Here is a 56,579-nt window from a genome sequence, read left to right as displayed (position 1 = left end):
CCGCATCAGCGTCCTGTTCGCCATGCTCCGCGACGGCGCCTTCTACGAACCCAGACCCCCACGCCTCGCTTGACGAAAGACATAGAGGCACCCCCCGATGATCAGCTGATGGTTACCGACGGCGACCTCAGTTCAGCCGTCCTGTCGTGGATGATCGCGCGCCCCGACGGCATCCAGGCCGACCGTCCCGGACGCCAACGTGCCGGTATGCGCGATGTACGCGCGATCAGGGACACCGCAGGCATGTTCATGCAACTCGACTTTCAAGTACGGCGGAGGCCACGGCCACAAAGCACTGCGCCACTACTTCCGCCACGAAGTCCTGCCGCTGCTGGACGTCAGTTACAGCGAGAAGGTGGGCACCGCCCTTATTCGGCGCCGCCGCCGAGGTCTCCCAGCTCCTCGCGTGGACCGCGTACGACACCGGAAACCACCGGCTCGCCCACCGCTACCTGTCGTCCACGCTCCGTTTGACCCAGGTCATCGACGACCGTATGTTCGGCGCCCGCATCCTCGGCAACCTCAGCCACCAGGCGAACTACCTCGGTAACCACACCCCGGCCATCCAGCTCGCCCGCGCCGCCGTCGAGGGAGCCAAGGGCCGAGCCACCCCACGCGCCATGTCCAACTATTGGGCCATGGAGGCCCGCGCCCTCTCCAGCGCAGGAGAGAAGGCCGGTGCGGCCCGTGCGATGAACGAGGCGACACGCCACTTCGAACAGGCCGACAGCGCCGACGACCCGGCATGGCTGAGCTACTTCGACGAGGCGGAACTCACGGGCGAGTTCTGCCACTGCTTCCGTGATCTGCGGATGCGCCAGGAAGCCGTCGAGCAGGCACAGCGCGCCGTCGACAGCACCGACCCGGCATACGCCCGCACCCTGGGGTTCTGCCGCATGGTGCTCGCCCAGAGCCAGCTCATAAACGGCGAGTTGGAAGCCGCGGTCACCACCGCGAGTCTCGCAGTCGACGGCGGAGACTCCCTCCAGTCCTCCCGCTTCCAGCGCTACGTGACCGACTTCCAGGCCGAGGTGAGCACACACGCGGCCCACCCCGCCGTAGTCGCGTTCAACGAGAAGGTGAGCGAGGCACTCGCCCGCCTGGACGACGACGAGTAGCGACTACCACGGCCGCCAGTCCCGAGGCGCGTCATCGTTCCGCAGGGCCGAGATGCGCCGACAGTACTCGGCAGCCGTCCTCTCGTCCTCCCGCACGTTCTGCATCAGCCACGTCGTCATACCGAACTCTTCTAGCCGCCGGAGCGTGTCATAGCCGGGCCAGTCGTACAGGTTCCGCCCATAGGCCCGCACAAAGTCGGCGTACTGCTCGTCCGTCTGCCATCCAAGGCTGTGGTGCTCCGTGGCCGTGACCATCAAGTCCCACTCCGAGTGATCAAAGCAGAACGCCTCAAAAGTCGATCAGGATCACCTGTCCCTGATCGTCCACCATGAGGTTCTGCACATGAGCGTCACCGTGGACAGGTCCCTTGGGAGTCTCGAAGCTCAGCTCTTCGAACTGATCACGCAGCTCACACCAACGCTTCCGGAGGAAGACCCGATCGTCCTCTGGAATCGGGGCCCGGTCGATCCGCAGCTCTTGCTTGCCGAAGGGATCAAACGAGGGAAACTCCACCCCAGCCGGCAAGATCATCGAGTGGAGATCCCGAAGCATGCCGCCCAACTCCCCGTACGTCGCCTTACGGTCACCCTCACGGATGAGATGCCAGAAGGTCACCGGGTGGCCATCGATCGAGAGCGGCTGTTCGAGGTCATCTAGAATGCGCACCCCAGGGAAGCCCTCACCTGCCAACCACCGCGACACGGCCACCTCGATACGCGCTTTGGGCAGCCACTCCTCCCCTCGCGCCACCCGCACGACCACGGGCACCGACGCCAGACGGAACAGAGCGTTCTCCCCGAACCGAATCAGCTCCGCGCCCTCGTCATCTAGCCCCCCGCCCGGCACGCAGCACCCATCACTCACGCAGCCCTCTCCGACGTGAACCCCTCTTCGCCCGAGCAACGCTAACCGCCATGCCCGTACCAGCTCCCCTAAGTCGCGCGCGATCAACCAGCGCACGCCTACGGGTGACCAACCCGACGCACGCCGGACACAGCCTTGACCGTACCGATTGCCAGCGCTCCGGAGCGAGGGAGCCCGACTCCGCAGGACCACCGCAGCGTCGGTCACGCCAACTCTCCGCATGTGTCTATCAGTTCGATACCTGCAAGCGCTCTCGACTTTCACCGGAGCCTCGCTCATTGCGCTACGATCCCGTGCCATAAAGGAGCGGTCCGGGGCACGGGGGGACCAACAAAGACACCCTATGTAACCGGATAATTACTTGGGGGCAATATGGCCGGGCTTAGCATGGGTCACAAGGTGGCCCTCTGGGTCGCTGCGATCGGCGCAACTGGTGCCGTAATTGCAGCTGTGATTACTGGCATCTTCCAGAACGACAACAAGGGGTCACGGACCGAGTGTAGCCAGAATACGGTCTGCGGCGATAACAACAGCGGCAACAGCATCAACGGCGATAAAAATGAACCCACCAAGCCGTAGAGGGCGATCCGGTAAAAAGGAAATGAGCGCCAGCATCCGCTATATCGCAGCTCTAGCGACAGCCGCTGTTGTTGTGCTACCCCTAACAGGGTGCAGCGGCGAGAAGAACGAGACTACCTGCCATTCAGGCGCGTTCTGCGGAAATGGGAATAAGGGTAACAGCATTGACAGCTCCGCCGACGCGGCGGAAACACCCTCCCCCAGCTCAGACACCACTAATACCGCTCCCGCCGACAAAAAAGTACGCGAGTCATCTACTGAACCACCAAAAACGGAGCCCGACAGTCCTGGAACGTCGACCCGCCCGGAGGTACAAAAGTGCGGAGAGGATTGCCAGTGGCGCGACTGGACGGCCATCCCCGGAGTACAAGTGCGCCCGACCTGGGTAAGAGAGGGCAACGACCTCTACATGGTCGCCGAATGGCGGTCAAGCTCTGAAAGATCATTGGATGTTTGGATCTGGCTCAAAGACGGATCTGGCAACAAAGCGCTTTACCCAGTCGACCCACCAGCGATCGGTTTTCATCAAATGCGCACCACCTCCGAGGGCTTCAGTAGAAAGGTTAAGGTTGGCATACCACTCGAACCCGGGCGACGGTACAACATTTCCATCTCTGTAGCCGAATACAGGCCGCATCAGACAGGACCGAATATCTCCAACCCCAGTGTCGATGGCATGATGGAGAACTTATTGTACACGTAGCACCAGTCCGCTTCGGCGAAGCCTGTAATCTCGTGATCAACTGCGGCCGCGGCGGTCAGCGGAAGATGAGCGCGGCGTCCCACGTTTTCCCCGCATCACGCGTCGTACCCCTTGCTTCCCACCTCCGCCAGCCTGGTAGACACTGCTGTCGGGCCGCTCGTCAAACGCCGACTGGTTTAAGGCGCCGTGTCCGTTGCCGTGGGGCGGCACCTGCCCCACGGCATGTGAGTCGTATCCGCCTCAGCAGCGGGCGGCGCTCGATGGCAGGGCGGAGCGGAAGGCACCACCGAGCCTCTTGAGCCCCTCGTTGGGCTGGACGATCACCTTGGTTCCCATGTATTCGTCCTGGCTCCACACACACCAGTACTCGTTGGTCCGGTTCCAGGCGGAACGCACGGCGGGGATGTTCTGTCGCTTCACGTCGTCCGTCCCTTTCGTGTAACTGCCTCGGCGACCAGTGCCGTCGGAGTACTCGTAGAGGCAGAAGTGGTCGATCTCACAGATCGCTGCGGCCGACAACGTAGCCGAGGATGAGGAGACCGCCGGGCCGGCGGCTAGGAGGGTGGCGGCAGCAGCCACGGCCGCGACGGGCAAAAACTTGCGCATGGGATCCCTTTCGGAGGGCGTTTCGGACACAAAAAGGATCACCAAGCAAACACAGTGCGCCAATTCCCCGAAAGTGTAGGTTTACGGGAACGAAGGGCCCGACGACGCCAGCGCTCAGAGTCGCGCCGACTGCCAGTCCCGTCTCACACCCACTCCACCTCAGCCTGGACGCCCGGGGAGGCCCCAGGGGACGGCAAGAGTGTTCTCGGCACCTCCCGCACGGCTCCCTGCTTCTCCTGGCAAACACCAAGTGCGCCAAGGACGGCAACCAAGTCTTCCTGTTCGGGTGGTCCAGCGCCACGAACACGCCGAACCGCTCGATCACTGCCACCGTGCCGGTCGGGCGTTGGCCGAAGCGGAGCTGCTGAGGAACGCCCAGAGTCCCGGGTTGTCGGTGGCTGCCATCGACAGTCGTGCGTGCCCGGCCCTCGTCCAGATCCACGGCGAGCACCTCTGCGGTGATGCGCTGTCCGACCACAGCGGCATCGGTCCGGCGCCGTTGCCAAGAGACATCCAGCGGCCCCACTGCCCGGAGTGGACGAGCGGCGAACCCGTCCAGGGTCACGGTCACCTCAGATCAAGTGACGGCCGCCACCGTGCCACTACAGCGATCACCGACCTGGATCGGTGCCAGAAAGCTCCTGATGGCCGGATCAGCCGACGTGTCGCCCATAGCGCCCGGATTCTCGCACGGCGGCTAGACCCACTCCACCTCGGACTGGATGCCCGCAGGAGCGCCAGCGGCCGGCAGAGGCGTCCGAGGAGCCTCTCGGATCGCCTGCCGCGTCTGCACCGCCCCGAGGGAACCGAGCACCACGGCCACCTCATCCTCTGTGGCATCCGCCACAGCCTCAGCGATGCGCCGCAGTGGCTCAGTCATCCCCCGCTCCCTCATTTCAGCTGGTCGGATCCGGCTTCTTGACCGTCAGCGGCAGCAGCTTCTTGCCGCTCTCGCTCAGTTGTGGCCATGTATCGAACTGAGGACACACCCCGCAGTCGAAGCACGGGGTCCAGCGGCAGTCCTCGACCTCCGTTTCGTCGAGGGCGTCCTGCCAGTCCTCCCACAGCCACTCCTTGTCGAGGCCGGAGTCGAGGTGGTCCCAGGGGAGGACCTCCTCGTAGGTGCGCTCGCGGATGGTGTACCAGTCGACGTCCACGCCGAACTCGGCCAGGGCCTTGTCCGCGCACGCCATCCAGCGGTCGTAGGAGAAGTGCTCGCGCCAGCCGTCGAAGCGGCCGCCGTCCTCATACACCGCGCGGATGACCGCGCCGACGCGGCGGTCGCCGCGGGAGAGCAGGCCCTCGACGATGCCGGGCTTGCCGTCGTGGTAGCGGAAGCCGATGGAGCGGCCGTACTTCTTGTCGCCGCGGATCTTGTCGCGGAGCTTGCCGAGGCGCTCGTCCGTCTGCTCGGCGGAGAGCTGCGGGGCCCACTGGAAGGGGGTGTGCGGCTTGGGGATGAAACCGCCGATGGAGACCGTGCAGCGGATGTCGTTGGAGCCGGAGACCTCGCGGCCCTTGGCGATGACGCGGGTGGCCATGTCGGCGATCTGCAGGACGTCGTCGTCGGTCTCGGTGGGCAGGCCGCACATGAAGTACAGCTTCACCTGGCGCCAGCCGTTGCCGTAGGCGGTGGCGACGGTCCTGATCAGGTCCTCCTCGGAGACCATCTTGTTGATGACCTTGCGGATGCGCTCGGAGCCGCCCTCGGGGGCGAAGGTGAGGCCGGAGCGACGGCCGTTGCGGGTCAGCTCGTTGGCCAGGTCGATGTTGAAGGCGTCGACGCGGGTGGAGGGGAGGGAGAGGCCGATCTTGTCTTCCTCGTAGCGGTCGGCCAGGCCCTTGGCGATGTCGCCGATCTCCGAGTGGTCGGCGGAGGAGAGGGACAGCAGGCCGACCTCCTCGAAGCCGGTGGCCTTCAGGCCCTTGTCGACCATGTCGCCGATGCCGGTGATCGAGCGCTCGCGGACCGGGCGGGTGATCATGCCGGCCTGGCAGAAGCGGCAGCCCCGGGTGCAGCCGCGGAAGATCTCCACGGACATGCGTTCGTGGACGGTCTCGGCGAGCGGGACGAGGGGCTGCTTGGGGTAGGGCCACTCGTCGAGGTCCATCACCGTGTGCTTGGAGACGCGCCACGGGACGCCGGACTTGTTCGGTACGACGCGGGCGATACGACCGTCGGGGAGGTACTCGACGTCGTAGAAGCCGGGGACGTAGACCCCGCCCGTCCTCGCCAGGCGGAACAGGAGTTCCTCGCGGCCGCCGGGGCGGCCCTCCTCCTTCCAGGCGCGGATGATCCGCGTGACCTCAAGGACGGCCTGCTCGCCGTCGCCGATGACCGCGCAGTCGATGAAGTCGGCGATCGGCTCGGGGTTGAAGGCGGCGTGACCGCCGGCCATGACGATCGGGTCATCCAGGGTCCGGTCCTTGGCCTCCAGGGGGATGCCGGAGAGGTCCAGGGCGGTGAGCATGTTGGTGTAGCCGAGCTCAGTGGAGAAGCTCAGGCCGAACACGTCGAAGTTCCGGACCGGGCGGTGGCTGTCGACGGTGAACTGGGGGACCTGGTGCTCGCGCATCAGTGCCTCGAGGTCCGGCCAGACGCTGTAGGTGCGCTCGGCGAGAACGCCGTCCTGTTCGTTGAGGACCTCGTAGAGGATCATGACGCCCTGGTTGGGCAGTCCGACCTCGTAGGCGTCGGGGTACATGAGCGCCCAGCGGACGTCGCAGCTGTCCCAACGCTTGACCGTGGAGTTGAGCTCTCCGCCGACGTACTGGATCGGCTTCTGCACATGCGGGAGCAGAGCTTCGAGCTGCGGAAACACGGATTTCACAGACTCGGCGGCTTCGGCAGGCATCTCGCGAACCTTTGTGTGCTGACAGGGGTGACCATCCAGCGTAACCCGGCCGGAGGGGTCCCCCGTACGCCGTTCAGAGGGCGGTGCTCCTCCTGATCGAGGTCCAGGCTTCGGGGAGGGCGGCCTCGGCGACCTGTGCGCGGTGCTCCTCGCGGCCGTGGAGGACGCCGTAGGTGAAGGCGCTCTCTCCTGCCGCGTGGGCGACGGCGGCGAGCTCGCGCAGGGTCTGGCGGGCCATGACGCTGTCCTGGTGGTCGCCGAGCAGGCCCTGGAGCGACTTCATGGCGCCGACGAGTTCCTTCGCCGGTTCGCCGAGTGCGGGAGCGGCGGCCTCGGCGGCGTAGCGGGTGCGCTTGGTCTTCTTGCGGGCCTCGTGCAGGGCGACGTCGCGGTCGGTGCCGGGTGGGAGGTCGAGGGCGCGGGCGACGAGGCCGGCGACTTTGTCGAAGTCCTTGCGTACGGCCTTGGTGAGGGTCTTCGCCGGCTTGGTTCCGGCCTTCTTGTGCAGGGGCGGGTCGGCGAGGAGGGCGTCCAGGGTGTCGAGGAGGGTGAGGTAGCGGCGGGAGTCGAGGATGCCGGTGACGCGGCCGTGGGCTCCGCTGTGCCGGGCCCGGGACCATGTGGCGAGGCGGTCGGCGACCGGGCCGTGGACGAGGGTGGCGGGCAGTTCGGCGAGGGCGGTGCCGAGGCGGTCGGCGAGGACTTCCTGGTCGCGGTCCAGGCCGAGCTCGCCGGCCAGCCATTTCAGGTCGGTGGCGACGGGGTCGGTCGTCTCGGGGTCGAGGACGGTGCGGAAGGTGCGGAAGGTGCTGCGCAGGCGGCGGGTGGCGACTCTCATGCGGTGGACGGAGTCGGGGATGTCCTGGCGTACGGCGGGGTCGAGCTCGACGAGGGCGTCGCGCTGGGCGCGGACGTAGGCGAGGACGTGGTCCGCGGCGGTGACGGGTTTCCCGGCCGGCCGTGACCGCCGTTTCTGTTTCGGGGCGGCTTCGGGGGCGGTGGCGGGTGCGGTCGTGGGGGCCGTGGTGCCGTCGGGTGCGGTCTCGGCCAGGGCCCGGGCCAGTTTGGAGGCGGATGCGGAGGGGCGTACGCCGGCCTTGCGCAGGCGTTTTTCGACCTTGTCGAGGAAGGCGGGGTCGCCGTCGTCGGCGAGTTCGACCTCGATCTCGGTCCACTGGGCGGTGCCGCCGTCGCCGGTGAGGCGCTGGGCGTGGACGGTGTCGACGCTGACCTCGGCGAGGAGCCGTCCGTCGGCGTCGAGGAGGTGGCGTACCGCGCGGTCGGAGCGCAGCCGGATGACGGGCAGCAGTGCGTGGTCGCGGACGCGGGAGCGGACGAGGGCGGCGAGTTCGTCGGGGAGGGTGTCGGAGAGCGGGGCGCGGATCTCGTCGCGCACTCCGGGGGCGACGGGGAACTTCAGATGCCAGCCGGCGTCGGAGCCTCCGGTGCGGCGGCGGAGGGTGACGGCGGACGCGTTGAGGCGTTCGTCGGCGGTGTCGTGGTAGGTGGCGTCGAGGCGGGTGACACCTTGGTCGAGGACGGATGCGACGCCGGGGACGCGGGTGAGGTCCGGCAGTTCGTTCTGGTCCGACTCGTATTTCCGCTCGATCTCGCGCTTGGTGTCCGCCATGGCTTGAATCTAGTGGCTGGGGGTGCGGAGCGGCAGGGGGCCGCTCCGCACCGGTGATGTGGGGTCCGGACGGCGCGGGCGGGTGGCGTTATGCGGACATGGGGCGTTGTATGCGGATCGATTGGAGCAGGCCCACGGCCAGCCAGACGGCGAACATGGAGGAGCCGCCGTAGGAGACGAACGGCAGGGGGAGTCCGGTGACCGGCATGATGCCGAGGGTCATGCCGATGTTCTCGAAGGTCTGGAAGGCGAACCAGGCGACGATGCCGGCGGCGACGACGGTGCCGTACAGGTCGGTGGTGTCGCGGGCGATGCGGCAGGCGCGCCAGAGGATGATGCCGAGCAGACCGATGATCAGTGCGCCGCCGACGAAGCCGAGTTCCTCCCCGGCGACGGTGAAGACGAAGTCGGTCTGCTGCTCGGGCACGAACTGGCCGGTGGTCTGGGAGCCGTTGAAGAGGCCGGAGCCGGTCAGTCCGCCGGAGCCGATGGCGATGCGGGCCTGGTTGGTGTTGTATCCGACGCCAGCCGGGTCGAGTTCGGGGTTGGCGAAGGCGGCGAAGCGGTTGATCTGGTACTCGTCGAGGATGCCGAGCTGCCAGACGGTGACCGCGCCGGCGGCGCCGGCGCCGAGCAGGCCGAAGACCCAGCGGTTGGAGGCGCCGGAGGCGAGCAGTACGCCGAGCACGATGACGACCATGACCATGACCGACCCGAGGTCGGGCATGAGCATCACGATCAGCATGGGGACGACGGCGAGTCCGAGTGCCTGGAGGACCGTGCGGTGGTCGGGGTAGGGCTTGTCGCCTGCGTCGACTCGCGCGGCGAGGAGCATAGCCATGCCCAGGATGATCGTGATTTTCACGAACTCGGAGGGCTGGAGGGAGAAGCCGCCGGGAAGCTTGATCCAGGAGTGGGCGCCGTTGATGGTGGAGCCCAGCGGGGTGAGCACCAGCAGGATCAGGAAGACCGAGGCGCCGTACAGCAGGGGCACGGCCGTGCGCAGGCCGCGGTGGCCGAGCCAGAGGGCGCCGATCATCAGGGCGAGTCCGATGCCGGTGTTGAGCCAGTGCCGTACCAGGAAGTAGTAGGGGTCGCCCTGGTTGAGTTCGGTGCGGTTGCGGGTGGCCGAGTAGACCAGGAGCGAGCCCAGCAGGGACAGCAGGATCGCCGAGAGCAGCATCGGCCAGTCGAGGCGGCGGGCCACGGAGTCGCGGGCGAAGACCCGTGTCCAGCCCGTCCGCTCGGGTCCGTATCCGGAGACCTGGAAGCTGTTGACGCCGCCGGTCATGATGCCGTCCCGGGTGATGCGGTCCTGGCGGACCGGTGGCGGGAGCGGGCGCGTGGGCGTCCGGCGCCGCGGCGTGGTCCGCCGCCCCGTCGTCGCTCGCGGCGGCGGGTGTCCCGGTTGGTGTTCTCCGGTGAGGGAGTGGTGCCGGCCTGCTGGGGGTCGGCGGGGTCGCCGTCCTGCGGGGTGGTGGCGCCGGCGTCGGGAGCGGGGGTGGCGGGGTTCTTGGCGGGGTCCTTGGAGATCTTCGGGGACTTGATGGTGCCGTCGGTGCGGACCTCGGGGAGGGTCTTCTGGGGGGTGGGCAGCAGGGCCTTCTTCTTGTCGATGGCGCCGCCCTCGGTGACGCCGTACAGGGCGTTGTAGATGTTGCGCACGGCGGGGGCCGAGGCGCCGGAGCCCGTACCGCCCTGGGAGATCGTCATGACGATCGAGTAGTCCTTGGTGTAGGTGGCGAACCAGGAGGTGGTCTGCTTGCCGTACACCTCGGCGGTACCGGTCTTGGCGTGCATCGGGATCTCGTCCTGTGGCCAGCCCCCGAATCGCCACGCGGCCGTACCGCGGGTGGCGACTCCTTCGAGGGCTTCGTCCATCTGGGCGAGGGTCTTCTTGCTCGTCGGCAGCTTGCCGTGCGCCTTGGGCTCGATCTCGGTGACGGTCTTGCCGTCGGGGCTGATGACGGCCTTGCCGACGGTGGGGTCGTAGAGGGTGCCGCCGTTGGAGATGGCGGCGTAGATGGTGGCCATCTGGATGGGGGTGACGAGGGTGTCTCCCTGGCCGATGGAGTAGTTGACGGAGTCACCGGCGCGCAGCCGGTTGCCTTCGAGGCAGTTCTCGTAGGCGATGCGCTCGGCGTAGCTGCCGTCCTTCTTGCCGTTCTTGCACCAGGCGTCCTTGTTGGCCTGCCAGTAGTCCTTCTTCCACTGGCGGTCGGGGACGCGGCCGGTGACCTCGTTGGGCAGGTCGATGCCGGTCGTCTCGCCGAGGCCGAACTGGTGGGCGGTCTTGTAGAACCAGTCGTTGGGTTCCTTCTTCGGCTTGTTGCCGCCGTCGCGCTTCCACTCCTCGTGGGAGAGGCGGTAGAAGACGGTGTCGCAGGAGACCTCCAGGGCGCGGCCGAGGCTGATCGGGCCGTGGTTCTGGGACTCGAAGTTCTTGAAGACCTGTCCGCCGATGGAGTACGAGCTGGAGCACTCGTAGGGGCCTTCGAAGGAGTAGCCGGCCTGTATGGCGGCGGCGGTCGGGACCACCTTGAAGATGGAGCCGGGTGCCGACAGGCCCTGGGTGGCGCGGTTGAGCAGCGGGTAGTTGGACTTCTCGCCGGTGAGGGCGGCGTAGTCCTTGGCGGAGATGCCGCCGACCCAGGCGTTGGGGTCGTAGGTGGGGTTGGAGGCCATGGCGACGACGCGGCCGGTCTTGGCCTCCATGACGACGACGGCGCCGGAGTCGGCCTCGTAGGTGCGACCGGTGTTGCGGTCGTGGACCTTGCGGGCGTCCTTCATCGCCTGGTCCAGCTGGTATTCGGCGATGCGCTGGACGCGGGCGTCGATGCTGGTGACGAGGTGGGCGCCGGGCTCGGCGGCGTCGGCCTGGGACTGGCCGAGGACGCGGCCGAGCTTGTCGACCTCGTAGCGGGTGACTCCCGCCTTGCCGCGCAGCTGCTTGTCGTACTGGCGCTCGATGCCGGAGCGGCCGACCATGTCGGAGCGCAGGTACGGCGAGTCGGTGTCCTGGGCCTTCTGGATCTCCTCGTCGGTGACGGGTGACAGGTAGCCGAGGACCTGGGCGGTGTTGGCCTTGCCGGGGGCGGTGTAGCGGCGCACGGCCTGGGGTTCGGCGGTGATGCCGGGGAAGTCCTCGGCGCGCTCGCGGATCTGCAGGGTCTGCTTGGGGGTGGCCTCGTCGGTGATGGGGATGGGCTGGTACGGCGAGCCGTTCCAGCAGGGCTGGGGGGTTTCGGCGTCGCAGAGCCGGACCTTCTCCCTGACCTCTTTCGGCGTCATGCCGAGGACGCCGGCGAGTTTGGTGAGGACCGCCTTGCCGTCGTCCTTCATCTTCAGCAGTTCGGTGCGGGAGGCGGAGACGACCAGCCGCGTCTCGTTGTCCGCGAGGGGCACTCCGCGGGCGTCCAGGATGGAGCCGCGGACGGCGGGCTGGACGACCTGCTGGACGTGGTTGCCGGTGGCTTCCTTGGCGTACTGGTCGCCCTCGCGGATCTGGAGGTACCACAGGCGCCCGCCGAGGGTGCCGAGGAGGGAGATGACGAGGACCTGGATGACGACGAGGCGGATCTGGACCCGCGAGCTGCGGCCCGTCTCGGGGATGTTGGTCACGCGGTTTCCTCCTCTCTCAGAGCGCGTGCGGGAGTGTGGGTACGAGGGATGAACGGCCGGCGGGTGTGTCGGCGTTCCACCGTCGTTCACCCTTTCCGGTGAAGTTCCGCCAGGTCACAGGCGCTTGACCCCCTTGATGCGTCCGGCGCGGGCCGCCCGGACCCGGGCGGCCTTGACGCGCAGGCCGCTCTTCTGGCTGCCGATGTTCAGTCCGGTGCCGCCGGAGAGCCAGCCGGAGGAGATGTCGCCGGACTTGGCGGAGCCGGTCTCGGCGAGCGGATCGTTCTCGGCGCGCCGGGCCAGGGCCATGACGCCGGGGACGACGAACGGCGCGAGCAGCAGGTCGTACAGTGCGGCGGTGAACAGCAGCGAGCTCAGGCCGACATGGCGGGCGGCGGTGTCGCCGACGAGGGCGCCGACACCGGCGTAGAGCAGGGTGGAGCCGACGGCGGCGACGACGACCACGACCATGGGGCCGGTGGCCGATTTCACCTGGCCGCTCTCGGGTTTGACGAGTCCGGCGAGATAGCCGATGACGCACAGCACGAGGGCGTAGCGGCCGGCGGCGTGGTCGGCGGGCGGGGCGAGGTCGGCGAGGAGACCCGCGGCGAAGCCGACGAGGGCGCCGCCGACATGGCCGTAGACCAGGGCGAGGCCGAGGACGGTGAGCAGCAGCAGGTCGGGGACGGCGCCCGGGAGGTGGAGGCGGGCGAGGACGCTCACCTGGATCACCAGGGCGACGACGATCAGCGAGCTGGAGAGCAGGATCCGGTTGACGCGCATGGGGTGACAGCTCCTACTGCTCTTGCTGGTACTGGCCGTCGGCAGGGGCGGAGGGGGTGACGGTCACCGTCACGGTCGGCGTGGGGACCGGCTTGGGCTTCTTGGGCAGCACCGTGTCACGCGGGTCCTTCTCGGGGGCCTGGACGACGACGCCGACCACGTCGAGCTTGCTGAAGCTGACGTACGGCGTGACGTAGACGGTGCGGGTGAGGTCGCCGCCGGGTGGGTCGACGCGGGAGACGACGCCGACGGGGACGCCGGGCACGAACGGCTTGTCGGCCTGCGAGCCGAAGGTGACGAGGCGGTCGCCCTTCTTGATCTCGGCCTTGCCGTTGAGGAGTTCGACGCGCAGCGGGCGGTCGCCCTGGCCGGAGGCGAAGCCGAGTTCGTCGCCGGCCTCCATGCGGGTGCCGACGGTGAAGTCGGGGTCGCTGGCGAGCAGCACCGTGGCGGTGTTGGGGCCGACGGTGGTGACGCGGCCGACGAGTCCGTCGCCGTTGAGTACGGTCATGTCGCGCTGGATGCCGTCGTTGGCGCCGGCGTCGATGGTGATGGTCCAGGAGAAGCCCTGGGCCGCTCCTATGGCGATGACCTGGGCGCCCTTGATGCCGTACTGGCCCTTGCCGGAGATCTTCAGCAGTTTGTCGAGCTGGTCGAGGCGGCTGCGGTTGCGGTCGTCGCTGCCGAGTTCGGCCTTGAGCGCGGTGTTCTCCCGCTCCAGTTCCGCGAGCCGGTCGTGCCGGTCGCCGGACTCGCGGACGGCGGTGACCGCGTTGCCGATCGGGTTGACCGCGCTGGACACGCCGTTCTCGATCGGGCCGAACACGGTCGCCGCGGCCTGCCGGGCGCCGTCGACCGGCGAATCCTCCCCGCCGCGGATGTCCACCGTGATCAGTGCGAACGCGATGGCGATCAGCAGCACCAGGAGCAGCCGGCTCTCTTTCGTGTCCCTCACGTGCGGCGGCCGTGCCTTCCTCGTCGAGAACGGGTATGAGGTGTCGTCTTGTTCACATGTGGGGGTGGCATGGTGACGGGCTTTTGGGGCTTGTGGGGAGCCTGTGCCGCGATGCCAGCGATCCGCCGTACGAGAGGGGAACATCCCGTACGGCGGAGTCGGAGGGTTGTGTCATCTGCGGGGCTGGGCGTCCAGCACCTGCTGGAGCGCCTCGAACTCCTCGACGCACTTGCCGGAACCGAGCGCCACGCTGTCCAGCGGGTCCTCGGCGATATGGATCGGCATGCCCGTCTCCCGGCGCAGCCGCTCGTCGAGACCGCGCAGCAGGGCGCCGCCGCCGGTCAGCACGATGCCCCGGTCCATGATGTCGCCGGAGAGCTCCGGCGGGCACTTGTCGAGGGTCGTCTTGACCGCGTCGACGATGGAGTTGACGGGTTCCTCGATCGCCTTGCGCACTTCGGCCGCGGAGATGACGACGGTCTTGGGCAGTCCGGACACCAGGTCGCGGCCGCGGATTTCGGTGTGCTCGTCGGTGTCGAGGTCGTACGCCGAACCGATCGTGATCTTGATCTGTTCGGCCGTCCGCTCACCCAGCAGGAGGGAGTACTCCTTCTTGATGTGCTGGATGATGGCGTTGTCCAGTTCGTCGCCCGCGACGCGGATGGACTGGGCGGTGACGATGCCGCCGAGGGAGATGACCGCGACCTCCGTGGTGCCGCCGCCGATGTCCACCACCATGTTGCCGGTGGCCTCGTGGACCGGCAGCCCGGAGCCGATGGCGGCGGCCATGGGCTCCTCGATGATGTGCACCTGGCGGGCGCCGGCCTGGGACGACGCCTCGATGACGGCGCGGCGCTCGACGCCCGTGATGCCCGAGGGCACACACACGACGACCCGCGGACGAGCCAGATACCGCCGCTTGTGGATCTTCAGGATGAAGTAGCGGAGCATCCGCTCGGTGATCTCGAAGTCGGCGATCACGCCGTCCTTCAGCGGACGCACGGCAACGATGTTGCCGGGCGTGCGCCCGATCATCTTCTTCGCTTCGGCACCGACCGCGAGGATGCCACCGGTGTTGGTGTTGATCGCGACCACGGACGGCTCGTTGAGTACGATCCCCCGACCCCTGACGTACACCAGCGTGTTGGCGGTCCCGAGGTCGACAGCCATGTCACGGCCGATGAACGACATTGAGTTCCCCATCAGGATTCGTCTGGCCTTCCCACGAGCTTTTGAGGGCTTTTCAGGTTGGCGAGGTGGGTGCGGTGACGTGAAGGCTTCCATCGTAGACGCGCCTTCGCGAACACGGTGCGAGGGTCTTCGCCATTGTCATCAGATGGCGTGTCGCCCTGCTTGTGGAGACGGGCCATCGGGGGCATCCGTTCCCCCGAACGCCTCGCATATGCCAAAAAAGGTCCGGGGGCAAAGCCCCCAGACCATCCGTCACCCGGCAAACGTGCCGTACCCGGCCGCGATGTGATCGTTATGCGCGGGATACGCCCGAGCGGCCGTACGACGTCACGCGCGGCCCGGGAAGAAGATCTTCACCTCGCGCTCGGCGGACTCCTCGGAGTCGGAGGCGTGGATCAGGTTCTCCCGGACGATCACGCCGAAGTCGCCGCGGATGGAACCCGGCTCGGCGGCGATGGGGTCCGTGGGACCCGCCAGCTTGCGCAGCCCCTCGATGACCCGCTCGCCCTCGACGATCATCGCCACGACCGGGCCGGACGCCATGAACTCCACCAGCGGCTCGTAGAACGGCTTGCCCTTGTGCTCGCCGTAGTGCTGCTCCAGCGTGTCGTGGTCCAGGGTGCGCAGCTCCAGCGCGGTGATCTGCCAGCCGGCCTTGCGCTCGATACGGCTGATGATCTCGCCGGTCAGGCCACGACGGACGGCGTCGGGCTTGAGGAGGACGAGGGTGCGCTGGGTCACGGCGGAGCTCCTTGTGCGTGGAGTGATGTCAAGTTGTGCGGACTGATGAGGTTACCGGGCGTGTCGGGGCATCTGTCACGCAGCGTCAGGTTGGTCGGCCCGGGCGGCGAAACGGGCCTTCGCTTCATCCACCTTTCGCCCGAAGTGCACCGAGGCCCACCACAGCAGCGCGAAGATCGCGCCCATGAAGAACATCATCGGGACGAAGACCCCGGAGGCGATGAGGGCGAGCTGCAGCGCCCAGCCGAGGGCCACCCCGCCCGGCCGTGTGATCACCCCGCACAGGGCCACGCACAGGAACATCGCGATGCCGCAGACCGTCCACACCGTGCCCGTGGACAGGTCCGCGTCCTTCATCGCGACCAACCCGGCGAAACCGATGATGAAGAACTCGCCGATCAGCGTCGAAGCGCAGAGCGTACGCACGGGAACTCAGCCCCTTCCCAGGAGCAGTCGGGCCTCGCCGACGGTGATGACGGAACCGGTGACGAGGACACCGCCGCCCGCGAACTCGCCCTCCTCCTCGGCCAGCGTGATCGCGGCCTCCAGCGCGTCCGGCAGCCGCGGCTCGACCTGGACGCGGTCCTCGCCGAACACCTCGACGGCGACCGCGGCCAGCTCGTCGGCGTCCATCGCGCGGTGGCTGGAGTTCTGGGTGACGACGATCTCGGCGAAGACGGGCTCGAACGCCTCCAGCAGCCCGCGCACGTTCTTGTCGCCGCTCGCGCCGACCACCCCGATGAGCCGGCTGAACTGGAACGCCTCTCCGATCGCCTCGGCCGCCGCCCGCGCACCCGCGGGGTTGTGTGCGGCGTCCAGGACGACGGTCGGCGACCGGCGGACGACCTCCAGCCGCCCCGGGGAGGCGACGGAGGCGAACGCCTTGCGCACCGTGTCGATGTCGAGCGGCTCGACGCGCTGCGCGCCGACACCGAAGAACGCCTCCACGGCGGCGAGCGCCACGGCCGCGTTGTGCGCCTGGTGGGCGCCGTGCAGCGGGAGATACACGTCGGTGTACTCGCCGCCCAGTCCGCGCAGGGTCACCTGCTGGCCGCCCACCGCGACCTGCCGGGTGACGACGCCGAACTCGAGCCCCTCGCGGGCCACCGTCGCGTCCACCTCGACGGCCTTCTTCAGCAGCACCTGAGCGGCTTCCACCGACTGCTGGGCCATGATCACCGTCGCGTCCCGCTTGACGATGCCCGCCTTCTCGGTGGCGATCTCCGCGGAGGTGGCGCCCAGCCGGTCGGTGTGGTCGAGGTCTATCGGCGTCACCACGGCGACGCTGCCGTCGATCACGTTGGTCGCGTCCCAGCTGCCGCCCATCCCTACCTCGACGACCGCCACGTCCACGGGAGCGTCGGCGAAGGCGGCGTACGCCATGCCGGTCAGCACCTCGAAGAAGGACAGCCGGTACTCCTGCTGGGCGTCGACCATCTCGACGTACGGCTTGATGTCCTGGTACGTCTCGATGAACCGCTCCGCGGAGACCGGCGCCCCGTCGAGGCTGATCCGCTCGGTGACCGACTGGACGTGCGGGGACGTGTACCGGCCGGTGCGCAGCTCGAACGCGCCGAGCAGCGCCTCGATCATGCGGGCGGTGGAGGTCTTGCCGTTGGTGCCGGTGATGTGGATCGACGGGTACGAGCGCTGCGGCTCGCCCAGCACGTCCATCAGCGCGGAGATCCGGGCGACCGACGGCTCCAGCTTCGTCTCGCCCCAGCGGGTGGCGAGCTCCCCCTCGACCTCGCGCAGGGCCCGGTCGACCTCGGGGTCCTCGGGCCGCGCGGGCACGTCCGCCTGCGGCGGGCCGCCCTGGGTGCGCAGGGTGCGGCTGCCCGCCTCGATCACCGCGAGGTCGGGATCGCGGCGGGTCTCCTCCTCGACGAGCTCCGCGAACTCGTCAAAGGTGTCGTCCGGGTCGGGACCTGCTGATTCTGGGCGCTCGCTCACGGTCCCCAGTCTACGGAGCCACCGGGCGTGCCCCGGGCAGGCCCCGGCTCCCGCGTCAGCCGAGCCACTTCCGCAGCCCGAGCCGGCCCCACAGGACACTCACGGCGAAGGACAGCACGGCGGCGGCCACCGCTGTCACCGCGAGCGCCGCAGGCGCCCACCACCCCGCCGGGAGCCCCTCCGCGACCGGCCCGACCAGCACCGTCACCCACAGCAGATGCACCAGATAGGTGCCGAACGACGCGTCCGACAGCCGCACCAGCACCCCCCGCGCCCGCTCCGGCACCCGCACCCCCGCCACCGCCCCGAGCACCGCGAAGGTGAGCGTGGCCACCGCCGCGCTCCCGTACGCGGCGGGGTGCCGCACCGTGAGCTGATACACGGTGAGGGCGACGAGGCCGACCGCCGCGCCCGCGAGCCACAGCGGGCGCGGGCCGCGCCGCCGGGCGGCGAGCAGGGCGGCGCCCGCCACCGCGTACCCGAGCGAGGACAGCGACACGCTCCACTCCCAGGAGGGCACCGGCAGCCCGGTCAGCGTCCGCAGGTCCCCGGTGGCCGCCGGTGCGACGGCGAAGGCGACGAGCAGCAGCAGCGACCGGCGGGGCAGGACGTGCCGCCGGAGGACGAGCACGGCGGAGCCGAGGAGCAGCAGGAGGGGGATGTAGGTGTAGAGGTACCAGAGGTGGAAGGCGGCCTCCACGGAACCGAACAGCGCCCGCAGCGCCTCCCCGGCGCCGCCGTCCGGGGGCGGCCCGGACACGTACTGCCAGAGGAGGTAGAGCGCCGTCCACACCGCCATCGGACGCAGGATCCGTCCGAGCCGGGCGAGGAGCCGGCGCTCGTCGCGCACCGGCGACCCGGCGAGGGCGGCCCACCCGGCCATCGCGAAGAACGCGGGCACGGCGAACCGGCCGGCCGAGTCGCCGACGACGCCGGTGGTGCGGTGCCCCGCGTCGAGGAACTCGGCGGAGGCGTGCACCAGGACGACGGCGGCGGTGCACAGGACGCGCAGCAGGTCGATGTCGAGCCGCCGCTCCGTGCCGGGGCCGTCCCGCGCGGTCGGCTTCGCGGGCAGCGGCGCGGCGGAGGGCGCGGTTCCGGGCATCGTGGGCGGGCTCCTGACGGCGGCGGCCCGTGGGGCCGGGCGGTGGGCGAAGCCGCAGGTTCCCGCGGCCGGGTTACACGATCCCCACCAGGACGTGAACGGCCCCCGACCGGAGCGGTCGGGGGCCGTGGGCGCCGTGGAGCCGGGTCAGGCCTCGGGCAGGCGGTCCAGCTGGGTGCCGATGCGGAGGATGTCCTCCTCCGCCTTCGCCAGCCGCGTGCGGATCTTGACCACGACGTGGTCCGGGGCCTTCGCCAGGAACGCCTCGTTGCCGAGCTTCGCCGTCGCCTGGGCCTTCTCCTTCTCGGCGGCGGCGAGGTCCTTGGCGAGGCGCTTGCGCTCGGCGGCGACGTCGATCACGCCGGACAGGTCCAGCGCGACCTCGACACCGGCGACGGGCAGGGTCGCCGTCGCGGTGAACGCGTCGCCCTCCGGCTGGAGGCGCAGCAGCTGCCGGATGGCCGGCTCGTGCGGGGCGAGCGCCGTGCCGACGAGGGTCAGCCGCGCCGGAACCCGCTGGCCGGGCTGCAGGCCCTGGTCGGCGCGGAAGCGGCGGACCTCGGTGATCACCGACTGGAGCGTCCCGATCTCCCGCTCGGCGTCGGCGTCCCGGAAGCCGCTGTCGGCGGGCCAGTCGGCGATGACGACCGACTCTCCGCCCGTCAGCGTCGTCCACAGTGTCTCGGTGACGAACGGGACGACCGGGTGGAGCAGCCTGAGCGTGACGTCGAGGACCTCGCCGAGGACCCGCTTGCTGACCTCGGCCGGCTCGCCGCCCGCCTGGAACGTCGTCTTGGACAGCTCGACGTACCAGTCGAAGACCTCGTCCCAGGCGAAGTGGAACAGCGCGTCCGACAGCTTGGCGAACTGGAAGTCCTCGTAGTACGCGTCGACTTCGGCGACGACCGAGTTCAGCCGGGACAGGATCCAGCGGTCGGTCGGCGACATCGTCGACGGGTCCGGCAGCGGGCCCTCGACCGTGGCGCCGTTCATCAGGGCGAAGCGGGTCGCGTTCCAGATCTTGTTGGCGAAGTTGCGCGAGCCCTGGACCCAGTCCTCGCCGATCGGCACGTCGACGCCCGGGTTGGCGCCGCGGGCCAGGGTGAAGCGCAGGGCGTCGGAGCCGTACTTGTCCATCCAGTCCAGCGGGTTGACCGCGTTGCCGAAGGACTTCGACATCTTCTTGCCGAACTGGTCGCGGACCATGCCGTGCAGGGCGATGGTGTGGAACGGCGGGGTGCCGTCCATGGCGTAGAGGCCGAACATCATCATCCGGGCGACCCAGAAGAAGAGGATGTCGTAGCCGGTGACCAGGACGGAGTTGGGGTAGAACTTCGCGAGCGACTCGGTCTGCTCGGGCCAGCCGAGGGTGGAGAACGGCCACAGGCCCGAGGAGAACCAGGTGTCCAGGACGTCGGTGTCCTGGTGCCAGCCCTCACCACCGGGCGGCTCCTCGTCGGGACCGACGCAGACGACCTCGCCGTTCGGCCCGTACCAGACCGGGATGCGGTGGCCCCACCACAACTGCCGCGAGATGCACCAGTCGTGGAGGTTGTCGACCCAGTCGAAGTACCGCTTCTCCATCTCCTGCGGGTGGATCTTGACGCGGCCGTCGCGGACGGCGTCACCGGCCGCCTTCGCCAGCGGGCCGACCTTGACCCACCACTGCATGGACAGCCGCGGCTCGACGGTGGTCTTGCAGCGCGAGCAGTGGCCGACCGAGTGGACGTAGGGCCGCTTCTCGGCAACGATCCGGCCCTCGGCGCGCAGCGCGGCGACGATGGCGGAGCGGGCCTCGAGCCGGTCCAGGCCCTGGAAGGGGCCGTGGGCGGTGATGATCGCGTGCTCGTCCATGACCGCGATGGCGGGCAGGTCGTGCCGCCGGCCGATCTCGAAGTCGTTCGGGTCGTGCGCCGGCGTCACCTTGACGGCGCCCGTGCCGAACTCGGGGTCGACGTGCTCGTCCGCGACGACCGGGATGGAACGGTCGGTCAGGGGCAGCTTGATGAGCTTGCCGACGAGATGCCGGTAGCGCTCGTCGTCCGGGTGGACGGCGACAGCGGTGTCACCGAGCATGGTCTCGGCGCGGGTGGTGGCGACGACGATGGTGTCGTCGCCGTCGCCGTACTTCATGGAGACGAGCTCGCCGTCGTCGTCCTGGTACTCGACCTCGATGTCGGAGATCGCGGTCAGACAGCGCGGGCACCAGTTGATGATGCGCTCGGCGCGGTAGATCAGCTCGTCGTCGTAGAGCCGCTTGAAGATGGTCTGGACGGCGCTCGACAGGCCCTCGTCCATGGTGAAGCGCTCACGGGACCAGGCGACGCCGTCGCCGAGGCGGCGCATCTGGCCGGAGATCTGCCCGCCGGACTCGCGCTTCCACTGCCAGACCCTCTCGACGAACGCCTCACGGCCCAGGTCGTGACGGGACTTGCCCTCCTTGGCGAGCTCCCGCTCGACGACGTTCTGCGTGGCGATGCCGGCGTGGTCCATGCCGGGCTGCCACAGCGTCTCGAAGCCCTGCATGCGCTTGCGGCGGGTGAGGGCGTCGATGAGCGTGTGCTCGAAGGCGTGCCCGAGGTGCAGGCTGCCGGTGACGTTCGGCGGCGGGATGACGATGGTGTAGGGCGGCTTGTCGCTCTTCTCGTCCGCCTCGAAGTAACCGCGCTCTACCCAGCGCTCGTACAGCGGCCCCTCTACATCGGCCGGCGCGTACTGGGTCGGCAGTTCGGTGGTGGGCGCTGGTGGCTGCTGCTGAGCGTTCTCGGTCACGCGGCTCAGTTTAGAGGCGTCACGGGCCTGTCCCGAAACGGGATTCCTTTGTAACGGTGCGGCCCCCGCCGACCTGAAGGTGTCACTGCTGAGTCAGGATGTCAGCAACGCATAAGCATCTGGAGGGGAACCCAGAAATGAGCTACAACCAGCCGGGCCCGTACGGCGGGCAGCCACAGCAGCCCGGACCGTACGGCCAGCCGGGTCCTTACGGCCAGCAGCCGCAGGCTCCGGGGCCCGGCTACGGCTACCCCCAGCAGACGCCCCCGCCCGGCCAGCCCGGATACGGCTATCCGCAGGGGCCCGGCCAGCCCGGAGTCCCGCCCCAGCAGCCCCCGTACGGCCAGCAGCCTCCCTACGGCCAGGCCCCGTACGGCATGCCGCCCCAGCCCCCGGCGTCGGGCGGCGGCGGCAAGACGGCCGCGATCGTCATCGGCGCGGTGGCGGTCGTGGCGGCCATCGGCGTGGGCGCGTACTTCGTGATCGGCGGGGGCGGCGGCGCGGGCGGCGTGGAGGACGACGGCCCGCACAAGCTGTCGACGCCGACGACGCTGATGAGCGAGTACACCCGGGTCGGTGAGGGCGGCGAGGACTCCAGCTCCGGCACGGTGGACGACCTGGCCAAGGGCGGCGTCAAGGACGGCAAGTCCGTCGGCGCCTCCTACTCGACGGCCGACTTCAGCGGCTACGACCCGCAGGACCCGACCACGCTCCCCGACCGGTCCGAGTTGCTGACCGCGAGGGGCGTGTCGTTCTTCGGCGCCTACGGCGAGGTCACCGACCCGGAGGCGGTGCTCGACAAGATCTTCGCGTCCCTCAAGAAGGAGACGGACAAGGGGTCGAGCAACGAGCTGATGTCCGAGCTGGTAGGCGAGCCGGAGTCGGTCGACATGGACGGCGCGGTGATGAAGTGCCAGGCGGCCAAGGGCACCAACAACCTCACCAAGAAGCCGACGACCAACTGGTTCTGCGCCTGGGCCGACTACAGCACCGTCGCGATCGTCTCGCCCGGTGACAACACCAAGGACATCACCAAGAGCGCCGCCTCGGACATCACCACCAAGATCCGCAACGAGGTCCGGGTCAAGGCCTGACCGCCACCGCATCGCCATCTGGAGGGGAATCCAGTCATGAGTCACAACCAGCCGGGCCCGTACGGGGGACAGCCCCAGCAGCCGGGGCCGTACGGACAGCCGGGTCCCTACGGCGGCCAGCCGCCGGGGTCGCCCCAGCCCGGCTACGGCTACCCGCAGCAGGCGCCTCCGCCCGGGCAGCCCGGCGTTCCGCCGCAGCAGCCGCCGTACGGCCAGGCGCCGTACGGCATGCCGCCGCAGCCCCCGGCGGCGGGTGGCGGCAGCGGCAAGAAGACCGGTCTGATCATCGGCGCGGTCGCGGTCGTGGCGGCGATCGGTGTGGGCGCGTACTTCGTCTTCGGCGGGGGCGGCGGTACGGACATCGCGGACGACGGGCCGCACAAGCTGGAGCCGCCGTCCTCGGTCGGCGAGTACAAGAAGAGCGGCTCCGGTTCGAGCGACGGCGGCCCGACGGGGGCCGAGTCCGCCGCCGACCTGGAGAAGCTCGGCATCAAGAGCGGCACGGTGGTGAAAGCGTCGTACGCCAGCGGCTCGGCCGGCAAGCTGGGCAAGGCCATGGCGTTCAACGGCGCCTACGGGGAGATCGGCGACCCGGAGGCCACCATCGACAAGGGCTTCGCCACCGCCCACGAGAACTCCAAGGACACCGGCGACAACACGGGTGAGGCGGAGGCGGTCACCTGGAAGGGCAGCCCCGAGACGGTCGAGCCGAACGGTCTCGACGGTGCCGTCATGAAGTGCCAGACGGCCTCGATCTCCGAGGGCGACCAGAAGCTCGAGATGCCGGTGTGCGTGTGGGCCGACCACAGCACCTACGGCGTGGTCAACGGGCTGGACCTGGCCGCGGCGCAGAGGGGCGGCAGCGGCGGCCTGGCCACGGACGACGTCGCCTCGTTCGCGACGGAACTGCGCTCCGCGGCGCGGGTGAAGGCCTGAGCACACCACCGTACGAACGCCGGAGGGGCCCCGGATCGACCGGGGCCCCTTCGCAATTGCTGTGCGGTGGCGGCTACGCCGTCTTCTGCTCGCCCGAGCCCCGGCCGCGGGCGTCGCGCGGGATCAGGGTGGGGTTGACGTTGGAGAGGACCACGTCGGCGGTGATGACGACGCGGGCGACGTCCTTGCGGGACGGGACTTCGTACATCACGCCCTGGAGGACCTCCTCCATGATGGCGCGCAGGCCGCGGGCGCCGGTCTGGCGGAGGATGGCCTGGTCGGCGATGGCCTCCAGCGCCTCGCGCTCGAAGTCCAGCTCCACACCGTCGAGTTCGAAGAGGCGCTGGTACTGCTTCACCAGGGCGTTGCGCGGCTCGACCAGGATCTGGAGCAGGGCCTCGCGGTCCAGGTTGTGGACGCTGGTGATGACCGGGAGCCGGCCGATGAACTCGGGGATCATGCCGAACTTGACCAGGTCCTCCGGCATGACCTCCTCGAACTGGTCCTTGGAGTCCCGCTCCTGCTTGGAGATGATCGTCGCGCCGAAGCCGATGCCCTTGGCGCCGGCCCGGCCCTCGATGATCTTCTCCAGTCCGGCGAAGGCGCCGCCCACGATGAACAGCACGTTCGTCGTGTCGATCTGGATGAACTCCTGGTGCGGGTGCTTGCGGCCGCCCTGCGGCGGGACGGAGGCCGTGGTGCCCTCGAGGATCTTCAGCAGGGCCTGCTGTACGCCCTCACCGCTGACGTCGCGGGTGATCGACGGGTTCTCACTCTTGCGGGCGACCTTGTCGATCTCGTCGATGTAGATGATCCCGGTCTCGGCCTTCTTGACGTCGTAGTCGGCCGCCTGGATCAGCTTCAGCAGGATGTTCTCGACGTCCTCGCCGACGTAACCCGCCTCGGTGAGCGCCGTGGCGTCGGCGATCGCGAAGGGGACGTTCAGCATGCGGGCGAGGGTCTGGGCCAGCAGGGTCTTGCCGGAGCCGGTGGGGCCCAGCAGCAGGATGTTGGACTTCGCCAGCTCGATGGCGTCCTCACGGCCCTGCGCGCCGCCGTTCTCTCCGGCCTGGACGCGTTTGTAGTGGTTGTACACGGCGACGGAGAGGGCCTTCTTGGCCGCCTCCTGCCCCACCACGTACCCCTCGAGGAACTCGTAGATCTCGCGGGGCTTGGGGAGCTCCTCCCAGCGGACCTCGCTGGTCTCGGCGAGCTCTTCCTCGATGATCTCGTTGCAGAGATCGATGCACTCGTCGCAGATGTACACACCGGGCCCTGCGATGAGCTTCTTGACCTGCTTCTGGCTCTTGCCGCAGAACGAGCACTTGAGCAGATCGCCGCCGTCACCGATGCGTGCCACGGTGTGCTTCCCCTTCGCCTGGGAGACGACCGGACGTCCGTGTCCGGCGGCTCCTGGTGCTGCCTTATGTCCGACGGTACCTTGCCGAGCCCCCCGTTCGGGCCCCCCTTGGCACGGTTCACTTTGACGTGGACCGTGCCAAACCGTGCCAAGGGGCGGCAGACGTTACACCCCGCTCCGCGTCAGCGCAGGCTGGTGTTGTCCATCTTCCGGGTGGTGATGATCTGGTCGATCAGGCCGTACTCCAGCGCGTCCTCGGCCGTGAGGATCTTGTCGCGCTCGATGTCCTCGCGGATCTGGTCGATCGGCCGGGTGGAGTGCTTGGCCAGCATCTCCTCCAGCTGCGTACGCATCCGGAGGATCTCGTTGGCGGCGATCTCCAGGTCGGAGACCTGGCCGCGGCCGGTCTCGCTGTACGGCTGGTGGATCAGCACGCGCGCGTTCGGCAGGGCCATGCGCTTGCCGGGGGTGCCGGCGGCGAGCAGGACGGCGGCGGCGGAGGCGGCCTGGCCCATGCAGACCGTCTGGATGTCCGGCTTCACGTACTGCATCGTGTCGTAGATGGCCGTGAGGGCGGTGAAGGAGCCGCCGGGGCTGTTGATGTAGACCGAGATGTCCCGGTCCGGGTCCATCGACTCCAGGCACAGCAGCTGCGCCATGACGTCGTTGGCGGAGGCGTCGTCGATCTGGACGCCGAGGAAGATCACCCGCTCCTCGAAGAGCTTCGCGTACGGGTCGTACTCGCGGATGCCCTGGGAGGTGCGCTCGACGAAGCGCGGGATGACGTAGCGGGACTCGGCCGCGGGGCCGGTGTACTCGGCGCTGGGGGTACCTCCCACGCCCTTAAGGCTGTGGGGGAGGTCGTACAGGCCGCTGCCGGGGAAGTCGTTCACGGTGTCTCCTGGAAAGGGGCTGAGGCGGTCGGCCGGGGCTGCTGGGGCTTGTGGCGCCGGGCCGGAGGGCCCGGGGGGCGTTACGGGGCCGCGGGGGCTCCGTGCGGCCCGCTCAGGCCCCGGTGCCGCCGCCGCCCGGCATGCCGGCGGCCGTGGCGATCACTTCGTCGATGAGGCCGTACTCCTTGGCCTCGAAGGCGTCGAACCATCGGTCGCGGTCGGAGTCGCGGGTGATCTGCTCGACCGTCTGGCCCGTGTGCTGGGAGGTCAGCTCGGCCATGCGCTTCTTGGTGTGCAGCAGACGCTCGGCGTGGATCTTGATGTCCGAGGCCGAACCGGCGAGGCCGGCGGACGGCTGGTGGATCAGGATCTCGGCGTTCGGCAGCGCGAAGCGCTTGCCGGGCGTGCCGGCGCTCAGCAGGAACTGGCCCATGGAGGCCGCGAGGCCCATGGCGATCGTCACCACGTCGTTCTTGATGTACTGCATGGTGTCGTAGATCGCCATGCCGGCCGTGATGGAGCCGCCGGGGCTGTTGATGTACAGGTAGATGTCCTTGTCCGGGTCGGAGGCAAGGAGCAGCAGCTGTGCAGTGATCTTGTTGGCGATGTCGTCGTCGACCGGCTGTCCGAGGAAGATGATCCGCTCGCCGAGCAGCCGGTTGTAGACCTGGTCGCCGAGGCCACCACCGATGGAAGGCTCGCCGGCGGCTGAGGGCATCAGATTCATCACGTATCCACCTGCTCGTCTTACGACGGCGCCGGGCCGTCTCACGTGTCCCTACGGGGTCGGAGCCGTATTCGGTGACTCACGTCCCCTGGTATTCAAGGACCCTAACGCGGTGACTCCGCCAGGGAATCCCGGTAACGGGAGTGTTCGCCGGGGGCGTAGAGGGGTGTACGTCGCGGTGTGCTCCGCCGGAACGGCCCCGCGCCCCCGGTGGGCCCCTGGTGGGCTGCTTCGCCGCCGGACAGCAGGGCCCCGGAGTGCCGTGCACCCCGGGGCCCTGTTGATCACGTCAGATCACGTCAGAGGTGACGCGAGGGTCAGCCCTCGGTCTTCTCCGCGGCGGGGGCCTCGGTGGCCTCGGCCTCGGCCGACTCGGTGGCGTCGGTCGACTCGGTGGCCTCGGTGGCCTCCTCCTCGTCCTCGTCCTCGAGGTCGACGATCTCGCCGTTGGTGTCCTTGACCGTGGCCTTCTCGACCACGACGGCCAGGGCCTTGCCGCGGGCGACCTCGCCGACGAGGAGCGGGACCTGGCCCTGCTCGACGACGGCCTGGGCGAACTGGTCGGGGGACATGCCGGAGGAGGCGGCGCGCCGCATGAGGTGCTCGGTGAGCTCCTCCTGGTTGACGTTGAGCTTCTCCTGCTTCACCAGCTCGTCGAGCACGAACTGGGTCTTGATGCCCTTGACCGCGGCCTCACGGGTCTCGGTCTCGAACTCCTCCTCGGTCTTGCCCTGGATCTCCAGGTACTTCGCGAGGTCCAGGCCCATCTGGCCGAGCTGGTGGTGCTCGAGGTTGTGCTTGCGCGTGTTGATCTCGTCCTCGAGCAGCTTTTCGGGGACCGGGACCTCGACCAGCTCGAGCAGCTTCTCCAGGACGCGCTCCTGGGCCTGCGTGGCCTGGTCGTACTGCTTCATGTTCTCCAGGCGCTTGCGGCTGTCCGCCCGCAGCTCCTCGAGGGTGTCGAACTCGGAGGCGAGCTGGGCGAAGTCGTCGTCCAGCTCGGGCAGCTCGCGCTTGGCGACCTGGGTGACCTTGACGGTGACCTCGGCCTCCTTGCCGGCCGCCGAGCCGCCCTTGAGCTCGGAGGTGAAGGTGGCCTCCCCACCGGCCTCCAGGCCCGTCACGGCGTCGTCGATGCCATCCAGCAGCTCACCGGAGCCGATGGTGTAGGAGACATCGTCGGCCACGCCGTCCTCGAGGACCTCGCCGTCGACCTTGGCCTTCAGGTCGATGGTGACGACGTCGCCCTCCTCGGCGGCGCGCTCCACCGGGGAGGTGGAGGCGAAGCGCTCGCGGAGCTGCTCGACCGACTTGTCGACGTCCTCTTCGGTGACCTCGACGGCGTCGACCTCGACCTCGATGCCGGAGTAGTCCGGGATCTCGATGGCCGGGCGGATGTCGACCTCGGCGGTGAAGTTCAGCGTCTCGCCGTCCTTCAGCTCCGTGATGTCGACCTCAGGCTGGCCCAGCGGGCTCAGCTCGGCCTCGTTGACGGCGTCGGTGTAGAACTTCGGAAGGGCGTCGTTGACGGCCTCCTCCAGCACCGCACCGCGGCCGAAGCGCTGGTCGATGACCCGGGCCGGGACCTTGCCCTTGCGGAAGCCCTTCACCGTGACCTGCTGGTTGATCTTCTTGTACGCCGCGTCGAGGCTGTCCTTGAGCTCCTCGAAGGGCACCTCGACAGTGAGCCGAACCCGGGTCGGGTTCAGGGTCTCCACGGCGCTCTTCACGGTTCGGTCTCCTTGTGGCTGACTTCTCGGGTTCTGCCGGGACCAGAGCGGTCCGGCCGATTCGCCGCCCGGAGGACTTCAGAGACACACAGGGCGCGCAACTTGCATAGTAACGGCAGCGGCTACGGCACCCAAAAGGCGATCACCGGTGCGTGAGCAGGTGCGTGGTCGGGGTGGCGGGATTTGAACCCACGGCCTTCCGCTCCCAAAGCGGACGCGCTACCAAGCTGCGCCACACCCCGTCTGGTGCGACACGTAGGGTACATGCACCCAGGCCGGATCGGCCGCCGCATTTCCGGGCGCGGTGCGGGGCCGGAAACGGAGTGTGCGCCGGAGGCGTACGACCCGCTACGATGCCTGTCAGTGCCGCGGTCGCCCCACGCGCGGCGCACTCCGTGCGGGCGTAGCTCAATGGTAGAGCCCCAGTCTTCCAAACTGGCTACGCGGGTTCGATTCCCGTCGCCCGCTCTGACATGGCTCAGGCCCAGGTGAGAGGGTGTTTACCCACTCCCTGGGCCTGAGTCGTCCCGTGGGCCTGATCAGCCCCCCGTGCCCCCTGCGTGCCCCTTGGGCTTCCGAGCCTCGCCCCTTCCCGCCCCTGTCGACGAGTCCGGACACAGCATCCGCGATCAGCCGGTCACGCTCAGCGCTGGCGTGTTGGTAGATCAGCGCGGCCCGGGCGGCGCTGTGGCCCATGCGCGCCATGAGCTCGCGGGTGCCGGCACCGCGACCGCGGCGAGCGTGTTGCCGCTTGTCAGCGAGCCAGGCACCCCCATCCCTCTTGGTGCGGAACGTCTCCGGAGCAGGACGCGGTTGCCCGTCAGAGCAGAGGTAGCGGGGCCAGTAGCGGCCGGACGGAAGCTTGCGGACCCGCGCGAACCGGCGGCGCGGCACCGCCGGCCGCCCGCTCCCGCCCAAAACCGCTTCGCTGACCGCTCGGTAACGTGCACACCGTGAACCCTGAGGACAGTTTTGGGCTGAGGAAGGCCGCGCCGGGTGAGATCAGCCGCCTGCGTCAGCTTGCCGAGCAGGTACGGCAGGATCTGTCAGCCTCAGGCCTGACCGTCCACCCTACTGATCAGCACGGCGTGGCCCTGGGGGAAGGGGGTGGTCTTGAGATCGAGTTGGACGAGTTCGATGATGCCGCGGGCGGTGTCTGGCTTCACTGGCGACTACACGTCCGCACGCAGGAGAGGGTCCGGGCCGCCATCCAGCGTGGGCAAACCGATGATCCTCTTCTGAAGGCGGCAAGCCAGATCTACGAGCACATGGTGACGACCATCATCGCCATGCTGACGTCGCTCGGCTACGAGGCTGAGCGCAGCGATGATGACTACCGCCTCTACGCCGTGCGTGTGATCGCTCCGCCGGAAGCCTCACCGACCGCGTGCAGGGTGCCTGAAGCGCGATGAGTTTCCGTGCGGTCCCAGGTCTACACAGGCGTCCACCTTCCGCGCGCGCACATCTGGGAGAACCCTTGAAGCTCTTGCTCACGTCAGGCGGCGTTACGAACCCGAGTATCCGCTCGGCACTCCTGGAACTTCTCGGCAAGCCGATCGAGGAGTGCCATGCCCTCTGTGTCCCGACGGCACAGTGGGGTCATCCGATGTGCCGTCCGACATCGGTGCGGGGGTTCGCGGCCGGCGAGGACCGCTGGCAGTACCTGTCGGGCCTGGGCTGGGGGTCGCTCGGTGTCCTCGAGCTCACAGCACTGCCCACCATCGGGGCCGAGCGATACGTCCCCTGGATCCGGGAGGCCGACGTGCTCCTGGTGGACGGCGGCGACGCGACCTATCTGTGCCACTGGATGCGGGAGTCCGGGCTGGCGGATCTGCTGCCGTCGCTGCCCGACCTGGTCTGGGTGGGGGTGAGCGCCGGAAGCATGGTGATGACACCCCGGATCGGTGAGTATTTCGTCGAATGGCCGTCCGCGCCGGACGACCGCACCCTGGGAGTCGTCGACTTCTCGATCTTCCCGCACCTGGACCTTTTCCCGCAGAACACCCTGGCCGACGCGGAGCGGTGGGCCGCCGACATCGGCGGTCCGGCCTACGCCATCGACGAACAGACCGCCATCAAGGTCGTCGACGGCTCCGTCGAAGTGGTTTCCGAAGGGCAGTGGAAGAAGTTCGGGTCATAGCCGCCCGGCATCCGAGAGTCAGGGCCGGGTCGAGGTGTTCTCCTGGGCCCGGCCCTGATCGTTTCCGTGGGCGGGGTCGCCGCGGGGTCAGAAGCTGATCGAGTTGATCATCTCCGCTATCGAGTCCAGGAACCGCTGGATGTCGTCGGCCATGCCGGTCGAGGCGAGGAAGAAGCCGAAGAGGACGGCGACGATCGCCGGCCCGGCCTTGATGGAGCCGCCTCTCAGCAGCACCACCAGGATGATCGCCAACAGCAGCACCACAGACAGTGAAATGGCCACAACTGATCACACCCTCGGTCGGTTCGGCTTCCCCGGCCCGGGCGACGCGACCCCGCGCACCCCGCCAGAACCATCGTGCCACCAACAGGGCTCCACCATGCGACCGCTGACGCATCGTCCACATCACGGTGTCCCGGCGCGTGTGCGCGCACCCGCCCCCGAGGGCCAACGGCAGTGTGTCGCACGACAATTCGAAGTGACACCCGCTCAGGGAATTCGAGGGGATCGTTTCCGTCTCCACACAACGCGTTCGCAGGTAATTCGAATTGCCGCCGCAGATCATCCAACGAGCCCTCGGGCGCGCCTTGAAAGACTGACGAAGCCGGACATATCACCGGAGTCGCCTCCCGGTCTTATGCGCCGCTTAGTCCGGAACTGTCATGATAAAGAGGGGCCGTGGGGTGGTCATAGGGTGGTCATAGGGTGGTCAAGTGACGCGGCTGGTTGATGTGTTGACTATCACCCCGGGCCGTATGCGCGCTTTCCTCAATCCGGGGTACCCGAGCCGAATAAACCAGGAATGACGTCGGGCGTTTTACGAAATCCCACGGACAACGCTAGGGTGCCTCAGATGTTCCACGCTGCCTCGTCCCCCGCAAGCGCAGCGAGCTCACCGATCGCCTCCCCGAGCCCCTGCCGGGAGGGTCAGTGACGAACTCGCAGCGACCGTACGGCAACCCCACGCTGCCGCTCCGCCCGGTGCAGTCCCCGGCGGACGGAGTGCCGAGCCCGCGCACCAAGAACAAGGAGATCACCCGGTCGGCGCCGTCCGGCAAACAGCGCGACGCGTTCTTCGACAACGCCAAGTTCCTGGCGATCGTGCTGGTGGCCGTGGGTCACGCCTGGGGTCAGATCCTGGACGACGGAGCGGTGGAGACCGCGTACCGCGTCGTGTACACGTTCCACATGCCGGCGTTCATCCTGATCTCCGGCTACTTCTCGCGCAGTTTCGACCTGCGCCCCAAGCATGTGAAGCGGCTGATCACCGGTGTGATCGTTCCCTATGTCGTCTTCGAGACCGCGTACTCGCTGTTCCAGCGCTACGGGAACGACGACCCGGACCACGGCATCACGCTGCTGGACCCCACCTACCATCTGTGGTTCCTGTGCGCGCTGGTGGTGTGGCGGATGACCACCCCGCTGTGGCGGATGATCCGTCATCCGCTCGCGGTCTCGCTGGTGCTCGCCGCGCTCGGCTCCGTGTCGCCCCAGATCGGTGACGACCTGGAACTCCAGCGGGTGCTGCAGTTCCTGCCGTTCTTCGTGCTGGGCCTGATCCTGCGGCCCGAGCACTTCCAGCGGGTGCATCGCCGCTCGGTGCGCCTGATGTCCCTGCCCCTGCTGGCCGCGGCGACGGTCGTCGCCTGGTGGTCGGTGCCGCGCATGCGACTCGGCTGGCTCTACCACAGCAGCGCCGCGGAGGAGCTGGGCGCGCCGTGGTGGGCGGGCCCGGTCATGGTGTTCGGCACGCTCGGCTGCTCGCTGCTGCTGACCGCCTGCTTCTTCGCCTGGGTGCCGCGCCGGCACATGTGGTTCACGGCGCTCGGCGCGGGCACCATCTACGGCTATCTGCTGCACGCCTTCCTGGTGAAGGCGGGCAACTACGCGGGCTGGTTCGACGACCCGGTGTTCGAGGAGCCGCTCGGCGTGATCGGACTGACCGTCCTCGCGGCCGCCGCCGTCACGGCGCTGTGCACCAAGCCGGTGCAGCGGACGCTGCGGTGCGTGGTGGAGCCGAAGATGGCGTGGGCCTTCCGGGAGGACCCGGGTGGGACGGCCCGCGACCGCGAGCGGCGGACCGGTACTGAGGTGCGTACGCCGGGCGAGAAGGTCTCGGTCCAGCTCTCCAACTGACGGGCGTTATGGACAGGCCAGACCGAGAAGTGCGCGCATATGTGCGTACTTCTCGGTCAGCCGTTTCCGCGTGGGACCGTCGAGGACCGCGAGCCGGGCCGGGTCGGCGTTGTGCGCCAGGTCCGCCTCCTTCACCAGCAGCGCGCCGGGGGTGGCGAGGATGCGGGCCGCGTACGCCTCCGGCGGCTCCCCGGACCGTTTGGTGACCGCGAGGACGATGTCCTTGGTCCGCCGGGTGAGCGCGGCCTCGCGGAGCCACTGTTCCGTCAGCCTGTCGTCCTCGACGGCGTCGTGCAGCCAGGCCGCCGCGATCTGGTCCTCGTCGCCGCCCCGTGCCCTGACGCCCTCGGCGACCGCCCGGAGGTGCTCGGCGTAGGGCCGGCCCGCCTTGTCGGTCTGGCCGTCGTGTGCGGCGCGGGCGATGGCCTCCACCCGGTCCGGGGTCAGCGGGGTGCGCGGTGTCTCGGTCACCCCCACAGTGTGCCCGGGTCAGCGGGCCGCGGCGGCCGTCGGGCCCTCCCGGCATATGAGCAGCAGCGCCCGGTCGTCGTTGACGTCCTTGGCGACCGACTCGATGAGGTGCCAGGCGGCGCCGTGGAAGCCGCCGGCGACATAGCGGTCGGCCTCGCCGGTGAGACGGTCGATGCCCTCGACCATGTCCCGGTCGGAGGTCTCCACCAGACCGTCCGTGAAGAGCATCAGGACGTCCCCGGGGCGCAGCGAGCCCTTCACCGAGTCGAACTGGGCGCCGTCGTACACGCCCAGCAGGGGGCCGTCGGCGGCCTTCTCCTCCCAGCGGCCGCTGCCCGCGCTGAGCTGGAGGCCCGGCGGGTGCCCGGCGGAGTAGAGCTCGTAGTCGCCGGAGTCCAGGTCGAGCACCAGGTGGATGGAGGTGGCGAAGCCCTCCTGCCAGTCCTGGCGCAGCAGATAGCCGTTGGCGGCCGGGAGGAAGGCGTGCGGGGGGAGGCTGCCGAGCAGACCGCCGAAGGCGCCGGACAGCAGCAGGGCGCGCGAACCGGCGTCCATGCCCTTGCCGGAGACGTCCGTCAGCACGACCTCCAGGGTGCGCCCCCCGTTGGTGCGGGCCGCGACCACGAAGTCGCCCGAGAACGACTGTCCGCCCGCCGGGCGCAGGGCCATCTCGCGGTGCCAGCCGTCCGGCAGCTTCGGCAGCTTGCTCTGCACCCGGATGCGTTCGCGCAGGTCGAACAGCATGGTGCCGCCGCGCCGCCAGGGCACGCCCACCCTGCTGCGGAACTGGGCGACGAGCAGCCCGAAGAAGCCGCAGGCCGCGACGACCAGGACCACGCCGGGGGTGACCCGTGCCGCGCCCTCGGTGTAGGGGCCGAGCTGTACCGCCTCCACGATGAGTGCGGTCGCCGCGGCCGCGTACAGGCCGAGCAGGCTCGCCGGGCGCAGCAGCAGTCCGCCCGCGACGATGGGGATGACGAGGGCGGACGGCGCGCACCACACGGAGTTGGCGAGTGTCCCGGCCGCGATCAGCGGGACGGTGAGCAGCAGTCCGGCGAGCGCGATCCAGTCCGAGCCGTCGCCGCGGAAGTAGTCGACGGCGGCCCGGCGCACGCCGACGCGGGCCCGGTGCCACTGCTTCTTCAACCGGGCCGTGAACGTATCGGCTTCCGCGCGCCGCTCTCGTCCTGCTGCCATTAGTTCGGGACCCTATCCATCGGACCGGCCGCTTGGCACGGGAGGTCCTGGTTGTCCCCCCTGATGGGGACCGGACTCACAGTGAACTTCACGGGACACGTCCATGGGGCCGCACGGGAGAAATTCCCTCGCTTGTCCCGCATTGCCCTGGTAGGCATGGCCTATGGCGAACGAGCAGACGGGCCCCACGCCCGAACTCCGGGTACTGAAGCCGGACGAATGGGACAAGATCTACGCGAATCTCATACGTGCCTTCGGCGGTCCCCCGGAGGCGCCCGAGGAGCGGGAACTATGGAACTCGCTCACCGAGTTCGACCGCTTCCTGGGTGCCTGGGACGGCGACGTGTGCGTGGGGTCGGCGGGCGCCTTTTCCTTCCGGCTGACCGTGCCGGGCGGCGCGTCCGTGCCGGCGGCGGGCGTCACCATGGTCAGCGTGGCCGCCACCCACCGGCGGCGCGGGCTGCTGACGTCGATGATGCGACGGCAGCTGGACGACGTGCGTTCCTGGGGGGAGCCGCTGGCGGTGCTCACGGCGTCCGAGCCGGCGATCTACGGCCGGTTCGGCTACGGAGCGGCGACCTTCCAGACGGACGCGACGATCGACACCCGGCGCGCGGGTCTGTCGGTGCCGGCCGGTACGGATGACGTGCGGCTGCGCTATGCGGAGCCCGCCGAGGTGCTCGACGCCTGTGAGGAGGTGTACGCCCGGCTGGTGCCGGGCCGCCCGGGGATGCCGGCGCGTCGGCCCGGCTGGGAGCGGCTCGGGGTGCTCGATCCGGAGAGCCGGCGGGGCGGGGGGTCGCCGCTGCAGTGCGTGGTCGCCGAGCGGGACGGCGGGACGGTGGGGTATGCGCGGTTCCGTGTGAAGCCGAACTGGGGACCGGCCGGGGCCGACGGCGAGGTGGTCCTCAGCGACCTGGAGGCACTGGATCCGGCGGCGAAGGCGGCGCTGTGGCGGTTCCTGTTCGACATCGACCTGACGTCGACGCTGGTGGCACGCGGGCGGCCGGTCGACGACGGCTGGCAGTATCTGGTGTCGGACATACGCCGCTGCCGGCCGACCCTGCGGGACGCGCTGTACGTACGTCTGGTGGACGTCGGCGCGGCGCTGCGGGCGCGGACGTATCAGGCGCCGGTGGACGTCGTGTTCGAGGTGGCGGACCCCTTCTGCCGCTGGAACGAGGGGCGTTGGCGGCTGACCGGGGACGCGAAGGGCGCGTCCTGCGAGCGTACCGAGGACCCGGCCGACCTGGCCCTGTCCGTACGGGAGTTGGGGGCGGCGTATCTGGGCGGGGTGAGCCTCTCGGCGCTCGCCGCGGCGGGCCGGGTGCGTGCACTGCTGCCGGACGCGCTGGCGGAGGCGTCCCTGGCGTTCGGCAACGCCGGTGCGGCGCCTTGGCTGCCGCACGGCTTCTGAGGGAAGCTCAGGGGCGCTGGCAGGCGGGACACCAGAAGAGGTTGCGGGCGGCGAGGTCGGCGGTGCGGATCTCGCCGCCACAGATGTGGCAGGGCAGGTGGGCCCTGCGGTAGACGTACACCTCGCCGCCGTGGTCGTCGACGCGCGGCGGGCGGCCCATCGCCTCGGGGGTGTGCTCGGGGCGGACGGTGTCGATGCGGTTGTTGCGGACGCCCTCGCGCATGAGCGCGGCCAGGTCGGCCCAGATCGCCTCCCACTGGCCCGCGGTGATGTCCCGGCCCGCGCGGTAGGGGTCGATGCCGTGCCGGAAGAGGACCTCGGCGCGGTAGACGTTCCCCACGCCGGCGACGACCTTCTGGTCCATGAGGAGCGCGGCGATCGTCGTACGGCTGCGGCTGATCCTGCGGTAGGCGTCGGCCGGGTCGGCGTCCGGGCGGAGGGGGTCGGGGCCGAGGCGGTCGTGTATCGCCCGCTTCTCGCCGTCCGTGATCAGGGCGCAGGTGGTGGGGCCGCGCAGATCGACGTACGAGGCGTCGTCGGCGAGGCGGAGGCGGACGGTGTCGGTGGGCGGGGGCGCCGGGGCCGGGCCGAAGGTGACCTTGCCGAAGAGCCCGAGGTGGATGTGGACCCAGTCGGTGTGCCCGGGCCCGGGGTCGCCGAAGCCGAGGAAGAGATGCTTGCCGTGGGCGTCGGTGGTGTGCAGCGGGGTGCGGTCGAGGAGGGCGGCCGCGTCGCTGAACTTGCCCTGGGGGCTGGTGACGCGGAGGGGGTCGCCGGTCGCGAAGGCCCCGGCGTAGTCCGCGGCCAGCCGGTGAATCGTGTGACCCTCGGGCACGGGTCCCCCCTCGTCCGCGTTCCGCCTACTGCTGGGGGTGGTGGGCCGGGATCGGGGGGAGGTCGCCGGTGGTCTCGTAGGCGGAGAGCATGTCGATCCGGCGGATGTGACGCTCGTCTCCCGAGAAGGGGGTGTTCAGAAAGGTCTCGACGAACTTCGTCGCCTCGTCCTGGCTGTGCATGCGTGCGCCGACCGCGACCACGTTGGCGTCGTTGTGCTGACGCCCCAGCGCCGCCGTCTCCTCGCTCCAGGCCAGGGCCGCCCGTACGCCCTTGACCTTGTTGGCGGCGATCTGCTCGCCGTTGCCGGAGCCGCCGATCACGATGCCGAGCGAGCCCGGGTCCGCGGCGGTCCGCTCGGCGGCGCGGAGGCAGAAGGGCGGGTAGTCGTCCTGGGCGTCGTAGATGTGCGGGCCGCAGTCGACGGGCTCATGGCCGGCCGCCTTGAGCCACTCGACGAGGTGGTTCTTGAGTTCGTAGCCCGCATGGTCGGAGCCGAGATACACGCGCATGCGACGAGTGTGACACGGCCGCCGCGGGGAGGCGGCGCGGGGTAGCGGCGGCCGGGGGAGGCGGGCGCGCGGGTCGAAGCGGCGGGCGGCGCCCGGCGGAGGCGGGCGCGCGGTGGAAGGGGCGGGTGGCGCCCGGCGGAGGCGCGCGGGGTGGCGGCGCCCGGGGCAGGGGGCGCGAGGTCGCAGCGCCCGGTGGAGGCGGCGCGGGGTCGCGGCGCGCGGTGGCGACACCCAGCGGAGGCGACGCGGGTGGCGCCGCCGGTGGAGGCGGCACGCAGTGACGGCGCCCGGCCGAGGCGGCGCGGGGTGGAGGCGGCGAGGGTCGCAGCGCCCGGTGGAGACGGCGCGGGGTCGCGGCGCGCGGTGGCCACACCCAGTGAGGCGACGCGGGTGGCGCCGCCGGTGGAGGCGGCACGCAGTGACGGCGCCCGGCCGAGGCGGCGCGGGGTGGAGGCGGCGAGGGTCGCAGCGGCCCGGCGGAGGCGGCCCGGGGTCGCAGCGCCCGGCGGAGGCGGCGCGGGGTCGCAGCGCGCGGTGGCCACACCCAGCGGAGGCGACGCGAGTGCCGACCCGCGGAGGCGCGGGGGGTGGCGGCGCGGAGTGACGGCGCCCGGCCGAGGCGGCGCGGAGTGACGGCGCCCGGCCGAGGCGGCGCGGGGTTGCGGCGTCCGGTGGAGGCGTGCGGGGGGGCGTGTGAAAAGGGTGGGGAATTCCGTGGAACCTCAGGAAAAGCTCAAGGTAACGATCCGGAATCAGAGGTTCCCGTATCCCGGCACCTCCGTTTCACTGGTCCGGCTCGTACCCCGGCGCAAAGGAAGACCCCCCACCATGACTTCGCAGCCGACCCTGACACAGGACGGGAACGGCCCCGGAGGGCCCGACGGCCACGGGACCCCACCGGACTCCGGCCTCCAGGCCGGGCTCAAGAACCGCCACCTCTCGATGATCGCCATCGGCGGCGTCATCGGCGCCGGACTCTTCGTCGGTTCCAGTTCCGGCATCGCGACCGCGGGCCCCGGCATCCTCCTGTCGTACGCCCTCGTCGGCACGCTCGTGGTGTTGGTGATGCGGATGCTCGGCGAGATGTCCGCCGCCAACCCGACGTCCGGGTCCTTCTCCGCCCACGCCGACCGTGCGCTCGGGCCGTGGGCCGGGTTCTCCATCGGCTGGCTGTACTGGTTCTTCTGGGTCGTCGTCCTGGCGGTCGAGGCGACCGCCGGTGCCGCCATCCTCGAAGGCTGGATACCGGCCGTTCCCCAGTGGGGCTGGGCGCTCATCGTGATGGTGGTGCTGACCGCCACCAACCTGGCGTCCGTCGGCTCCTACGGCGAGTTCGAGTTCTGGTTCGCCGGGATCAAGGTCGTCGCCATCGCCGCGTTCATCGTCGTCGGCGGGCTGGCCGTCTTCGGCGTACTGCCCGGCGTCGACAGCGACCAGGCCGGTCTCGCCAACCTCACCGACCACGGCGGCTTCCTGCCCAACGGCGCGGGCGCGATCCTCACCGGCATCCTGCTCGTCGTCTTCTCCTTCATGGGCAGCGAGATCGCCACCCTGGCCGCCGGCGAGTCGGAGGATCCGCAGCGGGCCGTCACCAAGGCGACCAACAGCATCATCTGGCGGATCGGCGTCTTCTACCTCGGCTCGATCTTCGTCGTGGTCTGTCTGCTGCCGTGGGACAGCACGTCCATCACCGAGGACGGCTCCTACGTCGCCGCCCTGAACACGCTCGGCATCCCGCACACGGGTCAGATCATGAACTTCATCGTGCTGACGTCCGTGCTGTCCTGCCTCAACTCCGGGCTCTACACCGCCTCCCGGATGGCCTTCTCGCTCGGCCTGCGCGGGGACGCGCCGAAGGCGTTCGCCCGGACCACCCGCCGGGGCGTGCCGCAGACCGCGATCATCGCGTCGGTCGTCTTCGGCTTCGTCGCCGTGTTCTTCAACTACAAGTTCCCGGACTCCGTGTTCCTCTTCCTGGTCAACTCCTCCGGTGCGGTGGCGCTGTTCGTGTGGCTGGTGATCTGCTGCTCGCAGCTGCGGATGCGGAAGATCATCGAGGCGGAGGCGCCGGAGAAGCTGGTCGTGCGGATGTGGCTGTACCCGTATCTGACGTGGGCCAGCGCGGCGCTGATCGTGTTCGTGCTGGGGTACATGCTGACCGACACGGAGCACAACGGCCGGACGACGGTGCTGCTGTCGCTGCTGGTCGCGGCCATCGTGGTCGTCATCGCGTTCGTGCGGCAGCGGGCTTCCGCCGCGATCAAAGCACGGTGAAGCTCTTCTTCACCTCCTCGTAGGTCCTCAGCGCCGCCGCCTCGTTCTCCGGCCGGTACCAGGTGTTGATCTGGTACGACTTCCCGTCGACGTTGAAGCCCAGTAGCCGGGCGTGCCAGGGGAGGCCCTTGAGGGTGAAGGCGTAGTCCCAGACCACCGCCGGGTGGCCGCGGAACGTCGTCTCCTCCAGTCGGATCTTTCGGTAGTCCTGGCCCTGGTGGGCGTTGCGTTCGGACGTCTGCCAGGTGTCCAGCAGGTCGCCGCGGGCGAGGGAGGACTTGGCGGCGAGTTCCTGGCCGCCGTCCGGTGAGGTGTAGTGGATCTCCGCCCCCGTCTGCACGTCACGCCGCCAGCCCTCGGGCGGCACCCAGGCGAACCCGCCCGCCTCCCGGCGGGCGCCGGGCGGGAGAGTGGCGGGGCGGGATGTGCCCTCGACGGTGGGTGAGCGGCTCCCGGTGACGGACGACGCGCTCGCCGTGGCGTCTGCCCGGTTGCCGTGCCCCGCCTCCCCGGACCTCGTCACCAGGACGACGGCCAGGGCGGCCGCCGCGGTCCCGACGACGGCGGCGGCCATTACGGCCCGCCGCCGTCCGGCGCGGCGCCGGTCCGCCGCGGCTGGGGCGCTCCCGCCTGCCGACCGGGGAACCGGCGACGGCCGCCGCTCGGTGACCGCCCGGGCCAGCTCGACGGCGGACCCTCCGCCCGCCACGTCGGGAACCGGAGACACACCCCCCGGCCCGGACCCGGAGCGATCCGGGCCCGCACCAGGCTCCGGGCCGTGCGGTCCCCCACCGGGCCGGAGGCCCTGCCCCACGACCCCGGAACCTCCGCCCGCCGCCCGAGGACCCGGAGACACTCCCCCCGGCCCGGAGCCGGAGCCATCCGGGCAGGCACCAGGCTCCGGGCCGTGCGGTCCCCCACCGGGCCGGAGGCCCTGCCCCACGACTCCGGAACCTCCGCCCGCCGCCGCAGGAGCCGGAGACACACCCCCGGGCCCGGGTCCCCGGACCACAGGTACGGAACTTGAGCTTCCGTCGGTCGCCTCGGAGGTCTTCGACGCGGCCCCGGGTCCGGGGACGTGCGGTTCCGGTTCCTCGTCCGGGCGGGAGGTCCGGTTCTGGGAAGCCGGGGCCGGGAGTTCAACCGCGGCGTCGGGGAGCCGGGGTGTGGCCCCGGGAGCTGAGTCGGGCCCAGGGTTCTCGTTCACGGCCTCGGGAGCCGGGGGCTCGCCCGCGACCCCGGGGGCCGGCTCATCCGTCCCGGGGATGCCCGCCGCGGAGGGCGGAGTCGCCGGGACGGCCGGGAGGGTGGGGAGTGGGGGCGGGTCGGCGATGGAGGTCAGGGCGGACCGCAGAGTCTCGAGGCCGGGCCGGGCGTCGGGGTTCTTGTCGAGGAGGGCGGTGAGGATCTCGCGCAACGGGCCCGCCACCGGCGGGATTTCGGGGGGCTCGTAGAGGACGGCGTGCAGCGTGGCCAGGGTGGTGGCGCGGGCGAAGGGGGAGTGACCGGCCAGGGCCGCGCACAGAGTGGCGCCCAGGGACCACAGATCGGACGGCGGCCCCTGCGGCCGGCCGGAGACGCGTTCCGGGGCCATGTAATCGGGGGACCCCACCAGCATCCCCACCATCGTGAGCGCCTTGGCATCCTGGATCGCGGCGATACCGAAGTCCGTGAGGACCATACGGCGCCGCTCCCCCTCCTCGACCAGCACATTCCCGGGCTTGATGTCCCGGTGCAGCACCCCCCGCGCATGGACCTGCCGCAGCGCCTCCAGCAGCCCGAGCCCGACGTCCGCCGCACCGCGGGGCCCCAGCGGCCCGTCCTCCGCGATGATCCGCTCCAGCGAACGGCCGTGCACCAGCTCCATGACGATCCACAGCCGTTCGCCCTCGTCGACCACGTCGTAGACCCGTACGACGTTGGGATGGTCGATCCGGGCGGTCGCCCTCGCCTCGCGCAGGCTGCGTTCGCGGCGCGTGCCCGAGTCCTCCGCACCCAGGTCTGCCATCCGCATTTCCTTGACGGCGACCTGCCGGTCAAGCATTTCGTCGGCGGCCCGCCACACCCGCCCCATTCCTCCCTGACCGATACTCTGGACCAGCCGATACCGTCCCGCCACGAGTATCCCTGGAACACCGCCGTTGTTCGCATTTCCCGGCAATGGGCTGCACCCCCTCCGCGAAGCACCGCGTGAAACTCAATAGTCACACTTCGGGCCGTCCCAGCATAGTGCGGACATATTTTGTGGTACCTCTTCGAGTACTGCGAATTCAGGCGCAGGCAAGGGGGGCGAACATGAGTTCTCGTCGCACGCACCGCACGACGATCACCACAGGATCACTGGTCATAGCATCCTTCTCGGCGGTCCTGATCCTTTCCGGAACGGCCGGAGCGGACGATCAGGGGCCGGGGAGCAGCAAAGGGGGAAAGGCCGTCGACCAGGCGCCCACGGGTGTCGAACTGACCACACTCCTGCCCGAGAAGATCTCGGTCGACAACAGTTCGAAAAAGACGGAGATCACCGCCACAGTGAAAAACGGAGGAAGCAAGGAAAGCGGAAGGATCAATCTTCTCGTCGTCGGATTCGACGGCCTCACCGTCAAGAACGTCAAGGGCTGCTCCCCCATTGCCGAGAACAATCTGCCGGAGGGTGCGAACAGCGGTTTCTCCTGCGCCGTCGCCAATCTCTCGGCGGGCGCGTCGAAGTCGTACGCGGTGGACGCGACGTACGACCTGGGCAAGGCCGGGAAGATCTGTCTGCCCGTGCAGAACGCGGACGGCACCAAGACGTTCTGGCAGCAGGGGCCGGTGCCGTTCGGCACCACCAACCCCTCCCCGGACGCACCGGCGACCCCGCTGCTCCTCGGCACCGACAACCAGCCGGTCAACCCCGGAGCCGATGAGCTTCCGAAGACCGGGCCCGCCGAACAGCTGGCGGTGCTGGGGGCGGCCGGCGCCTCGATGGTCGTGGCCGGCGCGGCGGCGCTGTGGTGGTCCTCATGGCGACGGACCGAGGGCGCGCGGGGCTGACGGCACCACGCACAGAGGCTCGCCGGCGGTCGGCCGGCGAGCCTCTGTGTGTGAACCTTGTCAGCGCTTGTTGACGAACGTCCAGGCCGTCGGCAGCACGCCCATCGCCAGGGCGGCCTTCAGGGCGTCACCGATGAGGAACGGGGTGAGGCCGGCCGCGATCGCGGCGGAGGCGGACATCCCGGTGGCGAGGGCCAGGTAGGGCACGCCGACGGCGTAGATGATCGCCGAGCCGAGCACCATGGTGCCCGCCATCCGCCAGGCGGAGCGGTCCGCGCCACGGCGGGCGAGCGCGCCCACGACGACGGCGGCCAGCAGCATGCCGAGGATGTAGCCGAGGGACGGCATCGACATCCCCGACCCGCCCTCCGCGAACCACGGGACACCGGCCATGCCCACCAGCGCGTACACCGCGAGGGAGGCGAAGCCGCGGCGGGCGCCGAGGGTGGTGCCGACAAGGAGCGCCGCGAAGGTCTGGCCGGTCACCGGCACCGGAGAGCCGGGCACGGGCACCGCGATCTGGGCGGCGAGGCCGGTGAGTGCGGCACCGCCGAGCACGAGCGCGGCGTCCCGGACGCGGGAGGCCGGGAGGAGGTCGGCGAGGACCTGTCCGGAGCGGGCGGACGGGACGGTGGCGGTGCTCATGAGGTCTCCGCGGGATGAGGGCGGTTGGGACACCGCGACGCTATACCGGCGTCCCCGCGCCGATCACCATCAGCGCTCGACAAAGGCTCGAACACGGACTTGGTGGGCTCCGGACAAACAACGGACCTCATGCAGGGTGCGAGGTGACGCCGGTCACGGAGGTGAGGTGGCATTGGCGACACCGGGCGTGGGAGGGGCCACTGTAGGGAATCACCAAAGGTACGGTTGGGCACGTCGGGCCGCCCGGTAACCGGAGTGTCACCGTCCGCTTGGCTGCCGTCCACATGATGGGCGGCTTCCCGTGCCCGCGGGCAAGACACCCAAACTGGGCGGCGTTTTGGCCATCTCCCGCATTGGACGAACAGCTCCCATGCCCAGCACCACCGTCGAGTCGCCCCCGAAGCCGGACGACGCCTCCCTCTCGCACGGCCTGAAGCAGCGCCATCTGTCGATGATCGCCCTCGGCGGGGTGATCGGCGCCGGGCTGTTCGTCGGCTCCGGCGCGGGGATCGCCGCCGCCGGGCCCTCGATCGTCCTCGCCTACACCCTCTCCGGCCTTCTGGTGATGCTGGTGATGCGGATGCTGGGCGAGATGTCCGCCGCGTATCCGTCCTCGGGTTCCTTCTCCGCGCACGCCGAGCGGGCCATCGGCCCCTGGGCGGGATTCACCGTGGGCTGGGCGTTCTGGGTGCTGCTGTGCACGGCGGTCGGCCTGGAGGGCATCGGCGCCGCGAAGATCGTCACCGGCTGGCTGCCGGGCACGCCCGAGTGGGCGTGGGTGGCGCTGTTCATGGTGGTGTTCTGCGGGACGAACCTCGCGGCGGTGAAGAACTTCGGCGAGTTCGAGTTCTGGTTCGCGGCCCTGAAGGTCGGCGCGATCACCCTGTTCCTGGGGCTCGGCGTCCTGGCCGTCGTGGGTGTGCTGCCGGGCACGGACTCCCCCGGCATCTCCCACCTGACCGACTTCGTGCCCAACGGCGGCGAGGGCCTGGTGATCGGACTGCTCGCCTCCGTCTTCGCGTACGGCGGTCTGGAGACGGTGACGATCGCGGCGGCCGAGTCGGAGAACCCGGTCAAGGGCGTGGCGAGCGCGGTCCGTACGGCGATGTGGCGGATCGCGCTGTTCTACATCGGCTCCATGGCGGTCATCGTCACCCTCGTCCCGTGGGACTCCCCGGCGGTCGTCGAGCACGGCCCCTACGTCGCCGCCCTGGACACTCTCGGTATCCCCGGCGCCGGTCAGCTGATGAACGTCGTGGTGCTGGTCGCGCTGCTGTCCGCGATGAACGCGAACGTCTACGGCGCCTCGCGCATCGGCTACTCGCTGGTGCGGCGCGGTCAGGGACCGAAGGCGCTCGGCCGGGTGTCGGGCGGGGTGCCGCGGATCGCCGTGCTGGCCTCCTCGGTCTTCGGCTTCCTGTGCGTGCTGCTGAGCTACTGGCGGCCGGACGATGTCTTCGCCTGGCTGCTGAACATGATCGGGGCGGTGATCCTGGTCGTCTGGATCTTCATCGCAGTCTCCCAGCTGCGGCTGCGCCGCCGGCTCGAGCGCGAGGAGCCCGGGAAGCTGGTGGTGCGGATGTGGGCGTTCCCCTGGCTGACGTGGGTGGCGCTGGCCGGTATGGCCGCGGTCTTCGTCCTCATGGCGCGGGAGCCGGACACCCGTGTGCAGCTGTACTCGACGGGCGGGATGACGCTGGCGCTGGCGGCGGTGGGATACGCCTGGCAGCGGGCGCGCACCCGGAGCTGACGCCCCCGCCCGACGGCCCTCGCGTGAACACGCGGGGGCCGTTTTCGCGTGCTCGGGGCTCACGGACGACCGTTGCCGCTGCTAGCGTGTAGTTGCAACACAGTTGCAACAAGGCTGCCTCGTGATCGTCTTCTCACCGTTCACCCGGGCAGGCGGAAAGAAGGAAGCCCCCGCGAGGACGTAACGCGCGGGGGCTTCCGGTATGCGGCAACCCGGGTCATGGTTGCGCAATGACGACACCCAGGACACGGAAGCTGGCCTGCTCGACCTGCAAGGGCAAACACCAGCACCGCCAGCTGACCGGGGCGGAACAGCAGCAGGCCAAGGAGCAGCTGCGCCTCAGGGCCGTGCACGACTTCTGGCTCTGCGAGAACGTGGTGGACGCGGAGACCGGCGCGCAGTGCCGGAACCTGCGCCGGTATCTGCAGTGGAAGCCGTTCTCCCCGCCCGTCAAACTGCAGGTGCCGGAGTGACGGTCACAAATTGCTGAAGTCCGGACCCTTCGTCCGCGTGCGCTTGATCTCGTAGAAGCCGGGGACGGAGGCCACCGCGAGGGTGCCGTCCCACAGACGGACGGCCTCCTCGCCCTTGGGGGTGGGAGTGACGACCGGGCCGAAGAAGGCGATCTCCTCGCCGTCGGGGCCGGGGACGGCGATGACCGGGGTGCCGACCTCCTGGCCCACCTTGTCGATGCCCTCCTTGTGGGAGGCGCGCAGCTCCGGCTCGTACGGGGTGGAGTCCCAGTGCTCCATGAGGGAGTCGGGCAGGCCCACGTCCTTCAGGGCGGCGGCGACCGTCTCCTTCTCAGCACCCTCGCCCTGGTTGTGGAAACGGGTGCCGAGCGCGGTGTAGAGGTCGCCGAGCACCTCGGGGCCGTGCTCCTGCTGGGCCGCGATGACCACCCGCACCGGGCCCCATGCCTTGACCTCGAGCATCTTGCGGTACTCCGGGGGAAGCTCGTCCAGCTTGTCCTCGTTGAGGACCGCGAGGCTCATCAGATGCCAGCGGACCTCGATGTCGCGCAGCTTCTCCACCTCCAGCACCCAGCGGGACGTCATCCAGGCCCAGGGGCACAGCGGGTCGAACCAGAAGTCGACGGGCGTGGCGGGGGACTTGTCCGACATGTCACTCCTCGTGGAGACGATATCTCTGACGGTATCTCTGAGGGGGAACACCGCAGCTCGCCCCGGCCATTCCCGGCTGCCCCGCGTCAGGGGCGCATGGCAGGATCGGTGCTGTTCATCCCTGTCGACGACGCATGAGGAGTCCGACCGTGCCCGGTGAGAATCTTTCCCGCGACGAGGCCCGGGAGCGGGCGGCCCTGCTGTCCGTCGACGGGTACGACGTGTCCCTCGACCTGCGGTCGGCGGTCGGCGAGAGCGGCGGTGAGGGTTCGCGCACCTTCCGCTCCGTGACCACCGTGCGGTTCCGCTGCGCCGAGCCGGGCGCGAGCAGCTTCGCGGACCTGATCGCGCCGAGCGTCACGGCTGTCTCCCTCAACGGGCGGGACCTCGACCCGGGGGAGGTCTTCGACGGCACCCGGATCCGGCTGGAGGAGCTCGCCGCCGAGAACGAACTCGTCGTCGACGCGCAGTGCGCCTACTCCCGCACCGGTGAGGGCCTGCACCGCTTCGTCGACCCCGAGGACGGCGAGGTGTACCTGTACACCCAGTACGAACCGGCCGACTCCCGGCGCGTCTTCGCCAACTTCGAGCAGCCCGACCTCAAGGCCCCGTACCGGTTCGAGGTGCGGGCGCCCGAGGGCTGGAGCGTGTGGAGCAACGGCGCCGGTGAACTCACCGACGGGGTGTGGCGGTTCGCCGAGACCAAGCCGATCTCGACGTACATCACCTGTGTGGTCGCGGGGCCGTACCACTATGTGACGGACACCTACGAGCGGGAGTTCGAGGACGGCACGCGCCTACGGATCCCGCTCGGCGCGATGTGCCGCAAGGGTCTCGCGCCGCACTTCGACGCCGACGACGTGTTCCTGGTGACCAAGCAGGGCCTGGACTTCTACCACGACCACTTCGACTACCCGTATCCCTTCGGGAAGTACGACCAGGCGTTCGTGCCCGAGTACAACCTGGGCGCGATGGAGAACCCGGGGATGGTCACCTTCCGCGAGGAGTTCATCTTCCGGGGCAAGGTCACGCGGGCGTCGTACGAGAACCGGGCGAACGTCATCCTGCACGAGATGGCGCACATGTGGTTCGGCGACCTGGTCACCATGGAGTGGTGGGACGACCTGTGGCTGAAGGAGTCCTTCGCCGACTTCATGGGCACGTTCTCCATGGTCCGCGCGACCCGCTTCACCGACGGCTGGACCACCTTCGCCAACCGCCGCAAGGCGTGGGCCTACCGGGCGGACCAGCTGCCCTCCACGCACCCGATCACGGCGGACATCCGCGACCTCCAGGACGCCAAGCTCAACTTCGACGGCATCACCTACGCCAAGGGCGCCTCGGTGCTCAAGCAGCTGATGGCGTACGTCGGCGAGGAGGCGTTCCTCGAGGGCGCCCGGCGCTACTTCAAGCGGCACGCGTACGGCAACACGCGCCTCGGTGACCTGCTGTCGGTCCTGGAGGAGACCAGCGGGCGGAACATGGCCGCCTGGTCCCGGGCCTGGCTGCAGACGGCGGGCGTCAACTCGCTGACCCCGCAGGTGCTGCTCGACGCGGACGGACGCGTCGACGAGCTCGCGGTCGTGCAGGAGGCCCCCGAGTCGCATCCCGAACTGCGCCCGCACCGGGTGGCGGTGGGCCTCTACCGGCGCACGGGGTCCGGCGCGCTCGAGCGGTACGCGCAGGCCGAGACGGACATCCAGGGGCCGCGTACGGTCGTGGCGGTGCTGGCCGGCGCGGACGCGCCCGAGCTGGTTCTGGTCAACGACGACGACCTGACGTACTGCAAGACCCGCTTCGACGAGACGTCCCTGGCGACGCTGCGGGAGCACCTGGGCGCGCTGACCGACTCGCTCGCCCGCGCCGTGTGCTGGTCGGCGCTGTGGAACATGACGCGGGACGCGCTGCTCCCGGCGCGGGAGTTCATCGACCTGGTGCTGCGGTTCGCCGACCGGGAGTCCGACATCGGCGTGCTGCAGATGGTGCACGCCTGGGCCGAGTCGGCGGTCGTGCACTACACCGCGCCCGAGCTGCGGGCACAGGCCGGGCGACGGCTCGCCGAGGGCGCCATGTCCCAGCTGTACGCGGCGGAGGCGGGCAGCGAACACCAGCTGGCCTGGGCGCGGTTCTTCGCCCACACGGCCGACGCGCCGGCCGACTTCGAGCTGCTGACCTCGCTGCTGGACGGCAGCGCGGCGATCGAGGGGCTGGAGGTGGACCAGGAACTGCGCTGGGCGTTCCTGGAGCCGCTGGCCGCACACGGGATGGCGGACGAGAAGCGGCTGGACGAGGAACTGGCCCGGGACGACACCGCGTCCGGCAAGCGGCACCATGTGCGCTGTCTGGCCGCCCGCCCGTCGGCGGCGGTCAAGGCGCAGTGCTGGGAGCAGGTCGTGGATTCCGACACGCTGTCCAACGCGCTGGTGGAGGCGACGATCGCGGGCTTCGCCCAGCCCTCCCAGCGCGAGCTGGCCGTCCCGTACACGGACAAGTACTTCGCGGCGATCGAGCGGGTGTGGACGGAGCGGTCGATCCAGATCGGCATGCACGTGGTGCGGGGGCTGTTCCCCTCCTTCCAGGACTCGCCGGAGACGCTGGAGGCGACGGACGCGTGGCTCACCGCCCACGAGGACGCGGCACCGGCACTGCGCCGCCTGGTGCTGGAGGCCCGGGACGACCTGGCGCGTGCGCTGCGCGGCCAGGAGCGCGACCGGGCCGCCGCCGGCGGCTGAGGCGCACCGCGCGCCTGCTGCGGGCGCGCGTAGCTTTGGCCCATGATTGGGCGTTCCGTCATCGTTACGGAATTCAGTCAATAGCAGCCGTAACCCCTGGCCCGGACCCGAACGGACCAGGGGTTTTCGGTATCCGAACACGCGTCCTTTAGTGCATGCTTGTCCTCATTTGTCGACGAGCCTGTAACAGGGGTTCAGGGACCGTCCGGAGAAGGGAAATTGCCGGGCATGAACCACAACACCCCGCTCTCCCCCCGCCCCCTGCACCACCTCTCCACCGGCACCGGACGGCGTGTGCTGACCCACGCACAGCTCCGCGCCCACGGCGTCTCGGCCGCGGAGGCCGGTGAGCAGTGCCGTCCCGGGGGACCCTGGCAGCAGCTCCTCCCGGGTGTCGTGCTGCTCCACCCCGGCCCGCCGACCAGTGAGGAGCGTCTGCACGCGGTGCTGCTGTACGCGGCGCGGGAGCGGACCGCGAGCGTCCCCGTCCAGCCCGGCGCGGACGCGCCGCCCGCGTCCCCCTACGGCGAGGTGATGATCAGCGGGCTGGCCGCGCTGACCTTGCACGGCTTCTCCTCCGCTCCGCCGCTGCCGTCCCTGGAGGCCTTCGACGTCCTGGTCCCGCGGCTGCGCCGGCTGCGCTCGACGGGCTGCGCCCGTGTCGTCCGCACCGCCTCCCTGCCTGTCCCGGAGCAGGTCACGGGCCTGCCGGTGGCGCCGGTCCCGCGCGCACTGGCCGATGCGGTGGCGGGCCTGGAGGACGCGGACACCGTGCGCCGGCTGCTGACGGAGGCGGTGCGGGGCGGCCACTGCGAGCCGGCGGCGGTGGTGCGGGAGCTGACCGGCGCGAAGCTGCTGAACCGGCCGCACGTGGTGGACGCGGTGGACTCGCTGCTGGCCGAGGGCCGGACGCTCGCCGAGGCGCGGCTGTACCGGATGGTCCGCGACCACGGCCTGCCGGACCCGTGCTGGAACGTCGATCTGCGCCTCCCGGGCGGCCCTCACCTGGGCGGTGTGGACGCGTACTGGCCCGACCAGGCGGTGGCGGTCGAACTGGACACCCGTGCGCCCCGCCCGGGCCGGCGCCCCGAGGACGACGCCGAGTGGGCGGAGTACACCCGCAAGCGCGAACACCTGGAACGCCTGGGCATCACGGTCGTGCACATCACCCCGCGCAAGCTCCGGGACGCGATGGAGCAACAGGCGACGGTGGTCCGTACGGCCCTGATCGCCTCGGCCGACCGCACCCCGCCGGCCTACGTGGTGGCCCTGCCGCGTTAGGGGCTGCCGCCCCAGGGGTGCCGTACGAACCCCGCCGGGGACAGCGGCCCCCGGCGCGCACTCCCCCGCTGCCCGGAGGGCCTGGGCGGCCCCTGCGGCGGCGTGGGCGTCAACCCGCGGCTTCTTCCTCCGCCTTACGGCCGCACGCACCACGAAGCCCACTCGGCCCGGCATCGGGGCGCCGTCGCCCGGGACCGGCACGGCCCGTCCTCCGGTGCCGAACCGGTCCGCCGAGCACGCGGCTACCCCTCGACGGGCTGCTCCACCCGGCCCGCCGCGGCCGTTCACGCCACACACGCAGACACGCGGTGGGTCCGGGGCACCGGCACCCAGGACCTGCTCGCCCGCCGAGAACGCGGCTACCCCTCGACGGGCTGCTCCACCCGGCCCGCCGCGGCCGTTCACGCCACACACGCAGACACGCGGGGGTCGGGGGCACCGGGGCACTCAGGACCTGCTCGCCCGCCGAGCACGCGGCTACCCCTCGACGGGCTGCTCCACCCGGCCCGCCGCGGCCGTTCACGCCACAGACGCAGACACGCGGTGGGTCCGGGGCACCGGCACTCAGGACCTGCTCGTCCGCCGAGCACGCGGCTAGCCCTCGACGGGCTGCTCCACCCGGCCCGCCGCGGCCGTTCACGCCACACGCAGACACGCGGGGGTCGGGGGCACCGGGGCACCCAGGACCTGCTCGTCCGCCGAGAACGCGGCTACCCCTCGACGGGCTGCTCCACCCGGCCCGCCGCGGCCGTTCACGCCACAGACGCAGACACGCGGGGGTCCGGGGCACCGGCACCCAGGACCTGCTCGCCGGCACGACAGGCTCGCGGTGCGGTCGACGCCAACGGGCTGGGCGGACGGGTTGGCCGCCGACGCGACGCCCCTGCGGCACACCCCTTCAGGCGCGGGACGCCCTGCTGGTGGCGGTGGAGGAGGACGCGTCCGTGCGGGGCCGAGGCCGTGAATTGCGTGGGCGGGTGTGGGCCGCGCTCACCGGGGACGGGCCGGGTGAGCGGCCCGAGTTCGGCGGCGCCTGCTGGGGCCCGGCCCGGCTCGCCGCCCGTGACTGCCTCCGGGTGCTGAACAACAGCGCGCCCGACCGGATCCGCGTCTGCGCGCACGAAGGACGCCTGACCCTGCGTATGCATGGGGGACTTGTCGGCTTCGGGCCTCATCTCCCCATAAGCACACCGGGGGTTTTCCCCACACATCCATTTCGTTTCGGCCAACTCTCGCCAAACGTCTGCCCCTTGCGTAAGGCTCAACGATCGTCCGGGCTCTTGTTCCGGACCGTCGCGGCCAGGGTCGATCGGATCCGGTCGCTCCCGATCGATCCTTTACGTACAAGGGATGCCGATGACCCACACGCCCCAGCGCGAACCCATATCGGGTACCAGACGCGCGGCCCGCATAGCCGTGGCCGCCGGCCTCGTCGCCGCGCTCGCCGCGGCCGGGCCGGTCCCGGCGGCCCTCGCCGCCGACACACCGCCCGCCGCGCCGGCCGACGCCGACGTCAAGTCCGCCGACCGCAAGCTCGGTGCGGACGACGCGGACCTGCTCGCCGAGGCCAAGGCCGACGGCGCCAAGCACGTCACGATGATGATCGCCACCGCTCCCGGCAAGACCGAGCAGGTCGCCGAGCAGCTGGACGCGGTCAAGGGCGGCTCGGTCGGCCGGACCGACGACAAGCTCGGCTACGTCCGCGCCACCGTCCCCACCGGCAAGGCCGACGCGGCGATCGCCGCCGCCACCAAGCTCTCCTCCGTGCACGGTGTCGACCTGCGCGACGAGATCCCGCTGGACGACCCGACGCCCGCCGCGGACACCACCGAGCGCGCGGGCAAGAACCGCGGCGACCAGGGCCAGACTTACAGCGGCCCCGACCGGCGGACCCCCGCGAAGAACCCGTACAACCCGTCCTTCGAGACCGGCGCCGTCGAGTTCGTCGAGGACAACCCGAAGGCGGACGGCCGCGGCGTCACCATCGGCATCCTCGACTCGGGCGTCGACCTCGGCCACCCGGCGCTGCAGAAGACCACCACGGGCGAACGCAAGATCGTCGACTGGGTGACGGCGACCGACCCGATCGTCGACAACGACCGGACCTGGCGTCCGATGGTCTCCTCCGTCTCCGGGCCGACCTTCACCTACGGCGGCAAAACCTGGACGGCACCGGAGGGCTCCTACCGGGTCAGCACCTTCCTCGAGTCGTACACCACAGGCGGTGACGCGGCCGGTGACGCCAACCGCGACGGCGACACCACCGACTCCTGGGGCGTGCTCTACGACGCCGCCGCCGGCACGGTCCGCGTCGACCTGAACAACAATCAGGACTTCGGCGACGACACCCCGATGAAGCCGTACAAGGACGGCTTCCAGATCGGGTACTTCGGCACCGACGACCCGAAGACCGAGGTCGCCGAGCGCCAGCCGTTCGTCGTGGAGATCCGCAAGGACGTCCCGATGGACCCCTACGGCGGCGACTGGGTCGACAAGACGGCCGACTTCGTCAACATCGGTGTCATCGAGGGCTCGCACGGCTCGCACGTCGCCGGCATCACCGCCGCCCACGGCCTGTTCGGCGGGAAGATGAACGGCGCCGCCCCCGGCGCGAAGCTCGTCTCGTCCCGTGCCTGCACCTGGTCCGGTGGCTGCACCAACGTCGCGCTCACCGAGGGCATGATCGACCTCGTCACCCAGCGCGGCGTCGACATCGTCAACATGTCCATCGGCGGCCTGCCGGCGCTCAACGACGGCAACAACGCCCGCGCCGAGCTCTACACCCGCCTGATCGACACCTACGGCGTGCAGCTGGTGATCTCCGCGGGCAACTCCGGCCCCGGCGCCAACACCATCGGCGACCCCAGCCTCGCCGAGAAGGTCATCTCCGTCGGCGCGTCCGTCTCCCGCGAGACCTGGGCCGCCAACTACGGCTCCGTGGTGGAGAAGAAGTACGACATGATGCCCTTCTCCTCGCGCGGCCCGCGTGAGGACGGCGGCTTCACGCCGACGCTGGCCGCGCCCGGCGCCGCCATCAACACCATCCAGACCTGGTCGCCGGGCGCCCCGGTCGCCGAGGCGGGCTACGGCCTCCCGGCCGGTTACGGCATGCTCCAGGGCACCTCGATGGCCTCCCCGCAGGCCGCCGGAGCCTCCGCGCTGCTGCTCTCCGCCGCGAAGCAGAAGCGCATCGACCTCACCCCGGCGAAGCTGCGCACCGCCCTCACCTCCACCGCCGAGCACATCCCCGGTGTGCAGGCCTACGAGGAGGGCGCCGGCCTCATCGACATCGAGGACGCCTGGGACGCCATCCGCGACGGCGCCACCGCGCACCAGTACACGGTGAAGGCGCCGGTCGACACCGCGATCGACCAGTTCCTGAAGACCCCGGGCTTCGGCACCGGCCTCTACGACCGCGAAGGCGGCCTGAAGGCGGGCCAGAAGAAGACGTACGACATCACGATCACCCGTACGTCCGGCCCCGACCGCGCGATCCGCCACGAGCTCGACATCGAGAACAACGAGGGCCGCACCTTCCGGATCCTCGGCGGCGACGACATCGCGCTGCCGCTGAACAAGCCGGTGACCGTCAAGGTGCAGGCCGCGCCGGGCTCGGCCGGCATCAAGAGCGCGATCCTGGAGGTCGACGACCCGCGCACCGAGGGTGTCGACCGGCAGATCCTCAGCACCGTGGTCGTCTCCGCGCCGCTGGACCACACGTTCTCCGCCTCGGGCACGGCCCAGCGCAACGGCACGACCTCCTACTTCGTCACCGTGCCCGAGGGCGCGAGGACGCTGGAGATCGCGATGAGCGGGCTGAAGGACAAGAGCCAGACCCGGTTCATCGCCATTCACCCGTACGGCGTCCCGGCCGACCCGACCTCGACGGTCAACTGCTACCCGAACTACGCCAACCCGGCCAACACCTGCCGCCCCGACGTGCGTTCGTACGCGGACCCGCAGCCGGGCGTCTGGGAGATCGAGGTCGAGTCGCGCCGCACGTCGCCGCTGCTCGACAACCCGTACAAGCTGGACGTCGCGGTGCTCGGCGCGGCCTTCGACCCGGAGACCGTGACCGTGCCCGAGGCGAAGGTCGGCACGCCGGCCGCCGTCTCGTGGAAGGTGACGAACGAGCTCGCCGCGCTCGAGGGCAAGCTGGTCGGCGGGCCGCTCGGCTCGTCCAAGACCGACCGCCCGGCGATCCGGACGGGTGAGACGCACACGACGAAGGTCGAGGTGCCCGAGGGTGCCGCGTCGCTCGACGTGGCCATCGGCAACGTCACGGACACCTCCGCCGACCTGGACCTGACGGTCTACGACAAGGACGGCCACGAGGTCGCGCAGTCCGCGGACGGCGACTCGGAGGAGTCGGTGTCCATCGCCTCCCCGGCGGCCGGTGAGTACACCGTCGAGGTCGTGGGCTACTCGGTCCCTGCCGGTTCCACGGACTACGACTACCTGGACGTGTTCTTCTCCGCCTCGCTCGGCTCCGTCGACGTCGACGGCTCCGCGCCGGTGAAGCTCGGCACGGGCGACTCCGCCACCGTCTCCGGCAACGTCACCGTCGCGGCGGCGGCTCCCGAGGGACGGGCGTTCTTCGGGCGCGTGCAGCTGGTGAACGCGCGGGGCACGGTCGCGGGCGTCGGCAACGTGGCGATCGGGAAGGTCGTCCCGTAACGGGCCGACCCTGACACGACGAGAGGGGCGGGCGTCCGTACGGGCGCCCGCCCCTTCGCCGTGCCCGGCGGACCCGCTCAGCCGCAGGTCAGGGAGCGTGACGCGGAGAGCGAGGCGATGATCCCGGCCCGCTCGCGCGCGATCTCCTCCTCGCCGGCGATCACTGTGTCGGGGGCGCGCAGCGCGCGCACTGCCGTGTGCAGCCTGCTCTTGACCGTGCCCTCCGGAACGCCGAGCTGTTCGGCTATGGAACGCACCGGCAGGTCGGCGTAGAACCGCAGCACCACGACCTGGCGCTGCGCGTCGGGCAGCTCGTCCAGACCCCGGGCGACGGCCAGGGACAGCAGGCTGTCTCCTCGCCGGAAGGCGTCTCCGCCGGTCGCAGCGCAGCCAGCCGCTCCCCGAGCCGCTCCTGACGGCGTTTGGCCCGGTGCCAGTCCATGGCGAGGTTGGAGGCGACGACCGCCGCCCACGCCGAGACATCCCGCGGCGCCTCCCGGCCGCTCGCGGCACGTTCCAGCAGCCGCAGACGGACCTGCTGCACCCCGTCCGCCAGGTCCGCCTGCGGCACCCCGCCCAGTGCGAGCACCGCCCGCACCCCGCGTTCCTGCGCCGCGTCCAGCGGGTCGTCGTCGGCGGCGACGTACGACCCCCGGCCGCGCCGGGCCCTTCCGCGCAGCACTGCCCACCCCCCTCGCGCTGTTTCTCCTACGACGCCGCTCCCGCCGGGAACGTTCACGCGACTTCTCCGGATGCCGCCGAGGCGTACATCACATCTCCGTGTGGGCGAGGGCCGACCGGGCAGGGAACCTTGCGGTCCACACCCCCCATGGGCTGAATTCCTGCAGCTCAGCGGGGTGACGACCGAAGGTCCGCAACTCGCGCGCACTGCCCTGCCGTCCCAGTGGGCGGGCAACGCGGCAAAGAATTGGACAGGCGGGCCGTGGTCGGCCGCATCATGGAAGAGCCTCGGCCAGGCAACATCGGGTACGTATCAGGACGCAGTAGGGAGTCGCCGTGAGGGTCGGAATCGTCGGAGCCACCGGTCAGGTGGGCACGGTCATGCGCAGGATCCTCAACGAGCGGAACTTCCCGGTCACGGAGCTGCGCCTGTTCGCCTCGGCCCGTTCGGCCGGCACCGAGCTGGACGGCGTGACGGTGGAGGACGCGTCCACCGCCGACTACACCGGCCTGGACATCGTGCTGTTCTCCGCGGGCGGCGCGACCTCGAAGGCGCTGGCCGAGAAGGTCGCCGGGCAGGGCGCCGTGGTGATCGACAACTCCTCCGCCTGGCGCAAGGACCCCGAGGTTCCCCTCGTCGTCTCCGAGGTCAACCCGCACGCCATCGCGAACCGCCCCAAGGGCATCATCGCCAACCCGAACTGCACCACGATGGCCGCGATGCCGGTGCTGCGCCCGCTGCACGCGGAGGCGGGTCTGGAGGCCCTGGTCGTCGCCACCTACCAGGCGGTGTCCGGCTCGGGTCTCGCGGGCGTCGCGGAGCTGCACGGCCAGACCCAGAAGGTGGTCGACGAGGCCGACAAGCTGACCCACGACGGTGCGGCGGTCGACTTCCCCGAGCCCGGCGTCTACAAGCGCCCCATCGCCTTCAACGTGCTGCCCCTCGCCGGCAACCTCGTCGACGACGGTCTGAACGAGACCGACGAGGAGCAGAAGCTGCGCAACGAGTCCCGCAAGATCCTGGAGATTCCCGGGCTCAAGGTCTCCGGCACCTGTGTGCGCGTCCCGGTCTTCTCCGGCCACTCGCTGCAGATCAACGCCCGTTTCGCCCGCCCCATCAGCGTCGAGCGCGCGACCGAGCTGCTCGCGGACGCCGCGGGTGTCGTCCTCACCGACATCCCCACGCCGCTCCAGGCGGCCGGCCAGGACCCGTCGTACGTCGGCCGCATCCGCCCCGACGAGACGGTGGACAACGGCCTGGCGCTGTTCGTCTCCAACGACAACCTCCGCAAGGGCGCGGCGCTGAACGCCGTACAGATCGCGGAACTGGTGGCGCAGGAACTGCGCGCCTGACGCCGACGACGACGTGAGAGGCGGGCTGCCCCAGTGTATCCCGCCCTGCCCCACCCGCACGCGCACGTGGCGCCCGCCCGGCCCGCGGGGGCGCAGTCCGGGGAGCTC

At 70.1% G+C, this 56,579-nt stretch carries 40 protein-coding genes, 2 tRNA genes and 3 pseudogenes; 17 read left to right on the top strand and 28 right to left on the bottom strand.

Annotated elements, in window-relative coordinates; all coding sequences use genetic code 11:
- Positions 1 to 99: 99 nt before the first annotated feature.
- Positions 100 to 1,118: pseudogene (locus AB0L56_RS28985) on the top strand (sporulation protein); the annotation flags it as partial.
- Between the two features lie 3 nt (positions 1,119 to 1,121).
- Here AB0L56_RS28985 and AB0L56_RS28980 read toward each other — a convergent pair.
- Positions 1,122 to 2,035 (bottom strand): annotated as a pseudogene (locus AB0L56_RS28980) (aminoglycoside phosphotransferase family protein).
- Positions 2,036 to 2,382: 347 nt separating this feature from the next.
- On the opposite strand from AB0L56_RS28980, the gene AB0L56_RS28975 reads away from it, so the two are divergent.
- Positions 2,383 to 2,562, top strand: coding sequence for a hypothetical protein (locus AB0L56_RS28975; protein ID WP_365428401.1), 180 nt, complete (start codon positions 2,383 to 2,385; stop codon positions 2,560 to 2,562).
- Between the two features lie 943 nt (positions 2,563 to 3,505).
- Here the strand turns inward: AB0L56_RS28975 and AB0L56_RS28970 are convergent.
- The 13 genes from AB0L56_RS28970 to AB0L56_RS28910 all read right to left on the bottom strand — a co-directional run bounded on the left by AB0L56_RS28970 (position 3,506) and on the right by AB0L56_RS28910 (position 21,477).
- A complete protein-coding gene (locus AB0L56_RS28970) occupies positions 3,506 to 3,871 on the bottom strand; it encodes a peptidase inhibitor family I36 protein (RefSeq protein ID WP_365428398.1) in 366 nt (121 codons plus the stop codon).
- Between the two features lie 896 nt (positions 3,872 to 4,767).
- Positions 4,768 to 6,726 (bottom strand): TIGR03960 family B12-binding radical SAM protein, encoded by a 1,959-nt coding sequence (locus tag AB0L56_RS28965; RefSeq protein ID WP_365428395.1) that lies wholly within the window; start codon positions 6,724 to 6,726, stop codon positions 4,768 to 4,770.
- A gap of 73 nt (positions 6,727 to 6,799) precedes the next feature.
- Positions 6,800 to 8,356, bottom strand: coding sequence for a CYTH and CHAD domain-containing protein (locus AB0L56_RS28960; protein ID WP_365428392.1), 1,557 nt, complete (start codon positions 8,354 to 8,356; stop codon positions 6,800 to 6,802).
- A gap of 88 nt (positions 8,357 to 8,444) precedes the next feature.
- The gene (gene rodA, locus AB0L56_RS28955) at positions 8,445 to 9,647 is read right to left on the bottom strand and encodes a rod shape-determining protein RodA (protein WP_361023186.1); all 1,203 of its coding nucleotides are present in this window, start codon (positions 9,645 to 9,647) and stop codon (positions 8,445 to 8,447) included.
- A complete protein-coding gene (mrdA, locus tag AB0L56_RS28950; protein WP_365428387.1) occupies positions 9,644 to 11,977 on the bottom strand; it encodes a penicillin-binding protein 2 in 2,334 nt (777 codons plus the stop codon). Before mrdA ends, rodA begins: the two co-directional genes overlap by 4 nt.
- A gap of 114 nt (positions 11,978 to 12,091) precedes the next feature.
- Positions 12,092 to 12,760, bottom strand: coding sequence for a rod shape-determining protein MreD (gene mreD / locus AB0L56_RS28945; protein WP_365428384.1), 669 nt, complete (start codon positions 12,758 to 12,760; stop codon positions 12,092 to 12,094).
- A gap of 13 nt (positions 12,761 to 12,773) precedes the next feature.
- Positions 12,774 to 13,715: a rod shape-determining protein MreC gene (mreC, locus tag AB0L56_RS28940; RefSeq protein ID WP_365428381.1), complete on the bottom strand. Its 942-nt coding sequence runs from the start codon at positions 13,713 to 13,715 to the stop codon at positions 12,774 to 12,776.
- A 171-nt stretch (positions 13,716 to 13,886) separates the two neighbouring features.
- Positions 13,887 to 14,906, bottom strand: a complete 1,020-nt coding sequence (locus tag AB0L56_RS28935) for a rod shape-determining protein (protein ID WP_361023429.1) — start codon at positions 14,904 to 14,906, stop codon at positions 13,887 to 13,889.
- 327 nt (positions 14,907 to 15,233) lie between these two features.
- Complete coding sequence (ndk, locus tag AB0L56_RS28930; protein WP_361023198.1) at positions 15,234 to 15,647, bottom strand: nucleoside-diphosphate kinase; 414 nt, start codon at positions 15,645 to 15,647, stop codon at positions 15,234 to 15,236.
- 75 nt (positions 15,648 to 15,722) lie between these two features.
- A complete protein-coding gene (locus AB0L56_RS28925) occupies positions 15,723 to 16,073 on the bottom strand; it encodes a DUF4233 domain-containing protein (protein WP_361023201.1) in 351 nt (116 codons plus the stop codon).
- A gap of 6 nt (positions 16,074 to 16,079) precedes the next feature.
- The gene (locus AB0L56_RS28920) at positions 16,080 to 17,600 is read right to left on the bottom strand and encodes a folylpolyglutamate synthase/dihydrofolate synthase family protein (RefSeq protein WP_361023204.1); all 1,521 of its coding nucleotides are present in this window, start codon (positions 17,598 to 17,600) and stop codon (positions 16,080 to 16,082) included.
- A gap of 55 nt (positions 17,601 to 17,655) precedes the next feature.
- On the bottom strand, positions 17,656 to 18,705 hold the full coding sequence (locus AB0L56_RS28915) for an acyltransferase (RefSeq protein ID WP_365428374.1): 1,050 nt from the start codon (positions 18,703 to 18,705) through the stop codon (positions 17,656 to 17,658).
- Positions 18,706 to 18,852: 147 nt separating this feature from the next.
- The gene (locus AB0L56_RS28910) at positions 18,853 to 21,477 is read right to left on the bottom strand and encodes a valine--tRNA ligase (protein WP_365428371.1); all 2,625 of its coding nucleotides are present in this window, start codon (positions 21,475 to 21,477) and stop codon (positions 18,853 to 18,855) included.
- A 137-nt stretch (positions 21,478 to 21,614) separates the two neighbouring features.
- Here AB0L56_RS28910 and AB0L56_RS28905 point away from each other — a divergent pair, with 137 nt between their 5' ends.
- The gene (locus tag AB0L56_RS28905; protein ID WP_365428368.1) at positions 21,615 to 22,571 is read left to right on the top strand and encodes a hypothetical protein; all 957 of its coding nucleotides are present in this window, start codon (positions 21,615 to 21,617) and stop codon (positions 22,569 to 22,571) included.
- A 36-nt stretch (positions 22,572 to 22,607) separates the two neighbouring features.
- Positions 22,608 to 23,507: a hypothetical protein gene (locus AB0L56_RS28900; RefSeq protein ID WP_361023215.1), complete on the top strand. Its 900-nt coding sequence runs from the start codon at positions 22,608 to 22,610 to the stop codon at positions 23,505 to 23,507.
- 73 nt (positions 23,508 to 23,580) lie between these two features.
- On the opposite strand, the gene clpX is transcribed toward AB0L56_RS28900, so the two are convergent.
- The 5 genes from clpX to AB0L56_RS28875 form a co-directional block, all read right to left on the bottom strand.
- Positions 23,581 to 24,867, bottom strand: coding sequence for an ATP-dependent Clp protease ATP-binding subunit ClpX (gene clpX / locus AB0L56_RS28895; protein ID WP_365428364.1), 1,287 nt, complete (start codon positions 24,865 to 24,867; stop codon positions 23,581 to 23,583).
- Between the two features lie 182 nt (positions 24,868 to 25,049).
- A complete protein-coding gene (locus tag AB0L56_RS28890) occupies positions 25,050 to 25,706 on the bottom strand; it encodes an ATP-dependent Clp protease proteolytic subunit (protein WP_365428407.1) in 657 nt (218 codons plus the stop codon).
- 166 nt (positions 25,707 to 25,872) lie between these two features.
- Positions 25,873 to 26,478 (bottom strand): ATP-dependent Clp protease proteolytic subunit, encoded by a 606-nt coding sequence (locus AB0L56_RS28885; protein ID WP_361023432.1) that lies wholly within the window; start codon positions 26,476 to 26,478, stop codon positions 25,873 to 25,875.
- A 326-nt stretch (positions 26,479 to 26,804) separates the two neighbouring features.
- Positions 26,805 to 28,217 (bottom strand): trigger factor, encoded by a 1,413-nt coding sequence (gene tig / locus AB0L56_RS28880; protein WP_361023224.1) that lies wholly within the window; start codon positions 28,215 to 28,217, stop codon positions 26,805 to 26,807.
- 165 nt (positions 28,218 to 28,382) lie between these two features.
- Positions 28,383 to 28,459, bottom strand: a tRNA-Pro gene (locus AB0L56_RS28875).
- 155 nt (positions 28,460 to 28,614) lie between these two features.
- Between AB0L56_RS28875 and AB0L56_RS28870 the strand changes: the two genes are divergently transcribed.
- From AB0L56_RS28870 to AB0L56_RS28860, 3 genes are all read left to right on the top strand, one after another.
- Positions 28,615 to 28,685: transfer RNA gene (locus AB0L56_RS28870), tRNA-Gly, on the top strand.
- Positions 28,686 to 29,170: 485 nt separating this feature from the next.
- Positions 29,171 to 29,629 carry a hypothetical protein gene (locus tag AB0L56_RS28865; RefSeq protein WP_365428360.1) on the top strand — a complete coding sequence of 153 codons (459 nt, stop codon included), beginning with the start codon at positions 29,171 to 29,173 and terminating at the stop codon, positions 29,627 to 29,629.
- Positions 29,630 to 29,694: 65 nt separating this feature from the next.
- Positions 29,695 to 30,357 carry a Type 1 glutamine amidotransferase-like domain-containing protein gene (locus AB0L56_RS28860; protein WP_365428357.1) on the top strand — a complete coding sequence of 221 codons (663 nt, stop codon included), beginning with the start codon at positions 29,695 to 29,697 and terminating at the stop codon, positions 30,355 to 30,357.
- Positions 30,358 to 30,444: 87 nt separating this feature from the next.
- Here the strand turns inward: AB0L56_RS28860 and AB0L56_RS28855 are convergent, their stop codons facing one another.
- On the bottom strand, positions 30,445 to 30,639 hold the full coding sequence (locus AB0L56_RS28855) for a hypothetical protein (protein WP_006133597.1): 195 nt from the start codon (positions 30,637 to 30,639) through the stop codon (positions 30,445 to 30,447).
- Between the two features lie 699 nt (positions 30,640 to 31,338).
- On the opposite strand from AB0L56_RS28855, the gene AB0L56_RS28850 reads away from it, so the two are divergent.
- Positions 31,339 to 32,493, top strand: a complete 1,155-nt coding sequence (locus AB0L56_RS28850) for an acyltransferase family protein (protein WP_365428404.1) — start codon at positions 31,339 to 31,341, stop codon at positions 32,491 to 32,493.
- A gap of 6 nt (positions 32,494 to 32,499) precedes the next feature.
- Here AB0L56_RS28850 and AB0L56_RS28845 read toward each other — a convergent pair whose 3' ends face one another.
- Together AB0L56_RS28845 and AB0L56_RS28840 are read right to left on the bottom strand one after the other, a co-directional pair.
- Complete coding sequence (locus AB0L56_RS28845; RefSeq protein WP_361023231.1) at positions 32,500 to 32,964, bottom strand: HD domain-containing protein; 465 nt, start codon at positions 32,962 to 32,964, stop codon at positions 32,500 to 32,502.
- Positions 32,965 to 32,982: 18 nt separating this feature from the next.
- Positions 32,983 to 34,161 carry a PP2C family protein-serine/threonine phosphatase gene (locus AB0L56_RS28840; protein WP_361023234.1) on the bottom strand — a complete coding sequence of 393 codons (1,179 nt, stop codon included), beginning with the start codon at positions 34,159 to 34,161 and terminating at the stop codon, positions 32,983 to 32,985.
- 163 nt (positions 34,162 to 34,324) lie between these two features.
- Here AB0L56_RS28840 and AB0L56_RS28835 point away from each other — a divergent pair, with 163 nt between their 5' ends.
- Complete coding sequence (locus tag AB0L56_RS28835; RefSeq protein WP_365428352.1) at positions 34,325 to 35,578, top strand: GNAT family N-acetyltransferase; 1,254 nt, start codon at positions 34,325 to 34,327, stop codon at positions 35,576 to 35,578.
- Between the two features lie 7 nt (positions 35,579 to 35,585).
- Here AB0L56_RS28835 and AB0L56_RS28830 read toward each other — a convergent pair whose 3' ends face one another.
- Complete coding sequence (locus AB0L56_RS28830; RefSeq protein WP_365428349.1) at positions 35,586 to 36,413, bottom strand: DNA-formamidopyrimidine glycosylase family protein; 828 nt, start codon at positions 36,411 to 36,413, stop codon at positions 35,586 to 35,588.
- A gap of 25 nt (positions 36,414 to 36,438) precedes the next feature.
- A complete protein-coding gene (locus tag AB0L56_RS28825) occupies positions 36,439 to 36,924 on the bottom strand; it encodes a ribose-5-phosphate isomerase (protein ID WP_361023243.1) in 486 nt (161 codons plus the stop codon).
- A gap of 828 nt (positions 36,925 to 37,752) precedes the next feature.
- Here AB0L56_RS28825 and AB0L56_RS28820 point away from each other — a divergent pair.
- Positions 37,753 to 39,198 carry an amino acid permease gene (locus tag AB0L56_RS28820; protein ID WP_365428346.1) on the top strand — a complete coding sequence of 482 codons (1,446 nt, stop codon included), beginning with the start codon at positions 37,753 to 37,755 and terminating at the stop codon, positions 39,196 to 39,198.
- Here AB0L56_RS28820 and AB0L56_RS28815 read toward each other — a convergent pair.
- Entirely contained in the window at positions 39,185 to 41,272 is a 2,088-nt protein-coding gene (locus AB0L56_RS28815; RefSeq protein WP_365428343.1) for a protein kinase, read from the bottom strand. The two genes, AB0L56_RS28820 and AB0L56_RS28815, sit on opposite strands and share 14 nt — an antisense overlap.
- Before the next feature lie 221 nt (positions 41,273 to 41,493).
- Here AB0L56_RS28815 and AB0L56_RS28810 point away from each other — a divergent pair, with 221 nt between their 5' ends.
- Positions 41,494 to 42,228: an LPXTG cell wall anchor domain-containing protein gene (locus AB0L56_RS28810; RefSeq protein WP_361023251.1), complete on the top strand. Its 735-nt coding sequence runs from the start codon at positions 41,494 to 41,496 to the stop codon at positions 42,226 to 42,228.
- A 60-nt stretch (positions 42,229 to 42,288) separates the two neighbouring features.
- On the opposite strand, the gene AB0L56_RS28805 is transcribed toward AB0L56_RS28810, so the two are convergent.
- Entirely contained in the window at positions 42,289 to 42,873 is a 585-nt protein-coding gene (locus AB0L56_RS28805; protein WP_361023254.1) for a biotin transporter BioY, read from the bottom strand.
- Between the two features lie 370 nt (positions 42,874 to 43,243).
- On the opposite strand from AB0L56_RS28805, the gene AB0L56_RS28800 reads away from it, so the two are divergent.
- Positions 43,244 to 44,623 carry an amino acid permease gene (locus AB0L56_RS28800; protein WP_361023257.1) on the top strand — a complete coding sequence of 460 codons (1,380 nt, stop codon included), beginning with the start codon at positions 43,244 to 43,246 and terminating at the stop codon, positions 44,621 to 44,623.
- A 230-nt stretch (positions 44,624 to 44,853) separates the two neighbouring features.
- Entirely contained in the window at positions 44,854 to 45,096 is a 243-nt protein-coding gene (locus tag AB0L56_RS28795) for a hypothetical protein (RefSeq protein ID WP_365428339.1), read from the top strand.
- A 3-nt stretch (positions 45,097 to 45,099) separates the two neighbouring features.
- Here AB0L56_RS28795 and AB0L56_RS28790 read toward each other — a convergent pair whose 3' ends face one another.
- A complete protein-coding gene (locus AB0L56_RS28790) occupies positions 45,100 to 45,747 on the bottom strand; it encodes a DsbA family protein (protein ID WP_365428336.1) in 648 nt (215 codons plus the stop codon).
- 149 nt (positions 45,748 to 45,896) lie between these two features.
- Here AB0L56_RS28790 and pepN point away from each other — a divergent pair, with 149 nt between their 5' ends.
- The 3 genes from pepN to AB0L56_RS28775 all read left to right on the top strand — a co-directional run bounded on the left by pepN (position 45,897) and on the right by AB0L56_RS28775 (position 54,437).
- On the top strand, positions 45,897 to 48,479 hold the full coding sequence (gene pepN / locus AB0L56_RS28785; RefSeq protein ID WP_365428334.1) for an aminopeptidase N: 2,583 nt from the start codon (positions 45,897 to 45,899) through the stop codon (positions 48,477 to 48,479).
- Between the two features lie 228 nt (positions 48,480 to 48,707).
- Complete coding sequence (locus tag AB0L56_RS28780; protein ID WP_365428331.1) at positions 48,708 to 49,760, top strand: hypothetical protein; 1,053 nt, start codon at positions 48,708 to 48,710, stop codon at positions 49,758 to 49,760.
- Positions 49,761 to 51,116: 1,356 nt separating this feature from the next.
- The gene (locus AB0L56_RS28775) at positions 51,117 to 54,437 is read left to right on the top strand and encodes a S8 family serine peptidase (protein ID WP_365428328.1); all 3,321 of its coding nucleotides are present in this window, start codon (positions 51,117 to 51,119) and stop codon (positions 54,435 to 54,437) included.
- Between the two features lie 173 nt (positions 54,438 to 54,610).
- Here the strand turns inward: AB0L56_RS28775 and AB0L56_RS28770 are convergent.
- Positions 54,611 to 55,119, bottom strand: a pseudogene (locus tag AB0L56_RS28770) (sigma-70 family RNA polymerase sigma factor); the annotation flags it as partial.
- 335 nt (positions 55,120 to 55,454) lie between these two features.
- Between AB0L56_RS28770 and AB0L56_RS28765 the strand changes: the two are divergent.
- The gene (locus AB0L56_RS28765) at positions 55,455 to 56,471 is read left to right on the top strand and encodes an aspartate-semialdehyde dehydrogenase (protein WP_365428325.1); all 1,017 of its coding nucleotides are present in this window, start codon (positions 55,455 to 55,457) and stop codon (positions 56,469 to 56,471) included.
- The last annotated feature ends 108 nt before the right edge of the window (positions 56,472 to 56,579 follow it).

It is taken from the genome of Streptomyces sp. NPDC052079 (assembly GCF_040680275.1).
In the GTDB taxonomy this organism is placed as follows: domain Bacteria; phylum Actinomycetota; class Actinomycetes; order Streptomycetales; family Streptomycetaceae; genus Streptomyces.
The sequence above is the reverse complement of the archived record's forward strand: the minus strand, read 5'-3'. Positions and strand labels throughout refer to the sequence as shown.

What these genes read in the sequence shown, in the direction of transcription:
- AB0L56_RS28970 (WP_365428398.1), bottom strand. Translation starts at nt 3,871, where the DNA reads ATGCGCAAGTTTTTGCCCGTCGCGGCCGTGGCTGCTGCCGCCACCCTC.
- AB0L56_RS28965 (WP_365428395.1), bottom strand. Translation starts at nt 6,726, where the DNA reads ATGCCTGCCGAAGCCGCCGAGTCTGTGAAATCCGTGTTTCCGCAGCTC.
- AB0L56_RS28960 (WP_365428392.1), bottom strand. Translation starts at nt 8,356, where the DNA reads ATGGCGGACACCAAGCGCGAGATCGAGCGGAAATACGAGTCGGACCAG.
- rodA (WP_361023186.1), bottom strand. Translation starts at nt 9,647, where the DNA reads ATGACCGGCGGCGTCAACAGCTTCCAGGTCTCCGGATACGGACCCGAG.
- mreD (WP_365428384.1), bottom strand. Translation starts at nt 12,760, where the DNA reads ATGCGCGTCAACCGGATCCTGCTCTCCAGCTCGCTGATCGTCGTCGCC.
- AB0L56_RS28935 (WP_361023429.1), bottom strand. Translation starts at nt 14,906, where the DNA reads ATGTCGTTCATCGGCCGTGACATGGCTGTCGACCTCGGGACCGCCAAC.
- AB0L56_RS28915 (WP_365428374.1), bottom strand. Translation starts at nt 18,705, where the DNA reads ATGCCCGGAACCGCGCCCTCCGCCGCGCCGCTGCCCGCGAAGCCGACC.
- AB0L56_RS28905 (WP_365428368.1), top strand. Translation starts at nt 21,615, where the DNA reads ATGAGCTACAACCAGCCGGGCCCGTACGGCGGGCAGCCACAGCAGCCC.
- AB0L56_RS28900 (WP_361023215.1), top strand. Translation starts at nt 22,608, where the DNA reads ATGAGTCACAACCAGCCGGGCCCGTACGGGGGACAGCCCCAGCAGCCG.
- AB0L56_RS28885 (WP_361023432.1), bottom strand. Translation starts at nt 26,478, where the DNA reads ATGCCCTCAGCCGCCGGCGAGCCTTCCATCGGTGGTGGCCTCGGCGAC.
- AB0L56_RS28840 (WP_361023234.1), bottom strand. Translation starts at nt 34,161, where the DNA reads ATGGCAGCAGGACGAGAGCGGCGCGCGGAAGCCGATACGTTCACGGCC.
- AB0L56_RS28835 (WP_365428352.1), top strand. Translation starts at nt 34,325, where the DNA reads ATGGCGAACGAGCAGACGGGCCCCACGCCCGAACTCCGGGTACTGAAG.
- AB0L56_RS28825 (WP_361023243.1), bottom strand. Translation starts at nt 36,924, where the DNA reads ATGCGCGTGTATCTCGGCTCCGACCATGCGGGCTACGAACTCAAGAAC.
- AB0L56_RS28820 (WP_365428346.1), top strand. Translation starts at nt 37,753, where the DNA reads ATGACTTCGCAGCCGACCCTGACACAGGACGGGAACGGCCCCGGAGGG.
- AB0L56_RS28815 (WP_365428343.1), bottom strand. Translation starts at nt 41,272, where the DNA reads ATGGGGCGGGTGTGGCGGGCCGCCGACGAAATGCTTGACCGGCAGGTC.
- AB0L56_RS28810 (WP_361023251.1), top strand. Translation starts at nt 41,494, where the DNA reads ATGAGTTCTCGTCGCACGCACCGCACGACGATCACCACAGGATCACTG.
- AB0L56_RS28805 (WP_361023254.1), bottom strand. Translation starts at nt 42,873, where the DNA reads ATGAGCACCGCCACCGTCCCGTCCGCCCGCTCCGGACAGGTCCTCGCC.
- AB0L56_RS28800 (WP_361023257.1), top strand. Translation starts at nt 43,244, where the DNA reads ATGCCCAGCACCACCGTCGAGTCGCCCCCGAAGCCGGACGACGCCTCC.
- AB0L56_RS28795 (WP_365428339.1), top strand. Translation starts at nt 44,854, where the DNA reads ATGACGACACCCAGGACACGGAAGCTGGCCTGCTCGACCTGCAAGGGC.
- AB0L56_RS28790 (WP_365428336.1), bottom strand. Translation starts at nt 45,747, where the DNA reads ATGTCGGACAAGTCCCCCGCCACGCCCGTCGACTTCTGGTTCGACCCG.
- AB0L56_RS28780 (WP_365428331.1), top strand. Translation starts at nt 48,708, where the DNA reads ATGAACCACAACACCCCGCTCTCCCCCCGCCCCCTGCACCACCTCTCC.
- AB0L56_RS28775 (WP_365428328.1), top strand. Translation starts at nt 51,117, where the DNA reads ATGACCCACACGCCCCAGCGCGAACCCATATCGGGTACCAGACGCGCG.